We start from the raw sequence: 56,718 nt of genomic DNA on the forward strand, positions 1-56,718 counted from the left end.
CCGGCCGGGCCGAAAGGTGGCCTCAAGCGCCGGCCGGGCCGAAAGGTGGCCTCAAGCGCCGGCCGGGCCGAAAGGTGGCCTCAAGCGCCGGCCGGGCCGAAAGGTGGCCTCAAGCGCCGGCCGGGCTTGAATTCGGCTGGGGTGCTCGATAGCGGCAGGTCACGGGTTGAGGCCGTCCTTGACGCCGGCCGCTACCGGGGCGGCAGCTTCGGGCGTCGGCGGTCCGGGACCGCGCTGTAGTCCGGTGGGACCTTCGCCGGCTGCGCGGCGAGCAGGTCCAGGGCGACCCACACCGCGTCGTCGAGCTGGGCGTGGCGGCCCTCCGCCCAGTCGAGCGGGGTGCGCAGCGCCTCGAGGTCCGGTGCGACGCCGTGGTTCTCGACGGACCAGCCGTACGTGTCGAACCAGGCCGCGTTCATCGGCACCGTGATCACCGTGCCGTCGATCAGCTGGTGGCGGCCGGTCATGCCGACCACGCCGCCCCAGGTGCGCTGGCCCACGACGGGACCGAGCTTCAACAGGCGGAAGGCGGCCGTGATCATGTCGCCGTCGGAGGAGGTCGCCTCGTCGGCCAGTGCGACGACCGGGCCCCGGGGGGCGTTGGAGGCGTACGAGACGGGCTGGGCATTGCGGGTGAGGTCCCAGCCCAGGATCCTGCGGGTGAGGGTCTCGACCACCAGCTCGCTGATGTTTCCGCCGGCGTTGCCCCGTACGTCCACGATCAACGCGGGCCGGGACACCTCCAGGCGCAGGTCCCGGTTGAACTGGGCCCAGCCCGAACCGCCCATGTCGGGGATATGCAGATAGCCGCACCTGCCGCCGCTCAGCTCCCAGACGACGGCGCGGCGTTTGGTCACCCAGTCCTGGTAGCGCAGCGGCCGTTCGTCGACCAGCGGGACCACCGCCACCCGGCGGGGGCGGCCGCCGCCCTCGGCGGGGCGGAAGGTGAGTTCGACGGTGGTGCCGCCGGCCGCGGAGAGCAGCGGGTACGGACCGGTGAGCGGGTCCACCGGGCGGCCGTCCACGTGGGTGAGCACGGCGCCCTCGCGGATACCCGTACCGGCCAGCGGCGAGCGGGCCTTGGAGTCCGACGAGTCGCCGGGGAGGATCCGCTTGACCACCCATGCGCCGTCCCGGCAGACCAGGTTCGCGCCGAGCAGCCCCATCGCGCGCTGGTAGTGCGGGGGGCCTTCGTTGCGGCGGGCCGGGCTGACGTACGCGTGCGAGGTTCCCAGTTCGCCCAGGACCTCGCGGAGCAGATCGGCGAACTCGTCGGGCGATGCCACCCGTTCGACCAGCGGGCGGTACTGGGCGAGGATCTCCGGCCAGTCGATGCCGCACATCTCCGGTTCCCAGAAGTAGGAGTGGATGATGCGGCCGGCCTCCTCGTATGCCTGGCGCCATTCGGACGGCGGGTCGACCTCGTGCAGAATGCGGCGCAGGTCGAGGAAGACGGTGGTGTCGTTGTCGCCCAGGTCCGTGGCGGGGACGGCGCGCAGTTCGCCCTCGTCGACCACCACCAGGCGGCTGCCGTCGCCGCTGACCGCGAACCAGTCCAGGTGGCCGACCAGTTCGGTCCTGCGCCCCTTGGCGATGTTGAAGTGTTCGAGCGTGGGGCGGCCCGACATGTCGGCCGGGTTGGCGAACGTCTCGCCGAGCGCGCCGGAGATCGGCCAGCGCAGCCAGACCAGGCCACCGTCGCTGACCGGGCAGAGCGCGGAGTACTTGGACGCCGGCACCGGGAACGGCGTGACCCGGCTCTCCAGCCCCTCCGTCTCGACCAGGACCTTTCCGCTGTCGCTCATGTCGCCGACCGGATCGAGGCCGCCCGCCGCGGGGCGGCCGTCGGGGGACAGCGCGAACGGCGAGGGCGTGGCGGAGGAGAGCGGCACCAGATACGGGCGGCAGCCGAGCGGGAAGGAGAGGTCACCGGTGTGTACGTCGTACACCGGGTCGAAGCCCCGCCAGGACAGGAAGGCCAGGTAGCGGCCGTCGCTGGTGAAGACCGGGTTCTCGTCCTCGAAGCGGCCGTTGGTGACGTCGACGATGGTGGGGGCCATGGCTCCGGCGATCTTGGCGATCTTGATCTGTCGCAGCGAGCGGCCGATACCGGGGTGGGACCAGGTGAGCCAGGTGCCGTCCGGCGAGAACGCCAGGTCGCGGACGGGTCCGTTGATCGAGCGAATGAGTTCGGTGACCTCGCCACCGCGATCGCCGTCGGTGACGGTGTCGGTGTCGATGACGGTGTCCTCGTCGTCGGGCACGGTGATGAGCAGCAGCCGTCCGTCGTGCGAGGCGACCGCCAGCCGCTCGCCCTCCGGGTCCGAGATGAGCTCGTGCACGCGTCCCAGCTCGCCTGCTGCCAGTCGTCGCGGCAGGCGGTCGCCGCTGGCCCGTGGCATGTACGCGATCTCGATCGCGTCCTCGCCCCCGGCGTCGGTGACGTACGCGACCTGTTCCGAGCTGCCGAGCATCTCGGGGAGGCGGACCCGTACCCCCGGGGTGGTGGTGATGGCGCGCGCCGGACCGTCGCGGTGGGTGAGCCAGTACAGACTGCCGCGTACGACGACCGCGCTGGCCCGCCCGGTCTCGTCGACGGAGAGGCTGTCGACGTGGCGGGCGGCCGGCACCTGGTAGCTGCGCCGGCCCGCCCGCGGGCCACCGATCCGTACCTCCAGCTTGCGCGGCTCGGCGCCGCGCGAGAGGTCGTCGGCGAGCCAGAGGTCGCCCGCGCACTGGTAGATCACCCGGTGGCCGTCGCTGGAGGCGTTCCGGGCGTAGGAGGTGTCGTGGTCGGTGTGGCGGCGCAGGTCGGTGCCGTCCGGCAGGCAGGAGTAGAGGTTGCCGATGCCTTCGTGATCGGAGAGGAAGGCGACCCGGCCGTTCACCAGCATCGGGGACTCCAGATGTCCGTCGATGTCGGCGAGCAGCCGCTCGCCGTGCAGCCACAGCCGTCCCGTCGCCCCGCCGCGGTAACGCTTCCAGGCGGCGGGTTCGTGCGGCGGCTTCCCGGTGAGCAGCAGGGTGCGGCGCTGCCCCGCGACGTCGCCGACTGCGATGTCGCTGACCGGGCCCCAGGGCAGTTTGGCGCCGGGGGAGCCGTCGGTGGCGACCGTGTAGGCCCAGCTGAAGTGGGCGAAGGGCTGACTGTGTGAAGCCACCGCCAGGATGTCGCCCTCCGGCGACCAGCCGCAGACCCGGGTGTCGAGCGCCCCCCAGTGGGTCAGCCGCCGGGACGGCCCGCCGTCCACGGGGGCGAGATGGATCTCCGGGTCGAGGCTGCGCCAGCTCGTGTACGCGAGGTGGCGGCCGTCGGGCGAGAACCGTGGGTGGCCCACCCTGGTGCGGTCGACGGTGATCCGCCAGGCCCGGTCGGGTCGGCGGTCCGCGGCGACGAGGGGGGCGACCCAGAGGTCGTCCTCCGTCGCGAAACACAGCAGGTCGCCATGGAGGTGCGGGAAGCGGAGGTAGGCGTCATCGCCTGCGTCGACTTGGCTCACCCTCCAATGCTTTCCGTGCGGGCAGGGCCCGGCAACTCGTGGCCGGGGCCTGCCGGACCGCACATCAGTGCAGGGTTGTTTACCTCGGGCTCACAACGGTGACCGACCCCACATGCGAAACGTTGCCGTTTCGCTCTTCGGGGGCGTACCGTTTGGTGTACGAAACCGTTTCGGACGGGAGGTCGGGAATGGCCAGCAGACTCACGCCCGAGCGCGAGACCGAGTTGTACGCGGCCGTGCTCGACCTGCTGCGCGAAGTCGGCTATGACGCTCTGACCATGGACGCCGTCGCCGCCCGTACGAAGTCGAGCAAGGCCACCCTCTACCGCCAGTGGGGGAGCAAGCCCGAGCTGGTCGCCAGAGCGCTGCGGCACAACAAGCCCGGCGGTATCGACGAGATCGACACCGGTTCGTTGCGGGGTGACTTCCATGCCATGACGTCTCGCGAGGACGACTGCGAGATGGAGAAGAACTCCGCGCTGATGCGGGGTCTGATGCGCGCCGTCCATGACAACCCCGATCTCCACCAGGCGCTGCGCGAGCTGCTGATCGAGCCCGAGATGACGGGGCTCGACCGGATGCTGCGGCGCGCCGTCGAGCGCGGCGAGGTCAACGCCGACAACCCCGCGCTGAACTTCGTCCCGCACATGCTGGTCGGCGCCTTCGTCGCCCGGCAGCTGATCGATGACCGGCCGGCCGACCGAGCCTTCCTCGCCCGGTACCTGGACGCTGTGGTTCTCCCCGCACTCGGCGTCTAGTCCCCGTCCGCACCGAGCGTCAGCACCACACCTTCAACCGCACACCTCTCCACCTGACACGCCGCTCTCGTCGTCGGGCTGGTTCCTTACGCCCTTTTCGCCCCGACCTGACCGGGAGTCGCCCGCCGTGGCCACTTATCTCTACAAGCTCGGACGGTTCGCCTTCCGGCGCCGCCGTTACGTCGTCCTGGTGTGGGTGGCGCTGCTGGCGCTCGCCGGGTTCGGCGCCTCGTCCGCAGCCACCGCCACCTCCAGTTCCTTCTCCATACCGGGCACGGAGGCCCAGAAGGCCTTCGATCTGCTGAGCCAGCGGTTCCCCGGGGCCAGCGCCGACGGGGCGACCGCCCGGGTGGTTTTCAAGTCGCCGGCCGGCGAGAAGATGACCGACGCGGGCAACAAGGCCGAGGTCACGAACGTCACGAAGGAACTGCGCAGGAGTTCGCAGCAGATCGCCTCGGTGACCGACCCGTATGCCGCCCACGCCGTCTCCAAGGACGGCAGCACGGCCTACATCAAGGTCGATTACAAGGTGAGCTCCATGGAGCTCACCGACAAGACCAAGGACGCGCTCCAGGACGCCGGTGACCGGGCGCAGCACGACGGATACACCGTGGAGATCGGCGGTGACGCGCTCCAGGCCATGCCGGAGACCGGGTCCGGCGAGATCATCGGGGTGGTGATCGCCGCGATCGTGCTGGTGGTGACCTTCGGGTCGCTGATCGCCGCAGGGCTGCCGCTGCTGACCGCGCTCATCGGCGTAGGCATCGGTGTCTCGACGATCACCGCGCTGGCCAATGTGCTGGACCTCGGCTCCACCACCTCGACGCTGGCCATGATGATCGGCCTGGCGGTCGGCATCGATTACGCGCTCTTCATCGTCTCCCGCTTCCGGGCGGAGATCACCGAGGGCCGGGAACCCGAGGAAGCGGCCGGACGCGCCGTCGGTACGGCCGGTTCGGCGGTGGTCTTCGCCGGGCTGACCGTGGTGATCGCCCTGGTCGGGCTGGCCGTGGTCAACATCCCGATGCTGTCGAAGATGGGCTTCGCGGCCGCCGGTACGGTCGTGATCGCCGTCCTCATCGCACTCACCCTGATCCCTGCCCTGCTGGGCTTCGCGGGAAAGCGGGTCCTGAGGCGCAAGGCCCGGAAGCAGGAGGCGCCTTCAGGTGGTGACGGGCAGGTGGCGGGCGCCCCGGTGAAGCCCAACGGGGGGACCCGCTGGGCGAGCTTCGTGCTGCGCCGCCCGGTGATGGTGCTGCTGGTCGGGGTGATCGGCCTCGGGGCCATCGCCATACCGGCCGCCTCACTGGAGATGGGCCTGCCGGACGACGGTTCGCAGCCCACCAGCACGACCCAGCGCAAGGCCTACGACCTGCTGTCGGACGGCTTCGGACCGGGCTTCAACGGTCCGCTGACGGCGGTCACCGATGTCAAGGGTGTCGATGACGGCAAGGCAGCTGTCGACGAGGTGCGCAAGAAGATCGCCGCGCTCGACGGTGTGGTCTCGGTCAGCCCCGCCCAGTACAACAAGCAGCACGACACCGCGATGATCAGCGTCATCCCCAAGGACCGGCCCTCCTCGGTGAAGACCGAGGACCTGGTCCACTCCATCCGGGACACCGGCGCGGAGATCAAGGCCGAGACCGGGGCCACCGTCCTGGTCACCGGGGCCACCGCGATGAACATCGACTTCTCGCAGAAGATGAACGACGCGCTGCTGCCGTATCTGGCGCTGGTCGTCGGTCTGGCGTTCCTGCTGCTGATGGTGGTCTTCCGCTCGGTGCTGGTCCCGCTGAAGGCGGCGCTCGGCTTCCTGCTCTCGGTCGTCGCCGCGCTGGGCGCGGTCGTCGCGGTCTTCCAGTGGGGCTGGCTCGGTTCGCTCTTCGGGGTCCAGCAGACCGGCCCGATCATGTCCATGATGCCGATCTTCATGGTGGGCGTGGTGTTCGGCCTGGCGATGGACTACGAGGTCTTCCTGGTCACCCGGATGCGGGAGGCCTACGTGCACGGGGAGCGGCCGGGGCAGGCCGTCGTCACCGGCTTCAAGCACGGCGCCAGGGTGGTCTGCGCCGCCGCCGTCATCATGATCGCGGTCTTCTCCGGCTTCATCGGGGCCAGCGACTCGATGATCAAGATGATCGGCTTCGGCCTCGCCGTCGCGGTCTTCTTCGACGCCTTCGTGGTCCGGATGGCCATCGTGCCCGCCGTCCTGGCGCTGCTCGGCAAGCGGGCGTGGTGGCTGCCGCGCTGGCTGGACCGGATCCTGCCGAACGTGGACGTCGAGGGCGAAGGCCTGAACAAGCACATCGAGCAGCAGGAGCGGCGGGAACTGGTCGACGCCTGATCCCTCGCGGCGCCCGCCCGGCCCGCTCGCTCAGCGCGGAGGTCCGCCATGCCCGACGGCGTGGGGGGCCTCTTCGCGCGTGCGCGCCTTGAGTGGATGGCCCTCGTCCGTACGGGCTTCCTTCGCCCGGACTTCCTGCGCGCGGGCTTCCTTCGCCCGGGCTTCCAGCGCGCGGGCTTCCAGCGCGCGGGTTTCCTGCGCGCGGGCCTCGTGGGTCCGGCCCAGGAAGCGCAGCAGCGGCGCCTTGTCGAACTGCACCACGGCCACCCCGTGCGCGGAGTGGAACTCCAGCACCGCCTGCGCCCGCCCGCACGGCCAGACTCCCACATCACCGCTGCGCTGCGGGGTCAGCAGACCGGCTTCGAGGAGGTCCCTGGAGAAGACCCATTCGGTGCCGCCGGGAAAGACGAGGTGCACGGCCCGGGGGTCGGCTTCGGGGTCGTACCGGAGAGCCACCCGCACCACGAACCAGTTGCCCGGTGAGTCCGTGACCACATGTCCTCGTACGGATATCTCGACGGGGCGGGACATCTCCATCGTTGTCTCCTCGCCTTGCACTCGCCTGCCTGCTCCCCTGACCTGTTCCTCCTCGCAGGCGCTTTACACCCAATATCGCACCTTTCGTCTGTTTTGTTCTGCCGTAGGTTCGCTCACTTGACCCCCAGGCGCTCTTGCAAGTCATTCGCAACAAGGCCCTATCATTGAACGGTTCATCACCGCCGGAGCGCCCACAGCCAGGAGAGAGTCGCCCATGCATGTCCCCGACGGCTTCATCAACGCCCCCGTCTCGGCGGCGACCGGGGTGCTCGCCGCCGGCGCGATCGCCGTCAGCCTGCGGGGCGCACGACGGGAACTGGATGAGCGCACCGCGCCGCTCGCCGGGCTCGTCGCCGCGTTCATCTTCTCCGTGCAGATGCTGAACTTCCCCGTCGCCGCCGGCACCAGCGGCCATCTCCTGGGCGGGGCGCTGGCCGCGATCCTGGTCGGCCCGTGTACCGGGGTGCTCTGTGTCTCCGTGGTCCTCCTGATGCAGGGCATCCTCTTCGCCGACGGCGGCCTCACCGCGCTCGGCGTGAACATCACCGACATGGCGCTGGTGACGGTCGTCGTCGCGTACGCCGTCTTCCGGGGACTGGTGAAGGTGCTGCCGCGCCGCCGCCGCTCGGTCACCATCGCCTCGTTCGTCGCCGCGCTGCTCTCGGTGCCCTGCGCGGCGCTCGCCTTCACCGCGATGTACGCGCTCGGCGGGACCACGAACGTGCCGATCGGCAAGGTGCTCACCGCGATGGTCGGTGTCCATGTGCTGATCGGCATCGGCGAGGCCGTGATCACCTGCCTCACGGTGGGAGCCGTCATCGCCGTACGGCCCGACCTGGTGTACGGCGCCCGCGGCCTGACCACTCCGCTCAAACTCCGGATCGGCGGCGAACTCGTCGACGCGCCCACGCCGGTCGCCGCCCCCGCGGCGGCCCGCTCGACCCGCAAGGTCTGGGGCTTCGGCCTGATCACCGCGCTGCTGCTGGCCGGTGTGGTCTCCTTCTACGCCTCCGCCAGCCCCGACGGTCTGATGAAAGTCGCTCACGACCAGGGCATCGACGCCAAGGAGAGGCCGCACCACAGCGACGGCTCCCCGCTCGCCGGATACGGCGTCAAGGACATCTCCGACGCCCGGATCTCCGGCGGCCTTGCCGGGGTGATCGGCGTCGGCACCACGGTCGTGGTGGGCAGCGGAATCTTCTGGGTCGTCCGCCGCCGCCGTACGAACACCACCACCACCTCCGCCCGCGCGGAAGCCGTCTGATGGGCGCCGGCCACGCACACAAGCTGTACCGGCACGGCCACTCACCGGTCCACGCCCTGCCCCCGCACTGCAAACTCGCGGCCGCTCTCGCCTTCGTGATCGTGGTGGTGTCCACCCCGCGCGCGGCGATGTGGGCGTTCGCGCTCTATGCCGTGTTGCTCGCGGCAGTGGCCGCGGCCGCCCGGATCCCCGCCGCCTTCCTGCTGAAGCGCCTGCTGATCGAGATCCCGTTCGTGGCCTTCGCCGTCCTGATGCCGTTCGTGGTGCCGGGCGAGCGGGTGGTCCACGTCCTGGGCCTCTCGCTCAGCCAGAACGGGCTGTGGGACGCCTGGAACGTCCTCGCCAAGGGCACGCTCGGGGTAGCGGCCTCGGTCATCCTGGCCTCGACGACCGAGCTGCGCGCGCTGCTGCTCGGCCTCCAGCGGCTGAGACTGCCCCCGCTGCTCGTCCAGATCGCCTCCTTCATGATCCGCTACGGCGATGTCATCACCGACGAGATGCGGCGCATGTCCATCGCCCGCCGCTCCCGCGGCTTCGAGGCGCGCGGCGTCCGGCAGTGGGGCGTACTCGGCAAATCCGCCGGGGCACTGTTCATCCGCTCCTACGAACGCGGCGAACGGGTCCATCTGGCGATGGTCAGCCGCGGCTACACCGGCACCATGCCGGTCATCGACGAAGTGACGGCGTCCCGGGCGCAGTGGCGGAACGCCGCCGCACTCCCCCTCGCCGCGCTCTGCATCTGTCTGCTGGGATGGACCCTATGACCACCGCTCCTGCCGCCGCCTCCCTCGAAGTGTCCGGCCTCGCGTACGCCTACCCCGACGGACACCAGGCCCTGTTCGGCGTCGACCTGACCGTCCGCCGCGGCGAACGCGTCGCGCTCCTCGGCCCGAACGGCGCCGGCAAGACCACCCTGGTCCTGCACCTCAACGGCATCCTCACCGGCGGCGCGGGCTCCGTGTCGGTGGCCGGTCTGCCGGTCGCCAAGGCGAACCTCTCGGAGATCCGGCGCCGGGTCGGCATCGTCTTCCAGGACCCGGACGACCAGCTCTTCATGCCGACGGTCCGCGAGGACGTGGCCTTCGGGCCCGCCACGTCCGGACTGCGCGGCGCGGAACTGGAGGCGCGGGTCGTCGCCGCCCTCACCCAGGTCGGCATGGAGGATTTCGCCGACCGTCCGCCGCACCACCTCTCCTACGGGCAGCGGCGCCGGGTCGCGGTCGCCACGGTGCTCGCGATGGAGCCGGAGATCCTGGTCCTCGACGAGCCCTCCTCCAACCTGGACCCGGCGTCACGGCGGGAACTCGCCGACATCCTGCGGTCGTTGGACGTCACCGTCCTGATGGTGACGCACGACCTTCCGTACGCCCTGGAACTGTGCCCCCGCTCGGTCATCCTCAGCGACGGGGTGATCGTGGGGGACGGCGAGACCGTGGACGTCCTCTCCGACGACGACCTGATGCGATCGCATCGCCTCGAGCTCCCCTTCGGCTTCAACCCCCGCGCGGCGGTCTGACCGGATCAGGCCCGTCCGGCGTGCGGGGGCATCGGTAACCGCAACCCCACGCGGCGCCCGGGAACACCGCACCCCCCGGCGAACCCCGCCGGAGGCGCCCCGCACCATGGGAGGTGTACGTCGACGGGGCGTGCGGGTAGATGCGGGAGCACGACGTGGTGGACGTCCAGGGCACGGTCCAGGGCACAGTGGCGGACGGATTCGAGGCGGTCCGGGACGCCTTTCTCGGCAACTTCGACCGGCGCGGTGAGCGCGGCGCCGCCGTCGCCGTCTACCGCGACGGGCACAAGGTCGTCGACCTGTGGGCCGGCACCAGGGACGTGGACGGCCCGGAGCCCTGGGCGGTGGACACCGCGCAGATCGTCCGGTCCGCGACCAAGGGTGTCGCCGCCGCCGTACCCCTCCTGTTGCACCAGCGCGGACAGCTCGACCTCGACGCGCCCGTCGCCACCTACTGGCCGGAGTTCAAGGCGGCCGGCAAGGACTGCGCCCTGGTACGGTACCTGCTCGCCCACCGGGCCGGCGTACCGCTCCTCGACCGGCCGCTGACCCCCGCCGAGGCGATGGACGGCGAGTCGGGCCCCCGGGCGATCGCCGCGCAGCGGGCCGTGTGGGAGCCGGGGACCGAGCACGGCTACCACGCGCAGACCTACAGCTGGCTGCTGAGCGAGCTGGTCAGGCGGGTGACCGGACGGCGGATCGGCCGGTGGATCGCCGAGGAGATAGCCCGCCCGCTCGACCTGGACTTCTGGGTGGGGCTGCCGCCCGAGGAGGCACACCGGGTCGGCCGCATCGGCCCCGTCGAATCGGCCCCGGTCGGCGGCGGGCTGAAGATCCGGCCCAAGCGGTCGGTGGCCGAGGCCTACCAGGACCCGCACTCGCTGACCAGCCGCGCCTTCGGCGCCATCGACCCCGCCCCGGACGAGAACGACCCCGCCTACCGCGCCGCCGAACTCCCCGCATCGGCAGGCATTTCCACCGCCCGCGCGCTCGCCCGGGTGTACGCGGCGATGATCGGCACGGTGGACAACGGCAACCGGCTCTTCGCCCCGGCGACCCTCGCACTCGCGCGCACCGAGGAATCATCGGGCCCCGACCGGGTCCTCGTCGTCCACACCCGCTTCGGCCTCGGCTTCATGCTGCACGGCCCCGCCGCCCCGCTCCTCGGCCCCGGCTCGTTCGGCCACCCCGGCCGCGGCGGCTCCCTCGGATTCGCGGACCCGGAGTCGGGCATCGCCTTCGGCTACGTCACGAACGGCCTGCAGAAGGGCGTCACCGCAGACCCCCGCGCCCAGGCACTGGTCAGAGCGGTGCGCGCGGCGGCATGATCGCCGTATGGAGCGAACGCAGCGGTTCGAGGGATACGGCGTACTGATCACCGGCGCGGGCCGGGGCATCGGCGAAGCCACCGCCCGAAGATTCGCCGCCGAGGGCGCCCGTGTCCTGGTCACCGACCTGGACGGGCCGCGCGCCGCGAAGACGGCCGGCAGCATCCCCGGCGCGGCCGCGTTCCCCTGCGACGTCACCGACCGGGAAGCGGTCGGCGCGGCCGTCGCCTACGCGGTCGAGCAGTTCGGCTCCCTCGACGTCCTGGTCAACAACGCCTACGCCTGCTCGCTCGACGCCCCGCTCTTCGAGGACCAGGACGACGCGTCCTGGCACCGCGACCTGGACGCCACCCTGACCGGCGCCTTCCACACCTGTCGCGCCGCTCTGCCGCACCTCGCGGCGGCCGGCGGCCGGGGCGCCATCGTCAACGTCGGCTCGGTCAACGGCGCGCAGGACTTCGGCAATCACGCCTACAGTGCGGCCAAGGCAGGCCTGGCCAGCCTGACCCGTACCCTGGCCGGCGACGCCGCGCCCCGGGGCGTACGCGTCAACCTGGTCGAACCCGGCACGATCCGCTCCGACGCCTGGACCGGCCGGGAACGCGCCCTTGAGCGACTCGCGGCCGTCTACCCGCTCGGCCGGGTCGGCGAGCCGGAGGACATCGCGGCGGCCATCACCTTCCTCGCCTCGCCCGACGCGGCCTGGATCACCGGGACGACCCTGCGGGTCGACGGCGGCCTGCTGGCCGTCAACACCTCCTTCGGCCAGGCGCTGCCCCTGGGACGGGACGACAACTGACGGCTCGCGGCGGCGTTTCCGCCGTGGCTATGAGCTGAGTCGGCCGTCCTGCACGGCTGCGATGAACGATGACCACCCGTCTGCCGGGAAGATCAGCGCCGGGCCGTGCGGGTTCTTGGAGTCGCGGACGGGGACGTCGGCGTATCCGTCCGCGACTTCGAGGCAGTCGCCGTTGCCGCCACCGCTGTAGCTGGACTTGCGCCATACCTGTACCGAGCTGGCGTCTCGAATGACGTGCTCATTGCTAACTCGATGTTGTTCACGGGCTGCTCATACGAGCAGCCCGATGACATTTCGCGGCCAGTTGCTCACGTTTTTCGGAGGGGTATGCCATGGGGCAGCAATTCGGGGACATGGTCAGTCCCCACAGCGAACGCAATGTGCTCACCGCGGTGCAGGAACTGATGCGCTCGGAGGGGGCGGCGGTGACTCTCAGCGCGGTCGCCCGCCGCAGCGGGACCTCGCGGAACTTCCTGTACAGCGCGTGGAAATCTCTGGGAGCGCTGCAGGAACGGGCCGTCACGGCAGAGGTGATGAGCACCTTCAACGCGGCCGAGGACGCCTGTCCTGTCGACGGAACCGTCTCCGGAACGCTCGCTCATCTCGTGTACGTCGCGCGGAGTATCCGACACCACCCGACAACGGCGGCCATCGCCCGGACCGCCCCGGCGGCGATGGCCCACGCGCTCACCGCGATGGACGGTCTCCTCTCGGACGCCGTACGTCACCGGGTCAAGCAACTCCTCTATCCACTACGGCTCACAGACAGGGAGCACGAACTGGCCGCGGTCGACGCCCTGGCCTGGAAGATTCTCTGGATCGCCCGGCCCACCGCTCTGTGCCCTCAAGCTGTCGGCGATCCGGACCGCGAGCGGACACTCGACCTGGGCCTGAGCCTCCTGCTGGCCGACCTGCTGGCAGCTCCCTCCCGGACAGCGCCGGACAGCCCGGAGACGCTGGAGCGATGACCGAGCCCGGCGATGTCTGCACCCGGCGATGACTCAACCCGGCCGGAGCACCGCTACCCGGCATGCAGCATCAGGCCGATGCCCACGACCATCAGTCCGGCCGCCGCGATCCTCGGTCGGCCGAAGCGTTCCTTGAAGGCGATCGCGCCGATCGCCGCGCCCACGATGATCGAGGACTCGCGCAGCGCCGCGATCGGAGCGAGCGGGGCGCGGGTCTGGGCCCAGAGGACCAGGCCGTAGGCGACGACGGACATCGCCGCACCGGCCAGTCCCCGCGCCGCGTACGGCCGGAGCTGGGTGAGGAGCCGGGCACGCCGGCGGTAGGCGGCGTAAACGGGGATGGAGATGCCCTCCAGGATCATCAGCCAGGCGATGTAGCCCAGCGAGGAACCGGAGTCGCGTACGCCGACCCCGTCGACCGTGGTGTACGAGGCGATGGCCAGGCCGGTCGCCAGGGCGGCAACGATGGCCGGCCAGTGCGGGCGGGAGCCCTTGAGCCCCCACAGGGCGACACCGACCAGGCCGGTGCAGGAGACGGCGACCCCCGCCAGCACCCAGCCGTCCGGGGTCTCGTGAACGAAGAGCGCGGCCAGCACGGTCACCACCAGCGGCGCGGTGCCGCGCGCGATCGGGTACATCTGGCCGAAGTCGCCGAGGGAGAACGACCGCATCAGCAGCAGCATGTAGGTGACATGGAGCGCGGCCGAACCGATCAGGAACGGCCAGGCGGCGGGCGCCGGGAAAGGCACGAAGGGCGCGGCCAGCGCGCCGATCAGCAGCCCGCCGCCGGATATCAGCGTGAAGGAGAGCAGCTGGTCCTTGATGTGGTGGGCTATCGCGTTCCAACTGGCGTGCGTTATCGCGGCGATGACGACCGCGACGATGACCGTCAGCGTCACGCGGCGTGCTCCCGTACATCGGCCAGGGTGGCGCCCGCGTACTCGACCACCGACTTGGGTTCGAGGGCGAAGACGGTGTGCGGGTTGCCGGCGGCCGCCCACACCACCGGGTGGTCCAGCAGTCCCCGGTCGGCGACGACCCGGGTGCGGGTGCGGTGACCGAAGGGCGGGACACCGCCGATGGCGTACCCGGTGGTCTCACGAACCAGAGCGGCGTCGGCGCGCTTGACCTTCTCCGCGCCGAGCACGGTCCGTACGAGGTCGACGTCGACCCGTGAGGAACCATCCATCAGGACCAGCACGGGCGCACCGTCGGCCTCGAAGATCAGCGACTTGACGATGGCGCTCAGCTCACAGCCGATGGCGGCGGCGGCTTCGACGGCGGTGCCAGTCGCCTCGGGGAAGGTGCGTACCTCGACCTCCAGGCCGAGCTCACGCAGGGCCTCGGAGAACCGGGGGTGGACAGCAGGTACGGAAGAACTCATGGCCCGCACGCTAACGTCCGGCGTGCGGGCCATGCCAGCAGGATCCATACAGCAGGATTCAGACGGCAGGATTCAGACGGCAGCACTCGGACGGCAGGGCTGAGACGGCAGCGGTCAGCCCGCGCGGAGCACCGCGGCCACCACCGGGCCCGCGGCGTCGCCGCCGTGCCCGCCGGACTGCACGACCGCCGCGGCGGCCAGATCGTCGCTGAAGCCGGTGAACCAGCTGTTGGACTTGCCCTGCTGGTCCACCTCGGCGGAACCGGTCTTGGCGCCCTTGTATCCGCCGACGCTCGACATCGCCACGGTGCCCGTGCCGTAGGAGGCGGTCGCGGTGGTGTGCATCATGTCGCGGAGCTGCTGGGCGGTGTTGTACGGCAGCGACTGCGCGGTGGCGCGGTCGCCGTCCAGCAGCGACTTCGGCACGATGATCGGCTGGTGGAAGGTGCCGTTGCGGGCGGTGGCGGTGACCGACGCCATATTGAGCGGGTTCATCTGCACCAAACCCTGACCGATCATCGCCGCTGCGGTGTTGGGGCCTGTGGTCTGCGGGACCTTGCCGTCGAAGGACGGGATGCCGACGTTCCAGGTCTTGCCGATGCCGAAGTACTTCTGGGCGGTCGAGGGCAGAGCGGTGTCGGGATTGATATCGCGGTCCGTGAATCTGCCGAGCGGCTTGATGAAGGCGGTGTTGCAGGAGCGGGCGAAGCTTGTCGCGAGCGTGCCGCTGGGTATCGAGAAGTTGTTCAGGTTGTGGAATGTCTGGCTGTGCCACATGACCGATACCGGGCACAGGATGGGGCTGTTCTCGCTGGCCAGCCCGTTGTTGATGAGCATCGCGGCCGTCATGATCTTCATCGTCGAGCCGGGAGCGAGCGTGCCCTGCGCCGCCGCATTGAAGCCGTCCGCGCGGTGGTTGGCGATCGCCCGGATCTCACCCGTACTGGCCGAGACCGCCGCCACCGACGACTCGCTGAACTGCTTCACCGCCGTCTCGGCCGCCGCCTGCACCCCTGCGTCCAGCGTGGTGTGCAGCAGCGCGGGCGTGCCCTTGGACAGCACCACCAGCGTCCGCGCGGGCGTGCTGTCCGCCGAAGCGTCCGCCGACGCTCCTTCGATATCGGTCTCGATGCCGGGCTTGCCGCCCGCCTTGTTCCCGTACCGCTCCCGCAGCGTGTCGAGCACCGGCCCGAGCGAGGGGTACTTCTCCTTCGTCAACTCCGTGCCGTTACGGTCGACGGCCTTGATCTGTGCGCTCGCCGCCTCGCCGGTACGGATCGTCTCGCCCTTCTTCAGATCCGGGTGGATGACCGACGGCTTCCAGTCCACCAGCGCCTTGCCGGTCGTCAGCCCCCGGACGACGGTGAGCGAGGACGCGTACGACCAGGGCTTGGTCTTCCCGTCGTACGCGATGGTGGCCTTGACCGTGTACGGCACCGTGGCCCCGTTCGCGGCCCCCGGCGTCAGGGTCACCTTGCTGACGTGCGCGTCCGTGCGGTACCCGGCAAGCAGCGGCTGCGAGTCCACCGCGTTGTTGGTGAGCTGCGAGGCCTTGTCGGCGTCACCGGCGGCCCAGGCCGCCAGGAAGTCCTTCGCCGTATCGCTGATCTCGTCGTCGCTGGGCGGCCCGGTGCGTGCGGGGGCGGCCTGCGTCGTGCTGCCGCCATCCCCGCTGCCGCTGGTGCTGTTGAGCCCGGTCCACACGTTGTAGGCGCCGTACCCCACCCCACCGACCACGACCGCGAACACGCCGCCGACCAGACCGATCTTCGCCCCACCTCGCATTACTGCGTCCCCTCCCCAGGAGTCTCCTTGAACATGTTCAAGAGAGTTACGGCAGCAGCGTACGGGACAGTGGTGGCAAGGGGGAAAGCCGTTACATGACCGGGACCATGTCCCGCATCACACCCACGTGTCCAGCCACATCCGGTTGTTCCACTGACTGAGCGGAATCGCGTCCCCGGTGAACAGCGGCCAGAAATAGATGAAGTTCCAGATGATCAGCAGCACCAGCACGCCCGCGCCGATCGCGCCCAGCGCCCGGCGACGTTCGGTCGAGCCGGGTGGGCCCAGGATCGCGCCGACCATCATGGCGACGGCGAGACAGAGGAAGGGTACGAAGACGACCGCGTAGAAGAAGAAGATGGTCCGCTGCTGATACATGAACCAGGGCAGGTAACCGGCTGCGATGCCGCACGCGATGGCCCCGGCCCGCCAGTCGCGGCGGAAGATCCAGCGCCACAGGATGTACAGCACGGCGAAGCACGCCGCCCACCAGAGCAGCGGGGTTCCCATGGCGAGGACCTCGCGGGCGCAGCTCTCGGTGCCGGTGGGGCAGCCGTCGGCGCCGGGCTTGGGGGACTCGTAGAAGTACGAGACCGGGCGGCCGATGACCAGCCAGCTCCACGGGTTCGACTGGTACTGGTGTCCCTCGGTCAGGTTCACATGGAAGCTGTAGACCTCGGCCTCGTAGTGCCAGAAACTGCGCAGCGAGGCGGGGACCCAGTCCATGCCGAACTGCGGCAGATGAACGGTGCCGAGCAGCGGGAGCTTCACGTGGTCCGGGGAGAGCCCGCCGCGGTGGTCCGCCCAGTCGCGGAAGTAGCCGCCGCTGGTCGCGAACCAGCCGGTCCAGGAGACGAGGTAGGTGGCCACCGCGACCGGCACCGTCGCCCCGAAAGCGGGCAGCACGTCGCGGCGCAGCACCGCGCGGTACGGCTGGACGGCGCCGGCGGTGCGGCGGGCGCCGACGTCCCACAGGACGGTCATCACGGCGAAGAAGACCAGGACGTAGAGACCGTTCCACTTGGTCGCAGCCGACAGGCCCAGCATCACACCGGCCGCGATCCGCCAGGGCCGCCACCCCAGGCGCAGGGCCGACGCGATGGCGTCGTCGGGGCGCAGCCCGCCCTCCTCACCCACCGGCAGGGCGCCGGCGAGCCGGGCCCGGGTTCTGTCCCGGTCGATCAGCAGGCAGCCGAAGGCCGCGACCACGAAGAACATCACGATGAGGTCGAGCAGCGAGGTGCGGCTCATCACGAAGTGCAGCCCGTCGACGGTGAGCAGTACACCCGCCAGGCAGCCCAGGAAGGTCGAGCGCAGCAGCCGTCGGCCGATCCGGCAGATCATCAGCACCGAGAGGGTGCCGAGGAGGGCCGTCATGAAGCGCCATCCGAAGGGCGTGAACCCGAAGAAGTGCTCACCGAGGCCGATGATCCACTTGCCGACCGGCGGATGCACCACATAGCCGGGGTCGGACGGCACGGTGACGCGCGAGGGGTTGGCGAGGATCGCGTTGTTGATGTCGTCCGGCCAGTGGCCCTCGTACCCCTGGTGGATCAGCGCCCAGGCGTCCTTGGCGTAATACGTCTCATCGAATATCACCGCGTGCGGGCTGCCCAGGTTCCAGAAGCGCAGCACGCCGGCGACCAGTGTGACCAGCAGCGGGCCGCCCCAGGCCGACCAGCGCAGCAGGCGTTCGGCGAAGGCCGGGGAGAACCCGAGCACCCTCCACACCTGCGGACCGGGCGCGGTGAACGGTGGCACCAGCCGCTCGCGCAGGCCGCCGTCCCGCCGGGCCGCATGGCCGAACCGGCGCAGTCGGCGTTCCCATGGCGGCGGCTGGTCTCCGGCGTCGTGGCCCTTCAGGGCTTGGGGCGCTGTACTCGTCACCGCGCCATCGTAAGGACCCGGGCTGTGTGAGTGGTGTGCGCGGGGCTGGGAGAATGAAGACGTGACTGGAACGCTGGTACTCGCAGGGACCCCCATCGGTGACGTGTCGGACGCGCCGCCCCGGCTCGCCAGGGAGCTGGAGACGGCCGATGTCGTGGCCGCCGAGGACACCCGGCGGCTCCGCCGGCTGACCCAGGCGCTCGGCGTGCACACGACGGGACGGGTCGTCTCCTACTTCGAGGGCAACGAAACCGCCCGTACACCGGAACTCGTCGAGGCGCTGGAAGGCGGTGCGCGGGTGCTGCTGGTGACCGACGCGGGGATGCCGTCGGTCTCCGACCCCGGCTACCGGCTGGTCGCGGCGGCCGTGCAGAAGGACATCAAGGTCACCGCGGTACCGGGACCGTCCGCGGTGCTCACCGCACTGGCGCTCTCCGGCCTGCCGGTGGACCGTTTCTGCTTCGAGGGCTTCCTGCCGCGCAAGGCGGGCGAGCGGCTCGGGAAGCTCCGCGAGGTCGAGGCGGAGCGCCGGACGCTGGTGTACTTCGAGGCCCCGCACCGCCTCGACGACACCCTCGCCGCGATGGCCGCGGTCTTCGGTGACGGGCGCCGGGCCGCGGTCTGCCGCGAGCTGACCAAGACGTACGAGGAAGTGAAGCGCGGGCCGCTGAAGGAGCTCGCCGAGTGGGCGGCCGACGGCGTACGGGGCGAGATCACCGTGGTTGTCGAGGGCGCCCCCGACACCGGACCGCAGCAGTTGGACCCCGCTGAGCTGGTACGCAGGGTGCAGGTGCGGGAGGAGGCGGGGGAGCGGCGCAAGGAGGCGATCGCCGCGGTCGCCGCCGATGCGGGGCTGCCCAAACGGGAGGTCTTCGATGCGGTGGTCGCGGCAAAGAACGCCGCCCGTACCGGCCCACCGGAAGGTAAAGGAGCCGCGTGAATCGCAAAGGCCGAGCGTGATCGCGGGGCCCTGGGCCACGAGACGACCAAGAGCGCTCCAATAGTCGGCAGCCCCTCGTGCATTCCGCAGGCGATAGCAGTCCACTGGAAAGGGGACGGATTCGTCCCGCGGAAGCCTTGTCCGTCGGGCAAGAGGAGCTGGCATGAGTGAGAGCACTGACATCACCGCACATGAGGCGTATGCCTTCGCCTGCATGCGGTGCGGGCACGGCTGGGAACAGGCGTACGACATCGAGCACCACGTCGACGCGTCCGGCCGGACGTTTGTCGTCTACAAGGCTGATGGCCGACGGGTTCCCTCACCGTTGTCCACGCCTACGTGCACGAACTGCGGGGGGCATGTCGTCCGCATCATGCGGCCGGGACGGGTGTCCTCGGTCCGGCAGCTGCTCGCCGGGGGCATGGGCGTGACGGCAACCGGAGTCAGGCCGGTCGGTGAGCGGGCCGCGAAGCCCAAGCCCGCGTCGGTGCTCGCGGCCGCGTCCGGCACCGAACCGGTCACGGAGCGGATCGCCGGGCCCGCTCCGAAGTCCGGGTCCGGGGCGACACTCGCCGCCGGGGCCGAGCCGCACCACTGGCATCTCTCCGACCTGCTGCATCTGTTCCACCGGAAGTAACCCGCCGGGAGGCGCGCCGTAGGATCGGGCGCCATGAGCCCGCAAGCCGCCAAGGTCACCATCCCGCCGCTGCCCGAACCGCTCCGGGTGGCGGTCGCCGATTCACACACCCACCTGGACATGCAGGACACCACCGTCGACGACGCTCTGCGGAAGGCCTCGTCGGTGGGGGTGACCACGGTGGTCCAGGTGGGCTGCGACCTCAAGGGCTCGGTCTGGGCGGCCGAGACGGCGGCGGCGTACGAGAACGTGCACGCGGCCGTGGCCCTGCACCCCAACGAGGCGCCGCGCATCGTGCTCGGGGACGAGGAGAACCGGTCGCGGCAAGAGGCACGTCCGCCGGGTGGGGACGGAGCGCTCGACGAGGCGCTCGCCGAGATCGACCGGCTGGCCGCCCTGCCGCACGTCAGGGCCGTCGGTGAGACCGGCCTCGACCACTTCCGCACCGGACCCGAGGGTGCCGCCGCGCAGGAGCGGTCCTTCCGGGCCCACATCGAGATCGCCAAACGGCACGGAAAAGCGCTCGTCATCCATGACCGGGACGCCCATGCCGACGTGCTGCGCATCCTCGAGGAGGAAGGCGCTCCGGAGCGCACCGTCTTCCACTGCTACTCCGGCGACGCGGCGATGGCGGAGATCTGCGCGGCCAAGGGCTACTTCATGTCCTTCGCCGGGAACGTGACGTTCAAGAACGCCCAGCCGCTGCGCGACGCGCTCGCCGTGGCGCCACTGGAGCTCATCCTGGTCGAGACGGACGCACCGTTCCTCACCCCGGCTCCCTACCGCGGACGGCCCAACGCGCCGTATCTCGTTCCGGTGACCGTGCGGGCGATGGCCGAGGTGAAAAGCGTCGGAGAAGACGCCCTGGCCTCGGCGATCATGGCCAACACGGCTCGCGCGTTCGAACTTTCTAGTTACTAAGAGTGACCGTATGACTTTGTTGAGTGACTGATGCTCCGCTAGTGTCCCGGCCCGACCGGATCGCCGACGGGATCGCCGACCGGCTACGACCGGACCGGACCGCTGGAGCGTCGTGAGCAATGCGCAGGGCAGTCACCGTGCCGCACGCGGCGGCCGTCACGCGACGGACCGCCCGTCGACCTACCCGCCGCCATACACACCCACCGTGCCGAGTTACATCGCCGCGTACGCCGACACCATCGACGCAGGCGCGACACCGGCAGGCGCGACACCGACAAGCGCCGCACCGGCAGGCGCCGCACCCGCCCACGCGGCCCCGCACCAGGGCCCCGCGGCCGTTACGCCCCACGACGGGCGGCCCACCGGCCGCCGCCGGGCCCAGCGGCGGCCACCGGACGGCCTGCGCCGACTCCTCCCGCAGGCGCTGGTCGTGGCCTTCCTGGCCGGCGGCACCTCCGCCTTCGTGGCCAACGACAAGGCCGTGCAGCTCAGTGTCGACGGGGTGCCCCGCACCCTGCACACCTTCGCCGGCACGGTCGACGAACTGCTGGCCGAGGAGCAGGTGCCGCTCGGCGTCCACGACGCGGTCGCTCCCGGACACCGCAGCGCGCTCGCCGACGGAGAGGAGATCGACATCCGCTACGGACGACCGCTCGCCCTCACCCTCGACGGACGGCGCCACCGGGTCTGGACGACGGCACGCACCGTGGACGGCGCGCTGCGCCAACTCGGCGTACGCACGGCGGGCGCGTACATCTCCACCTCGCGCTCCGCGACGATCTCCCGGCACGGCCTGACGGTGAACGTACGGACCGAACGCACCGTGACCTTCATGGCCGACGGCCGCGAACGCACCATCCGCACCAACGTGGCGACCGTGCGCGAAGCCCTCGACCAGGCGGGCATCGGCCTGCGCGGACACGACACCACATCCGTACCCGCCGACACCTTCCCGCGCGACGGCCAGACCATCACCGTGCTGCGCATCACCGGCAGCAGGGAGACGCGCGAGGAGCCCATCGCCTTCGTGACCAACCGAGTCCTCGACGCCTCACTGTTCGCCGGTACGGAATCGGTGACCCGGCCCGGCGTGCCCGGCCTGCGCCGGGTCACCTACCAGCTGCGCACCGTCAACGGCGTCCGGCAGAAGCCGCGGCAGCTCTCCACGGAGCTGGTACGCCGGCCCGAGGCCCGGGTCGTACGGATCGGCACCCGGCAGCGTCCCGCATCGCCCGCCGGAGCCGGCCGGCTGGACTGGAGCGGTCTCGCGCACTGCGAGTCCGGCGGGCGGCCGGACGCGGTCGACGCCTCGGGCAGTTACGGCGGGCTCTACCAGCTGGACGGACAGACCTGGCACGCGCTCGGCGGCAGCGGACTGCCCCAGGACGCGCCCGCCGACGAGCAGACGGACCGGGCGAAGCGGCTCTACGTACAGCGGGGAGCGAGTCCGTGGCCGCACTGCGGCCGTAGGCTTTACGGGTGAGCAGCACTGAACCCGAGGCCCCCGCGGTCTCCGACGCCCTGCTGGGCCCCGCCGACATCCGTGAACTGGCCGCAGCGCTGGGCGTACGCCCGACCAAGCAGCGCGGCCAGAACTTCGTCATCGACGCCAACACGGTGCGCCGGATCGTGCGGACGGCCGAGGTGACCCGGGATGACGCGGTCGTCGAGGTCGGCCCCGGTCTGGGCTCCCTGACCCTGGCACTGCTCGAGGCGGCGGACCGCCTGGTCGCCATCGAGATCGACGATGTGCTCGCGGGCGCGCTGCCCGCGACGATCGAGGCCCGGCTGCCGTCCCGCGCCGACCGCTTCGCGCTGGTGCACGCCGACGCGATGCAGGTCAGGGAGCTCCCCGGCCCGCCGCCCACCGCGCTGGTGGCGAACCTTCCGTACAACGTCGCCGTCCCGGTCCTGCTCACCATGCTGGAGCGCTTCCCGACCATCAAGCGCACCCTGGTGATGGTCCAGGCGGAGGTCGCCGACCGGCTGGCGGCCGAGCCCGGCAACAAGGTGTACGGCGTGCCCTCGGTGAAGGCCAACTGGTACGCGGAGGTCAAGCGGGCCGGTTCCATCGGCCGCAACGTCTTCTGGCCGGCCCCGAACGTCGACTCCGGGCTGGTCTCGCTGGTCCGCCGCGAGCAGCCGATCGCGACCACGGCCTCCCGGGAGGAGGTCTTCGCGGTGGTCGACGCGGCCTTCGCCCAGCGCCGCAAGACGCTGCGGGCCGCGCTGGCCGGCTGGGCCGGTTCGGCCCCCGCCGCGGAGGCTGCGCTGGTCGCCGCCGGGGTGTCCCCGCAGGCGCGCGGCGAGTCGCTGACGGTGCACGAGTTCGCGCGGATCGCGGAGGCCAAGGCGTGAGCATGCACGACACAGGCACCGACACCGACGCTGTCACGGTCCGCGTTCCGGCCAAGGTCAACGTCCAGCTCGCGGTGGGCGGGGCCCGCCCCGACGGCTTCCACAACCTGGCCAACGTCTTCCTCGCGGTGTCCCTGCACGACGAGATCACGGCGACTCCGGCCGAAACCCTGCGGATCACCTGCGCGGGGCCCGGCGCCGACCAGGTGCCGCTGGACCGCACGAACCTGGCAGCAAGGGCGGCCGAACTGCTCGCCGCCCGGCACGGCATCGCCCCCGGCGTCCACCTCCACATCGACAAGGACATCCCGGTCGCCGGCGGCATGGCCGGCGGCAGCGCGGACGGCGCGGGCGCCCTGCTGGCCTGCGACGCGCTCTGGTCGACCGGGGCATCGCGCGATGAACTCCTGGAGATCTGCGCGGAGTTGGGCAGCGACGTACCGTTCAGCCTGGTCGGCGGGGCGGCCCTGGGCACCGGCCGCGGTGAGCGGCTGGCACCGCTCGAACTCGGCGCACCCTTCCACTGGGTGTTCGCTCTCGCCGACGGCGGTCTCTCCACCCCGACCGTCTTCCGCGAGTTCGACCGGCTCACCCCGGACGCGGCCGAGCCGGAGGCTTCCCCGGACCTGATCGAGGCGCTGCGTACAGGCGACGCGGTCGCCCTGGCCGCCGCCCTGGCCAACGATCTCCAGCCGGCCGCGCTGTCGCTGCGGCCGTCGCTGGCCGACACCCTGGCGGCTGGGACAGCTGCAGGGGCGCTGGCCGGGATCGTCTCCGGTTCGGGGCCCACGACGGCGTTTCTTGCCAAGGACGCGGAGGAGGCGGAGCGGATCGCGTCTTCCCTCCGCCGGTCCGGCACCTGCCGGGTGGCGCGGACCGCGCACTCCGGAGTCGCCGGAGCGGCCGTCGTCAGAGTCCGAGCCGGCGGTCGCGCGATCGGCTGAGGCCTGCTCAGCGGCCGTAGCGGTAGCGGCAGGCGCCGACACGGGCCTCTTCGTCCACCACCTTGTAGATCAGCCGGTGTTCATCGGTGATGCGACGGAACCAGTACCCCTGGAATCCGTGTTTGAGGGGCTCCGGTTTGCCGATGCCCTCATTGCCATTGCGAGCGATGTCCCGCAGCAGTGTGTTGATGCGCTTGAGGATCTTCCGGTCCTGTGTCTGCCACCAGACGTAGTCCTCCCAGGCCGACTCGTCCCAGACGAACTTCACTCGGCCAACTCCTGTGCGGTGCCGTCGCCACGCTCCAGACGTTCGATCGACGCCAGCAGCCGGCGGGCGTTCGCCGGGCTCCGGAGGAGATAGGCAGTCTCCTTCAGTGACTCGTACTCGTCGAGCGCCACAATGACGACCGGGTCGTGTCCTGCCCGGGTCACTATGACCTCCTCACGGTCGTCCACGACCGCATTGAGGGTTTCGGCGTACTTCGCTCGTGATTCCGTATAGGTAATCGTGCGCATGCCGCCTCCTGGTGTCTGCATAAAGCGTACGTACAGAAAACTGTACGTACGGAAAACTGTACGTTGGTCGAGTGGGCGATGTAAGCCGCACGGCCGCCGCGCCGTACTCTGGGAGATCGATTCACCCTTCCCAGGAGCGTCAATGGCCGTCAACCTCGTCAATGTCGAGGCCGTCAGCAAGGTCTACGGGACCCGTGCCCTGCTCGACGGTGTCTCCCTCGGCGTATCCGAGGGCGACCGCATCGGCGTCGTCGGCCGTAACGGGGACGGCAAGACCACCCTCATCCGGATGCTCGCCAGGCTGGAGGAGCCGGACACCGGCCGGGTCACCCACAGCGGCGGGCTGCGCAGCGGTGTGCTCACCCAGCACGACTCGCTGGACCCGCAGGCCACCGTGCGGCACGAGGTCATCGGTGACCTCGCCGACCACGAGTGGGCGGGCAGCGCCAAGATCAGGGACGTGCTGACGGGGCTGTTCGGCGGGCTCGACCTGCCGGGGTTCCCGCAGGGCCTCGACACCGTCATCGCCCCGCTCTCCGGCGGCGAGCGCCGCCGTATCGCGCTGGCCAAGCTGCTCATCGCCGAGCAGGACCTGATCGTGCTCGACGAGCCGACCAACCACCTCGACGTCGAAGGCATCTCCTGGCTGGCCGGACACCTGCGGGCGCGCCGGTCCGCGCTCGTCGTGGTCACCCACGACCGCTGGTTCCTGGACCAGGTGTGCACCCGCATGTGGGACGTCCAGCGCGGCACCGTGCACGAGTACGAGGGCGGCTACAGCGACTACGTCTTCGCCCGCGCCGAGCGGGAGCGCATCGCCGCCACAGAGGAGTCCAAGCGGCAGAACCTGATGCGCAAGGAGCTGGCCTGGCTGCGGCGCGGCGCCCCGGCCCGCACGTCCAAGCCCCGCTACCGCATCGAGGCCGCCAACGAGCTGATCGCCGACGTGCCGCCGCCGCGCGACACCTCCGAGCTGATGAAGTTCGCCAACGCCCGGCTCGGCAAGACCGTCTTCGAGTTGGAGGACGTCACCGTCCAGGCCGGCCCGAAGGTGCTGCTGACCCACGTGACGTGGCAGCTCGGACCGGGTGACCGGATCGGCCTGGTCGGGGTCAACGGCGCCGGCAAGACCTCACTGCTGCGGGCGCTCGCCGAGGCGGCCCGTACCCAGGGCGAGGAGCAGCCGGCCGGCGGGAAGGTCGTCGTCGGCAAGACCGTGAAGCTCGCCTACCTCTCGCAGGAGGTCGCCGAACTCAAGCCGACGCTACGGGTCCTCGAAGCGGTGCAGCAGGTGCGGGACCGGGTCGACCTGGGCAAGGGCCGCGAGATGACCGCGGGCCAGCTCTGCGAGCAGTTCGGCTTCTCCAAGGAGAAGCAGTGGACCCCGGTCGGCGATCTGTCCGGTGGTGAGCGGCGCAGGCTGCAGATCCTGCGGCTGCTGATGGACGAGCCCAACGTGCTCTTCCTCGACGAGCCGACCAACGACCTGGACATCGAGACCCTGACCCAGCTGGAGGACCTCCTCGACGGCTGGCCCGGCTCGATGATCGTGATCTCGCACGACCGGTTCTTCATCGAGCGCACCACGGACCGGGTGTTCGCGCTGCTCGGCGACACGAGCCTGCGCATGCTGCCGCGCGGCATCGACGAGTACCTGGAACGCCGCCGACAGGTCGTCGCATCCCAGACCCCGGCGCCCGCACCGCCGGCGGCCAAGGAGGGTACGTCCGGCGCCGCGTCCGCCAAGGACGGCCGCGCGGCGAAGAAGGAACTCCAGAAGATCGAGCGGCAGTTGGACAAGCTCTCCGACCGGGAGAGCAAGCTGCACACTCAGATCACCGAAAACGCCACGAACTTCGAGAAAGTGGCCGAACTGGACGGTCGGTTGCGCGAACTGTCGGGGGAGCGCGAAGAGTTGGAGCTGCGCTGGCTGGAGCTCGCCGAAGACGCCTGAGCCGCCCGGCCGGTTCGCGTAACGGCTCCATCACGGCCCGGTCCTCCCTTGGGAACAGCGGTGGACCGGCGCCTCGCACAGCGCTGTCCGAGTGATAGAAAGAACTCCCGCTCGACTGACGTTGATGTGTGGGATCCACACCCGATTCGCTCCTTTCCGGTGCCTCGTGCCGCCGGAATTGCGGGGGAGGCCGGTCGGGCAGCGGATCCCGCGTAAAGAGGTATGTGCTGATGACTCAGCCGCCCGACCAGCAGCCGCCGCAGGGCGGTTTCGGCGCTCCGCAGGACCCTCCGCCGGGAGGCTTCGGCAGTCCGCCGCCGCCGGCCCAGCCGCCGCAGATGCCGCCGCCTCCGCAGGGACCGCCGCCCGTGCAAGGCCCGCCGCAGGGACCGCCGCCTCCGCAAGGCCCGCCGCAGGGCCCGCCCTCCGCGCCCGGACAGCCCCCGGCGCCGCAGCCCGGTTACGGCTACCCCCAGCAGGCGCCGCCGCCGCAGGCCGGCCCGTACGGCTACCCCCAGCAGGCCCCCGGCCCCTACGGGCAGCCGCCGCAACAGGGACCGTACGGTCAGCAGCCGGGCCCCTACGGTTATCCGCAGCAGCAGTACGCCGGTGGCCCGGTCCCGTCGCAGGGCGGTGGCAAGGGCCCGTTCAAGGGCAAGCCTGCCGTGATCGTCGGCGCGGCGGTGGTGGCCCTGCTGCTCGTCGGTGGCGGGGTGTACGCCGCGGTCGGCGGTGGTGGCGACGACGGCAAGAAGCCGGTCGCGAGCGACAGCAAGAACCCGGTCGAGTCGTCCACTTCGGCCAGTGTCGACCAGGGCGACGGCAGCGGCGACGGACGCAAGGGCGACGACGACCTCAACGCCGGCCGTAAGACGGGTGAGGACAAGGTCCTCTGGCTGAAGACGAACGACGTAGCGCTGCCCGCGGACGGCGCCGAGAACCACGGCATGTGGTTCACCGGTGATGTTGTCGTGAAGGCCATGTACAAGAAGGTCACCGCCTACGGAGTGACCGACGGCAAGGAGAAGTGGAGTGTGCCGATCCCGCACGCGATCTGCGCCGCTCCACGGCAGACCACGTCCGACGGCAAGATCGTCATCGCGTACGAGAGCAATGACACCGAGAAGGCCGACTGCAACCAGATGCAGATGATCGACCTGAAGACCGGCAAGGGAGGGTGGAAGAAGCAGATCCCCGAGGAGGGCAGCTTCGACATCATGACCTCCGTCGAGCTTTCCATCTCGGGCAACACGGTCGCAGCCAGCCGGTTCGGCCTCTCCAGCGCCTTCTCGGTCAAGGACGGCCACAAGGTCTTCGGCGCGTCCACCGGGGCCTGCAGGCCCAACGCGTTCGCCGGCGGCCCGAAGCTGATCGCGGTCGAGTCCTGCACCAAGGACGGCGAGTCGGACGCCAACCAGCAGGTGCAGGAACTCAACCCGGACAACGGCAAGTCCAAGTGGACGTTCGCGCTGCCGGCCGGCTGGGACGTCAAGAAGGTCTACTCGGTCGACCCGCTGGTCATCTACTCGACCAACGAGAAGAAGAAGAGCTGGAACATCTCGATCCTCAAGGCGGACGGGACCAGGCGTTCGCAGCTGACCACCAAGGACAGCTTCGCGCCGGAGTGCGGACTCTCGATCCTGTCGAGCGATCTGCAGGGCTGCCTCGGCACCGCCGCCGACGCCAACACGCTCTACCTGCCGACCGAGGTGAAGAGCGGCGCCAACGAGATCGTCGCCTTCGACCTCAACAGCGGTAAGGAGAAATGGCGTTCGCCTGCGGCCACCGACCGCACCATGCTTCCGCTGCAGGTGGACGGCGGTAACCTCGTCGCGTACCAGGAGCCCTCGTACGACGGCGGTGGCGCCGTCGTCAGCATCCCGGTGACCGGCGGCAAGCCGCAGACTCTGCTGCAGAACCCGGAGTCGACGGCCGACATCGAGAATTCCTTCTACTCGAAGTCGGTCTCCTATGTGAACGGCCGGCTCTTCATCATGACCGGCCAGGTCAGGGGCAAGAAGGGCGACACCACCGAGAAGACCATGATGGCCTTCGGCAAGTGAGCGGTCCGCACGTCCCGTCCTCCCCCTCGACAAAGGCAGAAACACGATGACGCAGCCGCCGCCCCAGCCACCCGAAGGACCACCGCAGGGGGGCTTCTCCAAGCAGCCCCCGGCCGGTGGTTACGGCGGTCCGCCGCCGCCCAACCAGCCGCCGCCGAACCAGCCGCCGGCCCCACCGCAGATGCCTCCGCAGGCCCCGCCCGTCCCGCCGGCCGCCCCGCAGCAGCCGCCTTCGCCACCGGGCGGCCAGGGTTACGGGCAGCCGCAGCCGCAACAGCCGCAGCCGCAGCCGCAGCCGCCCACCGTGCAGGACCCGGCGTACGGCTATCCGCAGACGCCGCCCGCCCAGCCGGGCTACGGCTACCCGCAGAACCAGCCGCAGCAGCCCTACGGTTATCCGACCCAGCCGATGCAACCCCAGCAGGCCGGCGACGGCGGCGGCCGGAACGGCGGTTTCACGTTCGGCATCGACGCCAAGATCATCACCGCGGCGGCCGTCGCCATCGTGCTGATCATCGGCGCGGGCTTCGCGTACTCGTCCAGCAAGGGCGACGACAAGACCGACGTGTCGAGCGCGGGTCCCACCGGCGGCCCCACCACGGGCGACACGGGCGGAGCCAAGGGCGGCGGCGGCAAGGAGAAGGCGCCCGCCAACGTCAACTCCCGGGTGCTCTTCCAGCTGCCTTACCCCAAGGTCGGTGACGTGACCGGGGTCAACGGCTCCTGGGTCACCGACACGCTGTACGTGAAGTCCGGGGTCAACAAGGTCGTCGGCTACGACGCGGTCAAGGGCAGCCAGTCCTGGACGACACCGCTTCCCGGCCCGCTGTGCGCCGCGACCGACCACATCAGCAAGGACAACAAGACGGTCATCGCCTTCCAGCCGAAGGTACCGACAAAGGCCAAGCAGTACTGGGGCTGCAGCGAGGTCGCCGCGCTCGACCTCAACACCGGCAAGCTGCTCTGGACGAAGTCGGCCAAGGACGGCGACGAGAAGGTCAGCTTCGACGAGGTCACACTCGGCGGCGGCACGGTCGCGGCCGGCGGCACCGGCGGCGGCGCCGCCTGGGACCTCGAAACGGGTACCCAGCGCTGGGCACCGAAGGCCAGCGCCGACCAGTGCGAGGACCGCGGCTATGCCGGCGGGGACAATCTGGTCGCCGTGCGCAGCTGCGGCGACTACGACAGCCCGCAGGTCAGCGTGCAGGTCCTGAACCCCACGTCCGGTGCGCCGACCGCCACGTTCCAGATGCCGTCCGGTGTCCAGTACGCGCACGTCGTGTCCACCAAGCCGCTGGTCGTCGCCGCGGACGTCGGTGACACCGCCGGGGACGGCAGCGGCATCTCGGACTACTTCTCCATCGACGAGAAGACCGGCAAGCAGCGGGCCCGCATCTCCGCCGACGCCGACACCTATGCCGGCAAGTGCGGCAGCACCGATGTGGAGGACTGCCACAACCTGGTGGTGGGCAACGACCGGCTCTACGTCCCCACCGAGAAGCACGACGGGGCCGGCGGCGACGTCGGCCAGACCAACGAGATCGTCGCCTTCGACCTGGCCACCGGCAAACTGGTGAACGGCAAGGCCTCGGCGGGCAAGGGCTACACGGCGTACCCGGTGCGGATGGACGGCAGCAACGTCATCGCGTACAAGACGGGCCCGTACGACAAGGGCGGCCAGGTCACCGGCATCGACGGCTCGACTTTTCAGCAGACGCTGCTGATGAACAACCCGGCCGACGAGGCGGTCCGCAGGGCGGAATCCGGCTTCCTGCCGGAGTCCTCGGAGATCCGCTACGTGGGCGGGCGGCTCTACCTCGCCGACGACCTGATCAGCGAGCCGTACGGAGACTCGGACGACAAGAAGTACCTGGCCATCGGCTTCGGCACCAGCTGATCCGCCGGCCTGTGAAGGGGGTGCGGCCCGACCGGGCCGCACCCCCTTCGGCGTGGCCCGTGCGAAGTAGCCCTGGTTCGAGGGCAATCCGGTGATCTGGGGGGCTTCTGTCCGTAACGGCCGCACCAGGTCGACCCAGCGTGTAGCTTGCCGGGGCAGGAATGGCCGGTTCGGGGGGCGGGCTCCGGGGTGCAGGGGAAGTGGGGGATTGCTCCATGGGCGTGCGGCTCATGGTGGTCGACGACCACCGATTGCTCGCCGAGGCGCTCGCCTCGGCGCTGAAGCTCCGCGGGCACCGGGTGCTCGCCGCTGCCGCACCCACCGGGGGCGCGGCGGAGCTAGTGGTGAGCCGGGCGCCCGAGGTGTGTCTGTTCGGTACGGCACTCCCCGCCGAGCCGGGGGCCTTCGACCCGATCGTCCGGATCAGGGCGGAACGCCCGCAGGTAGCGGTGGTGGTGCTGGGGCCGGTGCCCAGCCCGCGCGGGATCGCCGCGGCCTTCGCGGCCGGCGCCTCGGGTTACGTACGCCATGACGAGCGTATCGAGGGCGTCGAGCGGGCCATCGTGAAGGCCAGAGCGGGGGAGGCGGCGGTGGCCCCGGCGCTGTTGCAGGGCGCCTTCGCCGAACTGCTCAACCCGGCGGCCCAGCCCGACGACGAGGGACAGCGGCTGCTGCGGATGCTCACCGCGCGCGAGGTCGAGGTACTGGTGCGGGTGGCCGAGGGGGACGACACCCGGCTGATCGCCGCTGCGATGGGGATCGCGTCGAGCACCGCGCGGACCCATGTGCAGCGGCTGCTGATGAAGCTGGGTGTCGGGTCCCGCCTGGAGGCGGCGGCGCTCGCGGCCCGCACCGGACTGCTGGACCGGGCGGCTGCGGACATGCCGAAGGGGCCGGACCTCGCAGAGTGACATGCGGAGGTCCGGCCCCTTCGGCGGGCGGTCTACGCGTCCTTCGCGTCCTTCGCCAGCAGGTCGTCCGGGGTGGGCGGCGCCGTCGGGCGGAGCTTCAGCCAGCCCAGGAAGAACAGGCCGAGGGCGAGCATCGCGAGCCCCGTCCAGAGGTTGATGTTGATCCCCTGGGCCTTCTTCAGATCGGCGTCGGACGCCGTGGCGCCGGCGATCGTCACGATGACCCCGTAGACCACGAACAGGCCGCCGATGATCCGCCGGATGTCGAAGAGGCGGGCCGCGGTCGCGGACTTGCGCTCCAGGTCGGAGACTTCGTTCTGCAGTTCAGACATGGTGGGTGCCTCCGATCAGAGCGAGTAGGGCAGGTAGCAGAGGGCGGCAAGGACGATCGCGCCCCAGCCCAGCAGGGCCGGCTTGCGGTACCACGCGCTGTCGCCCTCCTCCGGGACCTCCGGCGCGTCCGGCGACTCCGTCCCGTACACCAGACCGGCCAGTTCGGCCTCCGGCTTCGGTGCGGTGACGAGCGTGACCACGACCATGACCACGGCGCCCGCGACGAAGCCGACGATCGCCGAGACGAAGTTGGCGCCCTGGTCGCTCGGGAAACCGATGATGCCCTGCTTGTAGAACACGAAGTAGTTGACCATCGCGGCGCAGGTACCGGCGACCAGCCCCCACACGCCGGACTTCATCGAGGCCCGCTTCCAGAACATCCCGATGATGAAGACCACGAACATCGGGACGTTGAAGAAGGAGAAGAGCGTCTGGAGGTAGCTCATGATGTTGGAGAAGCTGGCGGCGATGAAGGCCGTGCCGATGGAGGCCAGCACGCCGACCGCCGTGATCAGCCGCCCGAACCGCAGGTAGTAGGCGTCGGGCTTGTCCTTCTTCACGTACCGCGCCCAGATGTCCGTCGTGAAGACGGTGTTGAACGAGGAGACGTTGGCGGCCATACCGGCCATGAACGCGGCCAGCAGACCGGTCACCGCGATACCGAGCACGCCGTTCGGGAGCAGGTTCTGCATCAGCAGCGGGATGGCGTCGTTGTACGTGAGGTCCGAGCCCGCGGTGCCGATCCGCGGCGCGACCACGGCGGCGACCATGCCGGGGATCATCACCAGGAAGACGATGAAGATCTTCGGGAACGCGGCGATCAGCGGGGTGCGCTGTGCGGCGGACAGGTTCTTCGCGGACAGGGCGCGCTGCACCTCGGCGAAGTTCGTCGTCCAGTAACCGAACGACAGCACGAAACCGAGCCCGAGGATGATCGTCAGCCAGTTGGCGCCCAGCGGGTTCGCCTGGCCGATGGCCGTGCCACCCCAGGCGGACATGAAGTTGTGACCGTGGCTCTTCTCCAGGGTGTCCGAGAGCCCGCCCCAGCCGCCGACCTTCTTCAGGCCCAGGATGGTGAGCGGGATGAGCGCGGCCAGGATGACGAAGAACTGCAGCACCTCGTTGTAGATCGCCGAGGAGAGGCCGCCGATGGTGATGTAGACGAGCACGAAGAGGCCGGCGACGACGATCGCGACCCACTGCGGCCAGCCGAGGAGCGCCTCCACGACGATCGACAGGGCGTAGAGGTTCACACCCGCGATCAGGATCGCCGCGAAGGCGAAGAGTATGGAGCTCAGCAGATGCGCGGATTTGTCGAAGCGCTGCAGCAGGAACTCGGGTACGGAGCGCACCTTCGACTTGTAGTAGAAGGGCATCATCACCAGGCCGAGGAAGACCATCGCGGGGATGGCGCCGATCCAGTACCAGTGGACGACGGCGACGCCGTACTGCGCGCCGGTCGCCGCCATGCCCAGGATCTCCGTCGCGCCGAGGTTGGCGGCGACGAAGGCCAGGCCGGTGACCCAGGCGGGCAGTGAGCGGCCCGAAAGGAAGAAGTCGAGGCTGGTCTTCACGCTCGACCTGGCTGCGAAGCCGATGCCGAGGACCACGACGAAGTAGATCGCCAGGATGGTGTAGTCGAGCCCGTTGGTGGGGAGCCGGAGCCCGTCAGCCAGGTATTGCATGCGTACTCGCTTCGTTGCCAGAACTGATCCTTGCGGAATCTACGCTTCCGTGTTCAAAAAATGAACAGTTCTCTGGTGTTCTTTGTTTGATTGTGATCGGATCGCGGAAGATGTCCGTTCTGGGCGGACGTACGCCATGCGTGGTGCCGGTCACACCGGACGTGGCCGACCCATTGACTGAGCTGTTTACTTGTGGTTTGTTGTGTGCGGTTCTGTTTGTTGGGAGTGGGCTAGGAGCGCCAGCGTGAAGAAGACATCGACCCGGCTTGCCGACGGTCGTGAGCTGCTCTACTACGACTCCCGGGACGACATGGTCCGTGACGCCGTGGACCGGCGGCCCCTCGACCCGGTGGCCACCGCCTCCGAGATCCGCACGGACCCGCTGCTCGGAGACTCCGTCGCCATCGCGTCGCACCGCCAGGGGCGCATCTACCACCCGCCGGCCGACGAGTGTCCGCTCTGCCCCTCGCGGGACGGCCGGCACAGCGAGATCCCGGACTCGGACTACGACGTCGCCGTCTTCGAGAACCGCTTCCCCTCGCTCGCCGGGGACTCCGGCCGCTGCGAGGTGGTCTGCTTCACCTCCGACCACGACGCGTCCTTCGCCGACCTGACCGAGGAGCAGGCCGGCCTGGTCCTCGAGGCCTGGACCGACCGGACCACCGAGCTGGCCGCACTCGACCAGGTCAAGCAGGTGTTCTGTTTCGAGAACCGCGGCAAGGACATAGGCGTCACCCTCGGCCACCCGCACGGCCAGATCTACGGCTATCCCTTCATCACCCCGCGCACCGCGCTGATGCTCCGCTCCGCGGCGGACTTCCTGGAGAGCAGCGGCGGCCGGAACCTCTTCGACGAGACGGTGGCCCGCGAGCTGGCCGACGGCGTGCGCGTGGTCCTGGAGGGCGAACACTGGGTGGCCTTCGTGCCGTACGCCGCGCACTGGCCGTACGAAGTGCACCTCTACCCCAAGAAGCGCGTACCTGACCTCCGCCGCCTGGACGACGCGGCGCGCACAGAGTTTCCACAGCTGTATCTGGAACTCTTGAGGCGCTTCGACCGGATCTTCGGCGAGGGCGAGCCGCCCACGCCCTACATCGCCGCCTGGCACCAGGCGCCCTTCGGCGAACTGGAGGACTTTCAGCTCGACCGGGACGAATTCGCCCTGCACCTCGAGCTTTTCACCATCCGCCGCACTTCGGGCAAGCTGAAGTTCCTCGCGGGTTCCGAGTCGGGCATGAACGTCTTCGTCAATGACGTGCCGCCGGAGACCGCGGCCGAACGACTGCGAGAGGTAGCGAGCAAGTGAGCAAGAAGTACCTGGTCACAGGCGGCGCGGGATATGTGGGCAGCGTCGTCGCCGCCCACCTGCTGGAGGCCGGCCACGAGGTGACCGTGCTCGACGACCTCTCCACCGGCTTCCGGGAGGGCGTCCCGGCCGGTGCCACCTTCATCGAGGGCCGCATCCAGGACGCCGCCCGCTGGCTGGACTCCACCTATGACGGGGTGCTGCACTTCGCCGCGTCCTCCCAGGTCGGCGAGTCGGTGGTCAACCCGGAGAAGTACTGGCTGAACAACGTGGGAGGCAGCACCGCGCTGCTCGCCGCGATGCGCTCGGCAGGCGTCCGCACCCTAGTCTTCTCCTCGACCGCCGCGACCTACGGCGAGCCGGCGACCGTACCGATCAGGGAGAGCGCCCCGACCTCGCCGACCAACCCGTACGGCGCCACCAAACTGGCCGTCGACCACATGATCAGCGGCGAGTGCGCGGCGCACGGCCTGGCCGCGGTCTCCCTCCGCTACTTCAACGTCGCGGGCGCGTACGGGGCGCACGGCGAACGCCACGACCCCGAGTCGCACCTCATTCCGCTCGTCCTCCAGGTCGCGCAGGGCCGCCGCGACGCCATCTCGGTGTACGGCGACGACTACCCGACCCCCGACGGCACCTGTATCCGCGACTACATCCACGTAGCCGACCTGGCCGACGCCCACCTGCTCGCCCTGCGCGCGGCCGAGTCGGGCAGCCACCTGATCTGCAACCTCGGCAACGGCAGCGGCTTCTCGGTCCGCGAGGTCATCGAGACCGTCCGCAAGGTCACCGGACACCCGATCCCGGAGATCATCGCCGAACGCCGCGGCGGTGACCCGGCCGCACTGGTCGCGTCCGCGGACACCGCACGCGAGCGGCTGGGCTGGAGCCCGTCGCGATCCGACCTGGCCGGCATCGTCACCGACGCCTGGACCTTCGCGCAAACTGTGTCATCTCAAAGCATGGGAGTTGCTGAGGCATGAGTTTCGAGGAGCTGTACGGATCCGCCCCCGAGGGCACCTGGGCCGCACCGGGCCGGGTCAATCTGATCGGTGAGTACACCGACTTCAACGAGGGCTTCGTGATGCCGCTCGCGCTGCCGCACACCGCGGTCGCCCAGGTGTCCCGCCGCGACGACGGGGTGCTGCGGCTGTACTCGTCGGACATCGAGGGCGGCATCGTCCAGCTCCGCATCGACGAACTCGAACCGCTCGCCAACACCAGCTGGGCCGCCTACCCGGCCGGCGTCGTCTGGGCGCTGCGGGAGGCGGGCCACCCGATAACCGGCGCGGACATCCACCTCAGCTCCACCGTCCCCACCGGCGCCGGACTCTCCTCGTCGGCGGCCCTCGAGGTGGTCACCGCGCACGCCCTCAGCGACCTCTACGAACTCGGCCTGACCTGCCAGGACCTGGCGGTCGTCGCGCAGCGCGCGGAGAACGCCTTCGTCGGCGTGCCGTGCGGAATCATGGACCAGACGGCCTCGGCCTGCTGCACCGAGGGCCACGCGCTGTACCTCGACTGCCGCGACCTCTCCACCCGCCAGGTGCCCTTCGACCTGGCGGCGCAGGGACTGCAACTCCTGGTCGTGGACAGCAGGGTCAAACACGCCCTGGGTGACGGCGCCTACGCGGAGCGGCGCGCGGGCTGCGAGGAGGGCGCCCGGATCCTCGGCGTTCCCGCCCTGCGCGACATCCCGTACGAGCAACTGCCACAGGCCCTGTCGCAGCTCACCGATCCGAAGGTGCGCGGATACGTCCGCCATGTCGTCTCCGACAACCACCGGGTCGAGCGCACCATCGCCCTGCTCGAGGCGGGCGACGCCCGCGCCGTGGGCCCCATCCTCACCGAGGGCCACGCCTCGCTCCGCGACGACCTGTTGATCTCCTGCGAGGAACTCGATCTGGTGGTGGCGTCCGCCAACGCGGGCGGAGCGCTGGGCGCGCGGATGACGGGCGGCGGATTCGGCGGCTCCGCCGTCGTCCTCGTCGACGCGTCGCACGCCGCGGCGGTCACGAAGTCGGTGACCGAGGCGTTCGCCGCGGCCGGCTACACCGAGCCGCGCGTCTTCGAGGCGACCCCTTCGGCGGGCACCCGACGCCTGTCGTAGCGGGAGCGCCACCCGCCCGACTCGCCCAGTTCTGCAATTCCCCCTCCGTCACCGCGCCCCCGCCGTACGCTGGAAGGCAGCACCGGTGGGGGCCGGTGTTGTTCAGGGGTCGAGACAGTGTCGGGTACGACGCTCCGGGAGCGGAAGGCAGCAGCGACTGCGCGGCGGCGGCCGTGCGACAGCAGCGATCCGCACCGGGCGCCGTACCCCACACCGAACCTGCCCCCTGAAGACGCAGCCTGGGGGTTCATGTGGTCCGTGTCCGGGTTCTCGTGGTCGACGACCACCGTATCTTCGCCGAGTCGCTCGCCGCGGCCCTCGCCGCCGAGCCCGACGTCGACGTCACAGCAACGGGCAGTGGCCCCGCCGCGCAACGCTGCCTGGAGAGGGCGGCCGCCGAAGGACGACGATTCGACGTGCTGCTGGTCGACGCCGATCTCGGCATCACGGCGCCCCGGGGCGCCACCGTCGTCGTCCCCCACCCCAGGGACCCCCACCCCGGGGACCCGGCATCCATGGAGCCCGCAGAGCCCCGGGAGCCCATGGAGTCTGCCGAGCGTACGGAGCGCACCGTGCTCACGGGAAGCGGCCCGGCAGACGGCATCTCCCTGGTGGCGGAGGTACGCGAGAGCTTCGCCGCCGCCCGTATCGTCGTGCTCGCCGAGAAGGACGACCCGCGCAGAGCCGCACTGGCACTGCAGGCCGGGGCGTCGGGATGGGTGGCCAAGGACTGCTCGCTGCAGCGGCTGCTCGCCGTGCTACGCGGGGTGCTGCGGGGAGAGACGCACCTGCCGCCCGCGCTGCTCACCGGCGTGCTGCGGGAGCTGACCGCGGTCCGTAAACACCGCTCCGAGAGCGAACTGCTCGTCGAGTCGCTGACCCCGCGCGAGCGGGAGGTGCTGCGGTGCATGGTGGCCGGTCTGGGGCGCAAGGCGGTCGCCGAGCGGCTCTTCCTCTCCCCGCACACCGTGCGCACGCACATGCAGAACGTGCTGGGGAAGCTGGGTGTGCACTCCACGCTGGCCGCGGTGGCGCTCGCCCGAAGGGCCGGGGTCGGACCCGCTGACCTGGCAGCGGCCGGGCCGCCGGCCACCGTACTAGCCGGGAACGTTGTCGAACGGGGCGGTCAACCGGCGTAGCAGACCGGCCAGTTCACCCCGCTGACCGCGCGACAGCTCGGCCAGCAGCGCCCGCTCCTGGGCGAGCAGCCCGGCCAGCGCCTGGTCCGCCCGATCCCGGCCCTCGGCGGTGAGCCGCACCAGCACACCGCGCCGGTCGCTCGGATCGGGCAGCCGCTCGACCAGGCTCTTGGTGGCCAGCCGGTCGATGCGGTTGGTCATGGTGCCCGAGGTCACCAGCGTCTGGGTGAGCAACTGCCCCGGCGAGAGCTGGTACGGGGAGCCGGCCCGGCGCAGCGAGGTCAGCACGTCGAACTCCCAGGGCTCCAGGCCGTGCTCGGCGAACGCGAGGCGACGGGCCCGGTCGAGATGGCGGGCCAGCCGGGACACGCGGCTGAGCACCTCGAGTGGTTCCACGTCGAGGTCAGGGCGCTCTCGGCGCCACGCAGCGACCAGGCGGTCGACCTCGTCCTCCATATCGATCAGTGTAAAGGGTGCCTCGACATGAAGTCTCTTGGTGTCGACTATCTCGATGACAACTATCTTGACATCGAGATAGATTCCGGGGAAAGCTGATCCCATGACCGCACCCACCTGGGACCCACAGCAGTACCTGCGCCACGCGGACCACCGCACGCGCCCCTTCCGCGACCTCCTCGCCCGTATCTCCGGCACCCCCGCCCGGATCGCCGACCTCGGCTGCGGCGCGGGAAACGTCACCGCACTGCTCGCCGAACGCTGGCCGCAGGCCCGGATCACCGGCTTCGACAACTCCCCGCAGATGCTCGAGCAGGCCCAGCAGTACGCGGGCCCGCTGCTCGACTTCGCCCCCGCCGACGCCACCACCTGGACCCCCGACGAGACCTACGACCTGATCGTCTCCAACGCCCTGCTCCAATGGGTCCCCCGCCACACCGACCGCTTCCCCGACTGGCTGGACGCCCTCACCCCCGGCGGCATCTTCGCCTTCCAGGTACCCGGCAACTTCACCGCACCCAGCCACACACTCCTCGCCGAACTGCGCGAGTCCCCCCGCTGGAAATCCCGGCTCACCGGCGTCGGAGACAGGACAGCCGCCGTCCTCGAGCCCGCCGCCTACCTCACCCACCTCGCCGGCCTCGGCTGCACGACCGACGTCTGGGAGACCACCTACCTCCAGCTCCTGACCGGCGACGACCCCGTGCTCGACTGGGTCAAGGGCACCGCCCTGCGCCCCGTCCTCACCGCGCTGGCGGACGACCCGGAAGCGACATCCTCCTTCCTCACCGAATACCGCGACCTGCTGCGCACCGCCTACCCGTGCGGCCCGCACGGCACGGTCTTCCCGTTCCGCCGCATCTTCGCCGTCGCCCGCAAGGCGAAGCGATGATCGCCGCCATCGACCATGTGCAGCTCGCCGCCCCGCCCGGCACCGAGGACCGGCTCCGCGCGTACTACTCCGGCGTGCTCGGCATGACGGAAATCCCCAAGCCGCCCGCCCTGGCCGCTCGCGGCGGCTGCTGGTTCCAGGCCGGCCCGGTCCAGCTGCACCTCGGCATCGAGGTGGACCACCGCCCCTCGGCGAAGGCCCACCCCGCGCTGCGCGTCACGGACATCGGGGCCTACGCGGAGCGCCTGGAGGTACGCGGCGCGCGCGTGGTGTGGGACGGCGACCTCCCCGGCCACCGCCGCTTCTACTCCTGGGACCCCGCCGGCAACCGCATCGAGTTCCTGCAGCCGGTGAGCTGACCTCACCCTTTCGGATGATCGGACCCCACCCCGGATCGTCCGGGCGCAGCCGCCCATAGAGCTGACCGGAGGCCGCTGCTACGACGCCGGCCTCAGCGTTCCGCACGACCGTACTCGCCGGGTGGCGTGCCGAACGCGCTGCGGAAGGCCCGGATGGGCACCGCCGCCGGTGTCACCCTGGGCCTCGCCGTCAGCATCGGCGGCCTGATCGCCCCGGCCCTCGGCGCGGCCGCCGAGGCGTACGGACCCCAGGGGGACTTCAGCATGCTGTGCGCGATCCCGGCCGCGGCACTGGCGCCGGGCGCGTTCCTCACCGCTCCCTGAGCGCGGCCGACGAGGAGGCAAAAAATCATGATGCAGACCCTTTTGACCCGACTCCTGAGTGCTACTCTGAATGCAGGCCTACGGGACGCATGAGGGAGTTCAACCGTCGTAGCCGACTCGGGCGGAGAGCGAGTTTCCGCCGTTGCCGACGTCGACGGTCGGGCTGAGAGGGCGGAAGGTCTGGAGACGAGACCGGAAGGCGACCCCAAGCACCTGATCCGGACAATGCCGGCGAAGGGAATCCGTCTCGTAGGTCGCTCGTTCGGATGACCCGTTCCTTCCCCGCATGACCGACGCCCCGCCCCACCGCTCGAAGCGGTGGGGCGGGGCGTCGTCGTGGACTACTCGCGGCTCCGGAAGGCGTCAGCTCTTGCGGTGGCCTATCAGCCGCGGCTTCGGCTCCAGGTTCTCCAGACCGTGCCACGCCAGATTCACCAGATGCGCCGCCACCTCCGCCTTCGGCGGCTTGCGGACGTTCAGCCACCACTGGCCGGTCAGCGCCACCATGCCCACCAGGGCCTGCGCATACAGCGGGGCCAGCTTCTGGTCGAAGCCGCGGGCCTTGAACTCGCTGCCCAGGATGTCCTCCACCTTCGTGGCGATATCACTGATCAGCGAAGCGAAGGTGCCCGTCGACTGGGCCACCGGAGAGTCCCGCACCAGGATGCGGAAACCATCCGTGTACTCCTCGATGTAGTCGAGCAGCGCGAAAGCCGCCTGCTCGCACAGCTCCCGCGGATGGCCCGCGGTCAGCGAACCGGTCACCATATCGAGGAGCCGGCGCATCTCGTGGTCGACCACCACCGCGTACAGCCCCTCCTTACCGCCGAAGTGCTCGTACACGACCGGCTTGGAAACCCCCGCCTTCGCGGCGATCTCCTCCACCGACGTGCCCTCGAAGCCCTTCTCGGCAAAGAGGACGCGGCCGATGTCCAGCAGCTGTTCGCGGCGTTCCTTCCCGGTCATACGGACCCGGCGGACCCGCCGGGACGCGGTCGGCCGGCGCTTGTCGCCGCTGGTACTGCTGCCTTCGATCGCCACGTCTGTCATCATGCCGTTTCTGTGAGCTCGCTCTTGCGCCGGGCATCGATACGCGAAGCGGACGGCCAGCGCACGTCGTACGCCCAGCCCAGCTGCTCGAACCAGCGGATCAGACGAGCGCTCGAATCGATCTGGCCGCGCAGCACACCGTGCCGGGCGGACGTCGGATCCGCGTGATGCAGGTTGTGCCAGGACTCCCCGCAGGACAGGACCGCCAGCCACCACACATTGCCCGACCGGTCACGGGACTTGAACGGACGCTTGCCGACCGCGTGACAGATCGAATTGATCGACCAGGTGACATGGTGCAACAACCCCACCCGCACCAGCGAACCCCAGAAGAACGCCGTGAACGCCCCCCACCAGGACATCGTCACCAGACCGCCGACCAGCGGCGGAATCGCCAGCGACAGAGCCGTCCAGTAGATGAAGTTCCGGGAAACCCAGCGGATCGCCGGATCCCGGATGAGATCCGGGGCGTATTTCTGCTGCGGCGTCTGCTCCTCGTCGAACATCCACGCCATGTGGGCCCACCACAGGCCCTTCAACAGCGCGGGAAGCGTCTCCCCGTAACGCCAGGGCGAATGCGGGTCGCCCTCCGCGTCCGAGAACTTGTGGTGCCTGCGATGATCCGCCACCCACCGCACGAGAGGACCCTCGACGGCGAGTGAACCCATGACGGCCAGGGCGATACGGAGCGGACGCTTCGCCTTGAACGAGCCATGGGTGAAATAACGGTGGAAACCGATCGTGATGCCATGGCAGCCGATGTAGTACATCGCCACCAGCAGACCAAGATCCAGCCAGCTCACGCCGCCGAAACTCCAGGCCAGCGGAATCGCGGCCACCAGGGCCACGAACGGCAACACGATGAAGAGCAGGAGGGTGACCTGCTCAATGGAACGTTTGTTGTCTCCGCCCATAGTCGCGGAGGGAAGCTCGGACGCGGCAGTCCGGGCGTCGTCGATCAGATCGGGGCCATTGCTCATAGGGACGTCCCCTGTGGGGTGAGGAATACGGCTGATGCCCGGCTACGGTTCCGTAACCTACGGCCTCGTAAGTATGTCAGCGACCGGCCCCACGGCAAGAGCGCCACAAAGGGGCGCGGCCGACCCGACCGGGCGGGCACCTATCCTGTACGCGTGTCGTCGGACAGCGCGGTCCGTTCTGTGACTTCTGGGCCATCACACCCAGACCCCCTTTGCCAGTCGTGCCAACACTGCAAGGAGCCGCACCTGTGAGCAGTGCCGACCTGACCCCCGCCCCCTCAGCCAGCCCCGAGCTGCGTGCCGATATCCGCCGCCTCGGCGACCTGCTGGGCGAAACCCTCGTACGCCAGGAGGGCCCCGAACTCCTGGAACTCGTCGAACGCGTCCGCGCCCTCACCCGCGAGGACGGCGAAGCAGCCGCCGCCCTGCTCGGAGACACCGGCCTGGAGACCGCCGCCAAGCTCGTACGCGCCTTCTCCACCTACTTCCACCTGGCCAACGTCACCGAGCAGGTCCACCGCGGACGCGAGATGCGCGCGGTACGCGCCGCCGAAGGCGGCCTGCTCGCCCGCACCGCGGACAAGCTCAAGGACGCCGACCCCGCCCACCTGCGCCAGGCCGTCCAGCACCTCAACGTGCGCCCGGTCTTCACCGCACACCCCACCGAAGCCGCCCGGCGCTCCGTACTCAACAAGCTGCGACGCATCGCCGAACTCCTCGAAACCCCCGTCATCGAGGCCGACCGGCGCCGGCACGACCTGCGCCTCGCCGAATCCATCGACCTCATCTGGCAGACCGACGAGCTGCGCGTGGTACGCCCCGAGCCCGCCGACGAAGCCCGCAACGCCATCTACTACCTCGACGAACTCCACGCCGGAGCCGTCGGCGACGTCCTCGAGGACCTCGCCGCCGAACTCGAACGTGTCGGCGTGGAGCTGCCCCCGGGCACCCGCCCGCTCTCGTTCGGCACCTGGATCGGCGGCGACCGCGACGGCAACCCGAACGTGACACCCGCCGTGACCTGGGAAGTGCTGATCCTCCAGCACGAGCACGGCATCACCGACGCCATCGAGCTCATCGACTACCTGCGCGGCCTGCTCTCCAACTCCATCCGCTACACCGGCGCCACCCAGGAACTCCTCGACTCCCTCCAGCTCGACCTGCAGCGGCTCCCCGAGATCAGCCCCCGCTACAAGCGGCTCAACGCCGAAGAGCCCTACCGGCTCAAGGCCACCTGCATCCGCCAGAAGCTCGTCAACACCCGCGAACGCCTCGCCAAGGGCACCCCGCACCAGGACGGCCGCGACTACCTCGGCACCGCCGAACTCGTCACCGACCTCACCCTCATCCAGACCTCACTGCGCGAACACCGCGGCGGACTCTTCGCCGACGGCCGGATGGACCGCACCATCCGCACCCTCGCCGCATTCGGCCTGCAACTCGCCACCATGGACGTACGCGAACACGCCGACGCCCACCACCACGCCCTCGGACAGCTCTTCGACCGGCTCGGCGAGGAATCCTGGCGCTACGCCGACATGCCCCGCGACTACCGCCAGAAGCTCCTCGCCAAGGAACTCAGGTCCCGTCGCCCCCTCGCCCCCACCCCCGCACCCCTCGACGCGGCAGGCGAAAAGACCCTCGGCGTCTTCCACACCGTCAAGCAGGCCTTCGAACGCTTCGGGCCCGAAGTCATCGAGTCCTACATCATCTCGATGTGCGCCGGCGCCGACGACGTCTTCGCCGCCGCCGTCCTCGCCCGCGAAGCCGGCCTCATCGATCTGCACGGCGGCTGGGCCAAGATCGGCATCGTGCCGCTCCTGGAAACCACCGACGAACTGCGCGCCGCCGACGTCATCCTCGACGAAATGCTCGCCGACCCCTCCTACCGGCGCCTCGTCTCGCTGCGCGGCGACGTCCAGGAAGTCATGCTCGGCTACTCCGACTCCTCCAAGTTCGGCGGCATCACCACCAGCCAGTGGGAAATCCACCGCGCCCAGCGCCGGCTGCGCGACGTCGCCCACCGCTACGGCGTACGACTGCGGCTCTTCCACGGCCGCGGCGGCACCGTCGGACGCGGCGGTGGCCCCTCCCACGACGCGATCCTCGCCCAGCCCTGGGGCACCCTCGAGGGCGAGATCAAGGTGACCGAACAGGGCGAGGTCATCTCCGACAAGTACCTCGTCCCCGCCCTCGCCAGGGAAAACCTCGAACTGACCGTCGCCGCCACCCTGCAGGCCTCCGCCCTGCACACCGCGCCCCGCCAGTCCGACGAGGCACTCGCCCGCTGGGACGCCGCCATGGAGGTCGTCTCCGAAGCCGCCCACACCGCCTACCGCAAGCTCGTCGAGGACCCCGACCTCCCCGCGTACTTCTTCGCATCGACCCCGGTCGACCAACTCGCCGAACTGCACCTCGGCTCCCGCCCCTCCCGCCGCCCCGACTCCGGCGCCGGCCTCGACGGGCTGCGCGCCATCCCCTGGGTCTTCGGCTGGACCCAGTCACGGCAGATCGTGCCCGGCTGGTTCGGCGTCGGCTCCGGACTCATGGCACTCCGCGAAACAGGACTCGACACCGTCCTGGACGAAATGCACGGACAGTGGCACTTCTTCCAGAACTTCATCTCCAACGTCGAGATGACCCTCGCCAAGACCGACCTGCGGATCGCCCGCCACTACGTCGACACCCTCGTGCCCGACGAACTCAAGCACGTATACGCCGACATCGAAGCCGAACACGAACTCACCGTCCGCGAAGTCCTGCGCGTCACCGGCGGCGAGAAGCTGCTCGACTCCCACCCGGTCCTCCAGCAGACCTTCGGCATCCGCGACGCCTACCTCGACCCGATCTCCTACCTCCAGGTCTCGCTGCTCGCCCGGCAGCGCGCAGCCGCCGAACGCGGCGAAGAAGCCGACCCGACCCTCGCCCGGGCCCTGCTGCTCACCGTCAACGGAGTCGCCGCCGGCCTGCGCAACACCGGCTGACCCCTCCCGCAGGACCCCGGCCCACGCACGCCCGACCACCGAGGGGCGGGCCCCGTCAGCCGATGGGGCCCGCCCCTCAGGCGTGCGCCGTCGCCTCCGCTCAGAGCGCCACGAAAGCCGCCACCAACAGCCCGGCCCCCGCCACCCCGGCCACCCACGCCGTACGCGTCATCCGCAACCCCCCGGCCACCACCAACGCCGCCAGCAGCAGCGCCCCGCCCAACGGAACCCAGGCATGCAGCGCCCCGGCCGCCCCCGTCCGTATCGCCTCGTCCGACCCCGGACGGACCACCACCGGCAGCCGCTCACTCTTCTTCGCCGCAGTCGACCTGTCGATCCACAGCCCCGCATGCGGCGCGGAACCCGCCGACGGCACATACCGCCCCGTACACACCTTCCCCGTGCAGGAACTCACCGTCAGCGTGCCGTGATCACGGCCCTTCGCCAGCAACACATGCTGAGCCGTCCCCCACGACGACCAGAACCCCGCAACAACGATCAGCGCCGCCACACAGCCCAGCACTGCCCGGCACGCATACGACAGGACGCCACGACTCCGCTTCATGCAGCGCGATCCTTGGCCATAGCGCCACGCCCGGTCAACTCCGGTCGCCGTCCGACCGACGCCGCTCAGGAGTTGTACGCCGACTGCGCCCGCTCGAGGCCCTCGACCACCAGTGCCTCCACCGCGTCCGCCGCCCGGTCCACCAGATAACCGAGCTCCTTCCGCTCTGCCGACGAAAAGTCCCGCAGCACGAAATCCGCCACCTGCATCCGCCCCGGCGGCCGCCCGATACCGAAACGCAGCCGGTGATAATCCGGACCCAACGACTTCGTCATCGACTTCAGACCGTTGTGGCCGTTGTCCCCACCACCGAGCTTCAACCGCAACGTGCCGTAGTCAATGTCCAGCTCGTCATGGATCGCGACGATGTTCGCCGTCCCCACCTTGTAGAAATCCCGCAACGCCGTCACCGGACCACCGGACAGATTCATGAACGACATCGGCTTCGCCAGCACCACCCGCCGATTTCCCGGCCCCGGCGGACCCACCCGGCCCTCCACGACCTGCGCCCGCGCCCGGTGCGACTTGAACCTGCCGCCCATCCGCTCGGCCAGCAGATCCGCAACCATGAAACCCACATTGTGACGGTTGGCCGCATACTCCGGGCCGGGGTTGCCGAGACCCACGATCAGCCAGGGCGCGGTCGGGTCGAGCGCGGTCGGATCGGACGTCATCTGCACATCTCCCTGGAAACAGCCGGCGAACCCCGAAACAGGCGGTGAACAGCCCACCGCCGCCCGCACCTTGCGATGCGGACGGCGGCAGAACAGAAAACGATCAGGACCCGACTCAGGCCTCGACGCCCTCGGCCTCAGCCTCCGGAGCAGCCTCCTCGGCCTGCGCGGCCACGATCTGAATGACCACCGCGTCCTCGTCCATGTCCAGCACGGTGCCGGCCGGCAGCGTGATGTCCTTCGCCAGGACCGAGTCGCCCGCGTCCAGACCCGCCACCGACACGGTGACCGACTCCGGAATGTGCGTGGCCTCCGCCTCGACGGTCAGCGTGTTCAGCACGTACTCGAGCAGGTTGGCGCCCGGCGCCAGGTCGCCCTCGGCGTGCACCGAAACCTCGACGGTGACCTTCTCGCCGCGCTTGACCGCGAGCAGGTCGACGTGGGTCAGGTTGCGCTTGATGGCGTCACGCTGCACGGCCTTCGGGATGACCAGCTCGGTGCGGCCCTCGATGTCGAGGCTCAGCAGAGCGTTGGCCGTCTTGAGCGCCATCATCAGCTCGTGGCCCGGCAGGGTGACGTGAACGGTGTCCGCACCGTGACCGTAAATGACCGCGGGAACCTTGTCCTCGCGACGGATCTGACGGGCAGCACCCTTGCCGAACGCGGTACGGATCTCGGCGGTGAGCTTGACCTCAGCCATGTTGCACTCCTCGAAGGTGACGAAAAACGAATGGGTCACCCGGCCACGTATCGCGGCCTGCTACGAAGAGCGCGTCGATAACGGAGCGCCCGTACCCAAAAGTACGGCCTCCCTCGCCGAGCAACTCCGTGAGTCTACCCGGCGAGGGAGGCCGTACTGAAATCGATCTACAACCTACGGCTGACAGGACTACGCCTGACGGAACTACGCCCGACGGGACTACGCCTGCTCCTCGAAGAGGCTCGTCACCGAACCGTCCTCGAAGACCTCACGCACCGCACGCGCGATGGTCGGCGCCATCGACAGCACCGTGATCTTGTCCAGATCGAGATTGCCCGGATCGGGCAGCGTGTTCGTGAAGACGAACTCGCTCACCTTCGAATTCTTCAACCGGTCCGCGGCCGGACCCGACAGCACACCGTGCGTCGCCGTCACGATGACATCCTCCGCGCCATTGGCGAACAGCGCATCGGCCGCCGCGCAGATCGTGCCACCCGTGTCGATCATGTCGTCGACCAGCACGCACACCCGGCCCTTCACCTCACCGACCACCTCATGCACGGTGACCTGATTGGCGACGTCCTTGTCACGGCGCTTGTGCACGATCGCCAGCGGCGCACCGAGACGGTCGCACCAGCGGTCCGCCACCCGCACCCGGCCCGCATCCGGCGAGACGATGGTGAGCTTCTGCCGGTCCACCTGGGCGCCCACGTAATCCGCCAGTATCGGCAGCGCGAACAGATGGTCCACCGGGCCGTTGAAGAAGCCCTGGATCTGATCGGTGTGCAGATCGACCGTGAGGATACGGTCGGCGCCCGCGGCCTCCATCAGGTCCGCGATCAGCCGGGCGGAGATCGGCTCACGGCCACGGTGCTTCTTGTCCTGGCGGGCATAGCCGTAGAACGGCACGATCACCGTGATGGACCGCGCCGAAGCCCGCTTCAGCGCGTCGATCATGATCAACTGCTCCATGATCCACTGATTGATCGGTGCGGTGTGGCTCTGCATCAGGAAGCAGTCCGCGCCACGGGCCGACTCCTGGAAACGGACGTAGATCTCACCGTTCGCGAAGTCGAAGGCCTTCGTCGGCACCAGATCGACACCCAGTGTGTGTGCGACCTCCTCGGCCAGCTCGGGGTGGGCGCGGCCGGAGAAGAGCATCAGCTTCTTCTCGCCGGTCGTCTTGATCCCGGTCACAGCACAGTCTCCTCAGACGGGTTGTATGAAAAGCAGGGTGGATGCGCCTATCACGTTACGCGCAGATGAACTGGGCTGTTTCCGGTCAGCTTCCGCCACCGGCCTCCCCGGCCGCGGACTGAGCCGCCTGCGCGGCCGCACTGCCCGGACGCTTACGGGCCACCCAACCGTCGATATTCCTTTGCTGGCCCCGGGCCACGGCCAGCGCACCGGCCGGCACGTCCTTCGTGATCACCGAACCGGCCGCGGTGTAGGCACCGTCCCCGACCGTGACAGGCGCCACAAACATGTTGTCCGAACCCGTCCGGCAGTGCGACCCGACCGTCGTGTGGTGCTTGTCCTGCCCGTCGTAGTTCACAAAGACACTCGCCGCACCGATGTTCGTGTACTCACCGATCGTCGCGTCGCCCACATACGACAGATGCGGCACCTTGGTGCCCTCACCGATCGTCGCGTTCTTCGTCTCCACGTATGTACCGATCTTGCCCTTGGCACCGAGCCTCGTACCGGGCCGCAGATACGCGAACGGACCCACGGTCGACTCCTCACCGACCTCCGCCCGGTCCCCCACCGTGTTGTCCACCCGCGCGAACCTGCCCACCGCCGTGTCCGTGAGCCGCGAGTTCGGACCGACCTCCGCACCCTCCGCCAGATGCGTGCTCCCCAGCAGCTGCGTACCGGGATGAATCACCGCGTCCTGCTCGAAGGTCACCGTCACATCGATGAACACCGACGCCGGATCGATCACACTCACCCCCGCCAGCATCGCCCGCTCCAGCAGCCGGGCATTCAGCAGCGCACGCGCCTGAGCCAGCTGCACCCGGTTGTTGATGCCGACGATCTCCCGGTGATCCCCGGCGACCGACGCACCCACCCGGTGGCCGGCCTCACGGAGAATCCCCAGCACATCGGTGAGGTACTCCTCGCCCTGGCTGTTGTCCGTACGCACCTTGCCCAGCGCATCGGCCAGCAGCCGACCGTCGAAGGCGAACACCCCCGAGTTGATCTCCCGGACCGCCAGCTGCCCCTCGGAAGCGTCCTTGTGCTCGACGATTGCCGTCACCGCGCCACTCGCGTGATCCCGGACGATTCGCCCGTACCCGGTGGCATCCGGCACCTCGGCCGTCAGCACGGTCACCGCATTGCCGTCCGCCGCATGCGTCGCGGCGAGAGCGGTCAGTGTCGCGCCGGTGAGCAGCGGGGTGTCCCCGCAGACCACCACCACGATCCCGTCCGGCGCCTCGCCGAGCTCCTCGAGTGCCATCCGGACGGCGTGCCCCGTGCCGTTCTGCTCCTCCTGCACGGCGGTCCGTACGCCCGGGTCGATCTCGGCCAGGTGCGCCCGCACCTGCTCCCGCGCGTGCCCGACGACCACGACCAGCTGCTCGGGGTCCAGCTCGCGGGCGGCGGTGACCACGTGCCCGACGAGCGAGCGTCCGCTGATCTCGTGCAGGACCTTCGGGGTGGCCGACTTCATGCGGGTGCCCTCACCCGCTGCGAGGACGACGACCGCCGCGACTGGGGTCTCCCCCGCTCGAGCGGAGCCGAGAACGGGGGGGATGTTGGCGCTCACGGTGAACCCTTCGGCTTCGTGTGGTGGACGAACGCAGGATACCGGGGCGTTTCCGGGCGGAAATGCGGGCGGGTCCTGACTGGTGACAGTCAGGACCCGAACTGTGGCTCCGCCGCTAGGACTCGAACCTAGACCGAACACCTCCAAAGGGTGCCGTGCTACCGATTACACTACGGCGGATCACAGCGTCAGACCCTACCTGAGACGGGGCTGCGCGGCATCCACGATGCCACGCCACCATCCCTCGATTCGCCGGTACAGGTCGGCTCCTTGAGAGACCCGGACGCCCAGACACCCCCGATAGTTCTCGCCCGTGTTCTTCCGGACCGTTTTCGGATTGTGCTTCTTCAGGGTCGTCTTTTGGAAAACAGCGGCGTCGACTTGTGCCACATCGGCCCAGTAGAGCTTGGCGGCCTCGACATCAGCGGTCTCATGGATCATGAGCCGGTAACACAGGCGTTCCGGCGCTACGCCGACAAGCTTCAGCCATGCCAAGAAGACCTGAATCACGTCCGGGTCACTGTTGATAAACGACACGGTCTCGCGGCGGGCATACGGTTTGTCCTTGACACCCTCCGCCCAGTACAGGGCGACCCCTGCCATGAACAGTTCCCGCTCCGTCATGGTTCCGACTTTGCGCGTGGCGGCGTCTTTGGTCTTCTGGCGTTCAAGGTCGCGGACCGCCAGTTCGTGGTCCCAGCGCATACGGCCGGCCAGTTTTGCCTGCTCGACCGCCGTGCGACTGCGTTCCGGCTTCGGCAGATCCCGCACCCACAGCGAGATGGAACTCTTCGAGCACCCCAGCTCCAGCTGTATCTGGTCGTAGGTCATGCCCTGCAGCCGAAGCTCCCGGGCCTTCGACCGCAGGTCGTCCTTGGCGCGCGGCCGCTTCGTCCATTCCGGTGCCGGCTCGCCCTCCAGCAGTCGGTTGAGGATGTCGTTGTTGTCGACGAACAGCCGATCCCGGATCTGGCGGCGGCTCAACCCCTCCCGCCGCAAGGCGATCGCCTGCTTCCGCAGTCCCTCGAAGTCGCTGTACCTGCTGGTGATTTCCGTCATGTGAAAAGCGTCGTCCGGAATGCGAACCTCCGAGTCGAAAACCTGGGCGATTCACCAGTTCGAGTGGATGGCGGATATCGCACGTAACCTCCCGCAATGAAACTCGTGGGCGGGAGCGGCCCCCGCCCGTACGCTGGTGGGCATGACCGCAACGGGGGCGTACGACGCCACGGCCACGGGGCTGACCACCCGTGGCTGGTGGTGGTGGGAGCGGCGGCGCAGCGCCGTGCTGGATGTGGGGCTGGCCGTCGTGTCGTCCCTCGAGTGTGCGTTGGAGGGCGTCGACTTCTCGGGTCAGTCCGGTCTGCCCGTGCCGGTCGGGGTGGTGTTCGGGCTGCTGGCCGGGGCGGTGCTGGTTTTGCGGCGCCGGTGGCCGATCGCGGTGGTGCTGGTGTCGGTCGCGACCACGCCGGCCGAGATGGGCTTCCTGATGGGCATCGTCGGGCTGTACACGCTCGCCGCGTCGGATATGCCGCGCCGGCTGACCGGGTCGCTGACCGCGATGGCGATGGTCGGGACGCTGATCGTCACGTTCGTGCGGTTGCGGCACGGGATCGGTACGGATGCGGACGATCCCGGGATGCTGTTCGTGGTGCTCGGCTCGGTGTTCATGTCGCTGGGTCTGACCGCACCGCCGGTGTTGCTGGGGTTGTACATAGGGGCGCGCAGGCGGCTGATGGAGAGCCTGCGGGAGCGTGCGGACAGTCTGGAGCGTGAGCTCTCGCTGCTGGCCGACCGGGCCGAGGAGCGTGCCGAGTGGGCGCGGACGGAGGAGCGGACGCGGATCGCGCGGGAGATGCATGACGTGGTCGCGCATCGGGTGAGTCTGATGGTGGTGCATTCGGCTGCGTTGCAGGCGGTGGCGTTGAAGGATCCGGCGAAGGCGGTGAAGAACGCGGCGCTGGTGGGGGAGATGGGTCGGCAGGCGCTGACGGAGTTGCGGGAGATGCTCGGGGTATTGCGTTCGGGGGAGCCGGTGCGGGCGCCGGCTGCGGTGCCGTTGGCTGCGGTGGGGGTGGCCGCGGCGGCGGCTGCTGCGGCTGCGGGGGAGGACGGGCCGTGTCTGGACGAGCTGGATGTGCTGGTGGGGCAGTCCCGGGCGGCGGGGATGGTGGTGGAGTTCCTGGTGGAGGGTGAGGCGGGGGCGTACGGCGGGTTGGTGGAGCAGACCGCGTACCGGGTGGTGCAGGAGGCGCTGACCAATGTGCACAAGCATGCGGCGGGTGCCAAGACGTGGGTGCGGTTGGCGCATCGGGGTGCCGAGGTGGCCATGCAGGTGGAGAACGGGCCGTCGGATGCGGGGGTGGCCGATGCGGGGCTGCCGAGCGGTGGGAATGGTCTGGTGGGGATGCGGGAGCGGGTGACTGCGTTGGGCGGGGTGTTCGTTTCGGGGCCCACGGAGGCGGGCGGTTTCCGGGTGTCGGCGGTGTTGCCGGTCTGAGGGCCGGGCGGCGCTCCGTGGCGGTGCTGCCCGTCCGAGGGTCCGGCGCTCCGTGGCGGTGCTGCCCGGGCGGTGCTGCCGGTCAGCTGCACTGCCCGGGGGTTGGTGCCGGTCAGCTGCTGCCGAGGCGGATGGGCTGGAGGCCGGTGATGAGGGTGGTGAGGCCGTGGTCGATGTTTTCGCCGAGGTACCAGTCGCCGGTGTGGTCGATGCTGTAGATCCGGCCGTGGAAGTCGATGGCGAGCAGGGCTTGGCTGTTGCCTTCTTCACCGAGGGGCGCGATGTCGGTTTCCAGGGCGCGGCCGAGGTCGGCGAGGGTGCGGGCGAGGTGCAGTCCGGCGAGTGGGTCGATGTGGACGGGTGTGGGGGCGTTCTGCCGGCCGGGTGGGGGTCCGGTGATGCGGAGTCCGCCGAATTCCGCCCAGGCTTCGACGGCGGCGGGGAAGACGGCGTGGCGGTGGCCTGCCGGGGAGGTGTGCGCACGGAGGGCGTCGGCCCACTGTTCGGCGCCGCGGATGTCCCAGCGGCCGGGTTGCCAGCCGGCTTCGCGCAGGGCGGTGTCGACGGTGTCGGGGAAGCGGGTGCCGGGTGGGTCGGCGGGGCTCGGTCCCGTGGGCGGTGCCGTCAGCGGCTCCATCTGCGGCTCCATCTGCGGTGGTTCAGTCCTTCTCGGCGGTGGGGTCGACGGCGCGTACACCGAAGTGGGCGAGCATGGCCGTGCAGGAGCGGCAGGGCGGGGCGTAGCTGCCGTGCAGGGGGTCGCCGTCCTCGCGGATGTGGCGTGCGGTGATCTTGGCGTGTTTCAGGGTACGGCGGGCTTCGCCGTTGGTGAGGGGTTTGCGGGCGGCGCGTTTGGAGCGGGTGGCCTCGGTGGCGGTGAGGTGGCGGGAGAGCAGGATCGCTTCGGGGCAGCGTCCGGTGAAGCGTTCGCGTTGGCCGCTGGTGAGGGTGGCGAGGAAGTCCTGGACGAGTGGGTGCAGGGCGGGGGGCTGGTCGGCTTTGCCGGCGGTGGAGGTGAGGGTGTCGGCGCCGCGTACGGAGAGTGCGGCGGCGACGGTGGGCAGGATGCCGTCGCGGCGGTGGCGGAGTTGTGGTGGGCGGGTTTCGCTGGTGGACCAGCGCAGGCGCGGGTCGCCGGTTGGTCCGGTTTGTGGTGACTCTGTGGTGTGCATGGTGTGTTACCCCTCCCACCCCGCAGCGGGCTGCCGCTGGTGTTACGCCCCCGAGTTGCGGGGTCAGCCTGCCAAATGTGGCGGGTGGTGCGGAAGCTGGGGCGGTGGTTCGGTGTGTTGTGTGGGCGCGGGGTCACTCGAACGTGACAGTCCGTTACGGCGGTGGAGGTGCGGGGCCGGGTCTTGCCGCACCGCATAGGCTGTTCGCTAATAAGACCGCCCGGGGAATGGGGAGCGGAAGAAGGAGCGGGGTCTGGTGCGTGCAGCTGCAAGGCGGAGGATTGAGGCATGGCGGAGCCATGGTGATTGACGACAACGCCGCAGATGTGCGTGCCAGACCCCGCGACGCCGCTCCTCATTTCCCGGGCGGTCTAAAGCCATTCGCAGCAAGGGGCAACCGCCATGACGACAGGTCGGCTGGGGCAGCAGACCGCGCCACCGAATGCGGCCTACGCCGGGCAGCTGGTGAACTTTCCGGATCCGGTCCGGGCCTCGCGTCACCCCCGGGGTGTGCGGGTGGACGAGCACGGGTTTCCGGTGTTTTCGCCGTATGCGCGTGCCGCCGCGGAGATCGCCGATCCTCCTGAGGGGTTCGGGGTCGATGAGTTGCGGCTGACGGATTACGTGTCGGCGAATGCGGCGCTGGCCGCGTCGGGGCATGAGTTGTGGGACACGATTCCGGCGGTTGCCACTCCGCATGGCTGGACTTGGCACCACGTGCCGGGTGCGCGGCGGCTGGAGTTGGTTCCTGTCGAGGTCAAGGCGTTGCTGCGGCATCACGGTGGTCTGGCGACGGCGGCGGTGGATCAGTCGAAGCGGGGGACGCGCCCGCTGCAGGACACCCGGCCGGCGCATTTCGGTCTGCCGAGGGGGTCGGTGGCCGTAAGTGAGCAGCAGGTTCTCGGTGCGGAGGAGGATCTGGGGTACCGGTTGCCGGGTGCGTACCGTTCGTTCCTGAAGGCGGCGGGTGGTTGTGCGCCGGTGGGTACGGCGTTGGACGCGGAGTTGGGGCTGTTGGTGGACCAGCCGTTCTTCACGGTGCGGGACGAGGCCGCGGTGAACGATCTGGTGTACGCCAACAAGTGCTTGCGTGATCATCTGACGAAGGACTATCTGGGTGTCGGTTTCGTCCAGGGTGGTCTGCTCGCGGTGAAGGTCAAGGGCGGCGGGACCGGTTCGGTCTGGTTCTGTGCGTACGACGATGCGCGGGACCGGGACGAGTGGCCGCCGCCGGAGCGGGTGGAGCGGTTGCTGCTGCCGTGCGGTGATGATTTCGACGAGTTCCTGAGCCGTCTTGCGGGTAATCCGCCGGAGTTGGAGACGGTGGCGAACCTGATGGTGGACGGCGGCTTCGCGCAGGCTGTTCCGGTCGGGGCCGAGGGGTGATGAGCCGATGGTGACGTTTGCGCAGGCGCAGGAGCGCGCCGAAGAGTGGGTCAATGGGGACGTTCCGGCGTATCAGCACCGTGAGGTGCGGGTGCGGGAGTTCGACCTCGGGTTCGTGGTGTGGGCGGAGGACCGCGCGGAGGGTCCTTCGGGTGGTGGTGGCCGGCAGCGTCTGGTGATCGCTCGGGACAGTGGTGAGGCGACGCTGTGGCCGGGGCTGCCGGTGGGTGAGGTGGTCCGCCGGTACGAGGAGGAGTACGGGACCCCGGATGATGCGCCGGTGGCGCCGGGGCCTGCGCAGCGGATTGATCTGAACCAGACGTCGTTCCTGCTGACTCCGCCGGAGTGGTTGCAGGACGCGGCGGACAAGTTGGGCATCCCCGACCGGCGTTCGGGTTCCGACCCGGGTGCGCCCGCGGAGACCGGTACTTCGGCGGGTGGGGCCGGTACGTCCGGTGATGCCGAGCGCGCGCCGACGGCTGATGAGGGTGTTACGGCGGGTGGGACGCCGTGGGCCGGTTTCGACACCAGTGCCGCTTCCGACGGTGACGACGCGTCGGTGCCGTTGCCGGCGACGGTGTTCGCGCCGCCGCTGTCCGATTCCGGCGAGTCGGCTCCGCCGCCGCCCGCTGTGGCGCCGGAGGCCAGGACCGCGTTGCTGTCGGGTGGCAGTCAACTGCCGCCCACCGCGGTCGCTCCGGCGGTGAACGCGCCGGGCCCGCAGGGGCCGCCGTCCCAGCAGCCGCCGTCCCAGCCGCAGCCGTTGCCGCAGCAGCCCGCGCCGTCTGCTGCCGACAGCAGTGGTTCCGGTGATATTTACGATGCCGCGACCAGCAAGGCTGTCGCGCCTCCGCGTTCGGCGCGGACTCCGCGCGGCGGTGGGGCGAGCATGCCGCCTCCGCCCGGTGCCCCGGGAACCCCGGGTGCGCGTCCTGGCGCGGGCGCCGTGCCGTCCTCCGGGGCTTCGGCCGGTGGTGGCGGGTATGTGCCCACGCAGCTGGTCTCGCAGCAGGGCCCCGACGGCCCGCAGCCGCCCGGCCCGACCGGTCCGCCGCAGCCGCCGTCCAGCGGTGGTGGTGGTCTGCACCAGGCCGCGACGATGTTCGCCGACTCCAGCCAGGGCGGTCAGCCGGGCGGTCAACCGGCCGGTCCCGGCGTGCCGAGGCCGCCGGGCCCGCCCGGGGTTCCCGGTGTACCGCAGCCGCCGGCTCCGCCCGGCCCGCCCGGTCTGCCGACGCCGCCGCCGTCCAGCGGGGGCGGTGGCGGCGTGCACCACGCGGCGACGATGCTCGCGCATCCGAGCCAGGGCGGCGCCGCCGGGCCGGGCGCCCCGCAGCCGCCCGGCCCGCCCGCTCCCCCCGGTCCGCCGCGTGGCAACGCGGGCGGCGGGGTGCACCATGCGGAGACCATGCTGGCCGGTCCGGGGCCCGTGGTCGGCCCGCCACCGGTGGCCGGAGTTCCGCCGGTGGCCGGGACTCCGCAGTACGGCTGTCCGCCGCAGCAGCCCTCCGGTGTGCCGACGGTGGGCCCCGGGTACCAGGCGGTGCTGCGCTTCCGTGCGCCGGACGGGTCCGAGCAGCAGCTGATCCGCCGATCGGCGCCCGGTACTCCGCATCCGGAGTGGCAGATGCTGCACGAGTTGCGGGCCATGAATGTGCCTCCGCAGCAGGTCATCGAGCTGCATACGGAGCTGGAGTCGTGTGAGCTGCCGGGTGGGTACTGCGCGCGGATGATCCGGGAGACCTGGCCGCAGGTGCGGATCACCAGCGTGGCTCCGTACGGCAGGGATCACGCCAGTCGTCAGCAGGGCATGCAGCATTTGCTCACCCACCAGGGTGAGTTGCACCAGGTGGCGGACGGTCCGGCGCGGCCCGCGCCGGTGCGGGCTCCGTTGCCGGCTGTTCAGCCGGTGCCACCGATTCCCCCGGAAGGGGTCGCGCACGAGCTGGCACAGAGTTTCGGGCCGGGCGTCTTCCGTTTCGACCAGCGGGCTGTTTCGCGTCAGGGTGTGCCGGACCTTGTGGCGCAGACGCTGGTGTGGGCGGGGTTGCCGGTCGATTTCGGTCCGTTCTTCTGGGCGCAGGCGGTGCCGGGGCAGCCGGTGCCGACGTTGGCGGAGCTT

The 56,718-nt window shown here is 69.9% G+C and carries 51 protein-coding genes and 1 tRNA gene (1 of these 52 running past the window's edge); 29 read left to right on the forward strand and 23 right to left on the reverse strand.

Features of this window, described 5'->3' with window-relative positions:
• Positions 1 to 191 precede the first annotated feature (191 nt).
• Positions 192 to 3,500 carry a S41 family peptidase gene (locus AB0M87_RS23830; RefSeq protein WP_365856113.1) on the reverse strand — a complete coding sequence of 1,103 codons (3,309 nt, stop codon included), beginning with the start codon at positions 3,498 to 3,500 and terminating at the stop codon, positions 192 to 194.
• A 188-nt stretch (positions 3,501 to 3,688) separates the two neighbouring features.
• On the opposite strand from AB0M87_RS23830, the gene AB0M87_RS23835 reads away from it, so the two are divergent.
• Entirely contained in the window at positions 3,689 to 4,258 is a 570-nt protein-coding gene (locus tag AB0M87_RS23835) for a TetR/AcrR family transcriptional regulator (RefSeq protein WP_365856115.1), read from the forward strand.
• A gap of 127 nt (positions 4,259 to 4,385) precedes the next feature.
• The gene (locus tag AB0M87_RS23840) at positions 4,386 to 6,602 is read left to right on the forward strand and encodes an MMPL family transporter (protein WP_365856117.1); all 2,217 of its coding nucleotides are present in this window, start codon (positions 4,386 to 4,388) and stop codon (positions 6,600 to 6,602) included.
• Positions 6,603 to 6,632: 30 nt separating this feature from the next.
• Here the strand turns inward: AB0M87_RS23840 and AB0M87_RS23845 are convergent, their stop codons facing one another.
• Positions 6,633 to 7,139, reverse strand: a complete 507-nt coding sequence (locus AB0M87_RS23845; RefSeq protein WP_365856119.1) for an SsgA family sporulation/cell division regulator — start codon at positions 7,137 to 7,139, stop codon at positions 6,633 to 6,635.
• A gap of 214 nt (positions 7,140 to 7,353) precedes the next feature.
• On the opposite strand from AB0M87_RS23845, the gene AB0M87_RS23850 reads away from it, so the two are divergent.
• The 5 genes from AB0M87_RS23850 to AB0M87_RS23870 all read left to right on the forward strand — a co-directional run bounded on the left by AB0M87_RS23850 (position 7,354) and on the right by AB0M87_RS23870 (position 12,046).
• Positions 7,354 to 8,403 carry an energy-coupling factor ABC transporter permease gene (locus AB0M87_RS23850; protein WP_365856121.1) on the forward strand — a complete coding sequence of 350 codons (1,050 nt, stop codon included), beginning with the start codon at positions 7,354 to 7,356 and terminating at the stop codon, positions 8,401 to 8,403.
• Positions 8,403 to 9,167: a cobalt ECF transporter T component CbiQ gene (cbiQ, locus tag AB0M87_RS23855; protein WP_365856123.1), complete on the forward strand. Its 765-nt coding sequence runs from the start codon at positions 8,403 to 8,405 to the stop codon at positions 9,165 to 9,167. The genes AB0M87_RS23850 and cbiQ overlap by 1 nt, the downstream gene beginning before the upstream one ends.
• Positions 9,155 to 9,919, forward strand: a complete 765-nt coding sequence (locus AB0M87_RS23860) for an ABC transporter ATP-binding protein (protein ID WP_365856125.1) — start codon at positions 9,155 to 9,157, stop codon at positions 9,917 to 9,919. The genes cbiQ and AB0M87_RS23860 overlap by 13 nt, the downstream gene beginning before the upstream one ends.
• A gap of 140 nt (positions 9,920 to 10,059) precedes the next feature.
• The gene (locus tag AB0M87_RS23865; RefSeq protein WP_365856127.1) at positions 10,060 to 11,247 is read left to right on the forward strand and encodes a serine hydrolase domain-containing protein; all 1,188 of its coding nucleotides are present in this window, start codon (positions 10,060 to 10,062) and stop codon (positions 11,245 to 11,247) included.
• A gap of 7 nt (positions 11,248 to 11,254) precedes the next feature.
• On the forward strand, positions 11,255 to 12,046 hold the full coding sequence (locus tag AB0M87_RS23870) for an SDR family NAD(P)-dependent oxidoreductase (RefSeq protein WP_365856129.1): 792 nt from the start codon (positions 11,255 to 11,257) through the stop codon (positions 12,044 to 12,046).
• A 27-nt stretch (positions 12,047 to 12,073) separates the two neighbouring features.
• Here the strand turns inward: AB0M87_RS23870 and AB0M87_RS23875 are convergent, their stop codons facing one another.
• Positions 12,074 to 12,277, reverse strand: coding sequence for a DUF397 domain-containing protein (locus tag AB0M87_RS23875; RefSeq protein WP_365856444.1), 204 nt, complete (start codon positions 12,275 to 12,277; stop codon positions 12,074 to 12,076).
• A 101-nt stretch (positions 12,278 to 12,378) separates the two neighbouring features.
• On the opposite strand from AB0M87_RS23875, the gene AB0M87_RS23880 reads away from it, so the two are divergent.
• Positions 12,379 to 13,014 carry a hypothetical protein gene (locus tag AB0M87_RS23880; RefSeq protein ID WP_365856131.1) on the forward strand — a complete coding sequence of 212 codons (636 nt, stop codon included), beginning with the start codon at positions 12,379 to 12,381 and terminating at the stop codon, positions 13,012 to 13,014.
• Positions 13,015 to 13,067: 53 nt separating this feature from the next.
• Here the strand turns inward: AB0M87_RS23880 and AB0M87_RS23885 are convergent, their stop codons facing one another.
• The 4 genes from AB0M87_RS23885 to AB0M87_RS23900 form a co-directional block, all read right to left on the reverse strand.
• The gene (locus tag AB0M87_RS23885; protein ID WP_365856133.1) at positions 13,068 to 13,913 is read right to left on the reverse strand and encodes an EamA family transporter; all 846 of its coding nucleotides are present in this window, start codon (positions 13,911 to 13,913) and stop codon (positions 13,068 to 13,070) included.
• The gene (locus tag AB0M87_RS23890) at positions 13,910 to 14,398 is read right to left on the reverse strand and encodes a YbaK/EbsC family protein (protein ID WP_365856135.1); all 489 of its coding nucleotides are present in this window, start codon (positions 14,396 to 14,398) and stop codon (positions 13,910 to 13,912) included. Before AB0M87_RS23890 ends, AB0M87_RS23885 begins: the two co-directional genes overlap by 4 nt.
• 114 nt (positions 14,399 to 14,512) lie before the next feature.
• Positions 14,513 to 16,183 (reverse strand): penicillin-binding transpeptidase domain-containing protein, encoded by a 1,671-nt coding sequence (locus AB0M87_RS23895; protein ID WP_365856137.1) that lies wholly within the window; start codon positions 16,181 to 16,183, stop codon positions 14,513 to 14,515.
• Between the two features lie 117 nt (positions 16,184 to 16,300).
• Positions 16,301 to 18,070, reverse strand: a complete 1,770-nt coding sequence (locus AB0M87_RS23900; RefSeq protein ID WP_365856139.1) for a phospholipid carrier-dependent glycosyltransferase — start codon at positions 18,068 to 18,070, stop codon at positions 16,301 to 16,303.
• Between the two features lie 61 nt (positions 18,071 to 18,131).
• Between AB0M87_RS23900 and rsmI the strand changes: the two genes are divergently transcribed.
• The 6 genes from rsmI (at position 18,132) to AB0M87_RS23930 (ending at position 23,870) form a co-directional block, all read left to right on the forward strand.
• Positions 18,132 to 19,010, forward strand: coding sequence for a 16S rRNA (cytidine(1402)-2'-O)-methyltransferase (rsmI, locus tag AB0M87_RS23905; RefSeq protein WP_365856142.1), 879 nt, complete (start codon positions 18,132 to 18,134; stop codon positions 19,008 to 19,010).
• Between the two features lie 163 nt (positions 19,011 to 19,173).
• Positions 19,174 to 19,647, forward strand: a complete 474-nt coding sequence (locus tag AB0M87_RS23910; protein WP_365856144.1) for a hypothetical protein — start codon at positions 19,174 to 19,176, stop codon at positions 19,645 to 19,647.
• A 33-nt stretch (positions 19,648 to 19,680) separates the two neighbouring features.
• Positions 19,681 to 20,568 (forward strand): TatD family hydrolase, encoded by an 888-nt coding sequence (locus AB0M87_RS23915; protein ID WP_365856146.1) that lies wholly within the window; start codon positions 19,681 to 19,683, stop codon positions 20,566 to 20,568.
• Between the two features lie 205 nt (positions 20,569 to 20,773).
• Entirely contained in the window at positions 20,774 to 22,051 is a 1,278-nt protein-coding gene (locus AB0M87_RS23920) for a ubiquitin-like domain-containing protein (RefSeq protein ID WP_365856148.1), read from the forward strand.
• Positions 22,048 to 22,926, forward strand: coding sequence for a 16S rRNA (adenine(1518)-N(6)/adenine(1519)-N(6))-dimethyltransferase RsmA (rsmA, locus tag AB0M87_RS23925; RefSeq protein ID WP_365856150.1), 879 nt, complete (start codon positions 22,048 to 22,050; stop codon positions 22,924 to 22,926). The genes AB0M87_RS23920 and rsmA overlap by 4 nt, the downstream gene beginning before the upstream one ends.
• Positions 22,927 to 22,928: 2 nt before the next feature.
• Positions 22,929 to 23,870 carry a 4-(cytidine 5'-diphospho)-2-C-methyl-D-erythritol kinase gene (locus AB0M87_RS23930; protein ID WP_365856152.1) on the forward strand — a complete coding sequence of 314 codons (942 nt, stop codon included), beginning with the start codon at positions 22,929 to 22,931 and terminating at the stop codon, positions 23,868 to 23,870.
• Between the two features lie 7 nt (positions 23,871 to 23,877).
• Here AB0M87_RS23930 and AB0M87_RS23935 read toward each other — a convergent pair whose 3' ends face one another.
• Both AB0M87_RS23935 and AB0M87_RS23940 read right to left on the reverse strand, forming a co-directional pair.
• Positions 23,878 to 24,138: a Txe/YoeB family addiction module toxin gene (locus AB0M87_RS23935; protein WP_365856154.1), complete on the reverse strand. Its 261-nt coding sequence runs from the start codon at positions 24,136 to 24,138 to the stop codon at positions 23,878 to 23,880.
• Positions 24,135 to 24,386: a type II toxin-antitoxin system prevent-host-death family antitoxin gene (locus AB0M87_RS23940; protein WP_365856156.1), complete on the reverse strand. Its 252-nt coding sequence runs from the start codon at positions 24,384 to 24,386 to the stop codon at positions 24,135 to 24,137. The genes AB0M87_RS23935 and AB0M87_RS23940 overlap by 4 nt, the downstream gene beginning before the upstream one ends.
• Before the next feature lie 142 nt (positions 24,387 to 24,528).
• On the opposite strand from AB0M87_RS23940, the gene AB0M87_RS23945 reads away from it, so the two are divergent.
• The 4 genes from AB0M87_RS23945 to AB0M87_RS23960 all read left to right on the forward strand — a co-directional run bounded on the left by AB0M87_RS23945 (position 24,529) and on the right by AB0M87_RS23960 (position 31,211).
• Positions 24,529 to 26,340: an ABC-F family ATP-binding cassette domain-containing protein gene (locus tag AB0M87_RS23945; RefSeq protein WP_365856158.1), complete on the forward strand. Its 1,812-nt coding sequence runs from the start codon at positions 24,529 to 24,531 to the stop codon at positions 26,338 to 26,340.
• Positions 26,341 to 26,570: 230 nt separating this feature from the next.
• On the forward strand, positions 26,571 to 28,403 hold the full coding sequence (locus AB0M87_RS23950) for a PQQ-binding-like beta-propeller repeat protein (protein WP_365856160.1): 1,833 nt from the start codon (positions 26,571 to 26,573) through the stop codon (positions 28,401 to 28,403).
• Positions 28,404 to 28,449: 46 nt separating this feature from the next.
• Positions 28,450 to 30,300, forward strand: coding sequence for a PQQ-binding-like beta-propeller repeat protein (locus tag AB0M87_RS23955; protein WP_365856162.1), 1,851 nt, complete (start codon positions 28,450 to 28,452; stop codon positions 30,298 to 30,300).
• Between the two features lie 215 nt (positions 30,301 to 30,515).
• Complete coding sequence (locus AB0M87_RS23960; protein ID WP_365856164.1) at positions 30,516 to 31,211, forward strand: LuxR C-terminal-related transcriptional regulator; 696 nt, start codon at positions 30,516 to 30,518, stop codon at positions 31,209 to 31,211.
• A gap of 32 nt (positions 31,212 to 31,243) precedes the next feature.
• Here the strand turns inward: AB0M87_RS23960 and AB0M87_RS23965 are convergent, their stop codons facing one another.
• Together AB0M87_RS23965 and AB0M87_RS23970 are read right to left on the reverse strand one after the other, a co-directional pair.
• Positions 31,244 to 31,543, reverse strand: a complete 300-nt coding sequence (locus AB0M87_RS23965) for a hypothetical protein (protein ID WP_365856166.1) — start codon at positions 31,541 to 31,543, stop codon at positions 31,244 to 31,246.
• A 15-nt stretch (positions 31,544 to 31,558) separates the two neighbouring features.
• Positions 31,559 to 33,229 (reverse strand): sodium:solute symporter family protein, encoded by a 1,671-nt coding sequence (locus tag AB0M87_RS23970; protein ID WP_365856168.1) that lies wholly within the window; start codon positions 33,227 to 33,229, stop codon positions 31,559 to 31,561.
• 244 nt (positions 33,230 to 33,473) lie between these two features.
• On the opposite strand from AB0M87_RS23970, the gene galT reads away from it, so the two are divergent.
• The 4 genes from galT (at position 33,474) to AB0M87_RS23990 (ending at position 37,784) form a co-directional block, all read left to right on the forward strand.
• Positions 33,474 to 34,535 carry a galactose-1-phosphate uridylyltransferase gene (galT, locus tag AB0M87_RS23975; RefSeq protein ID WP_365856170.1) on the forward strand — a complete coding sequence of 354 codons (1,062 nt, stop codon included), beginning with the start codon at positions 33,474 to 33,476 and terminating at the stop codon, positions 34,533 to 34,535.
• Complete coding sequence (gene galE / locus AB0M87_RS23980) at positions 34,532 to 35,518, forward strand: UDP-glucose 4-epimerase GalE (protein WP_365856172.1); 987 nt, start codon at positions 34,532 to 34,534, stop codon at positions 35,516 to 35,518. Before galT ends, galE begins: the two co-directional genes overlap by 4 nt.
• A complete protein-coding gene (gene galK / locus AB0M87_RS23985) occupies positions 35,515 to 36,645 on the forward strand; it encodes a galactokinase (protein ID WP_365856174.1) in 1,131 nt (376 codons plus the stop codon). The genes galE and galK overlap by 4 nt, the downstream gene beginning before the upstream one ends.
• Before the next feature lie 251 nt (positions 36,646 to 36,896).
• Positions 36,897 to 37,784: a response regulator transcription factor gene (locus tag AB0M87_RS23990; protein ID WP_365856176.1), complete on the forward strand. Its 888-nt coding sequence runs from the start codon at positions 36,897 to 36,899 to the stop codon at positions 37,782 to 37,784.
• Here AB0M87_RS23990 and AB0M87_RS23995 read toward each other — a convergent pair.
• On the reverse strand, positions 37,743 to 38,240 hold the full coding sequence (locus AB0M87_RS23995) for a MarR family transcriptional regulator (RefSeq protein WP_365856446.1): 498 nt from the start codon (positions 38,238 to 38,240) through the stop codon (positions 37,743 to 37,745). The two genes, AB0M87_RS23990 and AB0M87_RS23995, sit on opposite strands and share 42 nt — an antisense overlap.
• Before the next feature lie 103 nt (positions 38,241 to 38,343).
• Here AB0M87_RS23995 and AB0M87_RS24000 point away from each other — a divergent pair, with 103 nt between their 5' ends.
• The 3 genes from AB0M87_RS24000 (at position 38,344) to AB0M87_RS24010 (ending at position 39,815) form a co-directional block, all read left to right on the forward strand.
• The gene (locus AB0M87_RS24000) at positions 38,344 to 39,132 is read left to right on the forward strand and encodes a trans-aconitate 2-methyltransferase (protein ID WP_365856178.1); all 789 of its coding nucleotides are present in this window, start codon (positions 38,344 to 38,346) and stop codon (positions 39,130 to 39,132) included.
• Positions 39,129 to 39,491 (forward strand): VOC family protein, encoded by a 363-nt coding sequence (locus tag AB0M87_RS24005; RefSeq protein ID WP_365856180.1) that lies wholly within the window; start codon positions 39,129 to 39,131, stop codon positions 39,489 to 39,491. The genes AB0M87_RS24000 and AB0M87_RS24005 overlap by 4 nt, the downstream gene beginning before the upstream one ends.
• Positions 39,492 to 39,617: 126 nt before the next feature.
• Complete coding sequence (locus AB0M87_RS24010; RefSeq protein WP_365856182.1) at positions 39,618 to 39,815, forward strand: hypothetical protein; 198 nt, start codon at positions 39,618 to 39,620, stop codon at positions 39,813 to 39,815.
• A gap of 363 nt (positions 39,816 to 40,178) precedes the next feature.
• Here AB0M87_RS24010 and AB0M87_RS24015 read toward each other — a convergent pair whose 3' ends face one another.
• Positions 40,179 to 40,868: a TetR/AcrR family transcriptional regulator gene (locus tag AB0M87_RS24015; protein WP_365856184.1), complete on the reverse strand. Its 690-nt coding sequence runs from the start codon at positions 40,866 to 40,868 to the stop codon at positions 40,179 to 40,181.
• Entirely contained in the window at positions 40,865 to 41,845 is a 981-nt protein-coding gene (locus AB0M87_RS24020) for a fatty acid desaturase (protein ID WP_365856186.1), read from the reverse strand. The genes AB0M87_RS24015 and AB0M87_RS24020 overlap by 4 nt, the downstream gene beginning before the upstream one ends.
• Positions 41,846 to 42,093: 248 nt before the next feature.
• Between AB0M87_RS24020 and ppc the strand changes: the two genes are divergently transcribed.
• The gene (gene ppc, locus AB0M87_RS24025; RefSeq protein WP_365856188.1) at positions 42,094 to 44,829 is read left to right on the forward strand and encodes a phosphoenolpyruvate carboxylase; all 2,736 of its coding nucleotides are present in this window, start codon (positions 42,094 to 42,096) and stop codon (positions 44,827 to 44,829) included.
• A gap of 100 nt (positions 44,830 to 44,929) precedes the next feature.
• On the opposite strand, the gene AB0M87_RS24030 is transcribed toward ppc, so the two are convergent.
• From AB0M87_RS24030 to AB0M87_RS24060, 7 genes are all read right to left on the reverse strand, one after another.
• Positions 44,930 to 45,394 carry a hypothetical protein gene (locus tag AB0M87_RS24030; protein ID WP_365856190.1) on the reverse strand — a complete coding sequence of 155 codons (465 nt, stop codon included), beginning with the start codon at positions 45,392 to 45,394 and terminating at the stop codon, positions 44,930 to 44,932.
• A gap of 65 nt (positions 45,395 to 45,459) precedes the next feature.
• Positions 45,460 to 46,068 (reverse strand): aminoacyl-tRNA hydrolase, encoded by a 609-nt coding sequence (pth, locus tag AB0M87_RS24035; RefSeq protein ID WP_365856192.1) that lies wholly within the window; start codon positions 46,066 to 46,068, stop codon positions 45,460 to 45,462.
• Between the two features lie 115 nt (positions 46,069 to 46,183).
• A complete protein-coding gene (locus tag AB0M87_RS24040) occupies positions 46,184 to 46,768 on the reverse strand; it encodes a 50S ribosomal protein L25/general stress protein Ctc (protein ID WP_365856194.1) in 585 nt (194 codons plus the stop codon).
• Between the two features lie 219 nt (positions 46,769 to 46,987).
• Positions 46,988 to 47,965, reverse strand: a complete 978-nt coding sequence (locus AB0M87_RS24045) for a ribose-phosphate diphosphokinase (RefSeq protein WP_365856196.1) — start codon at positions 47,963 to 47,965, stop codon at positions 46,988 to 46,990.
• 85 nt (positions 47,966 to 48,050) lie between these two features.
• Complete coding sequence (glmU, locus tag AB0M87_RS24050; RefSeq protein ID WP_365856198.1) at positions 48,051 to 49,538, reverse strand: bifunctional UDP-N-acetylglucosamine diphosphorylase/glucosamine-1-phosphate N-acetyltransferase GlmU; 1,488 nt, start codon at positions 49,536 to 49,538, stop codon at positions 48,051 to 48,053.
• 104 nt (positions 49,539 to 49,642) lie between these two features.
• Positions 49,643 to 49,718: transfer RNA gene (locus AB0M87_RS24055), tRNA-Gln, on the reverse strand.
• 15 nt (positions 49,719 to 49,733) lie between these two features.
• The gene (locus AB0M87_RS24060; protein ID WP_365856200.1) at positions 49,734 to 50,597 is read right to left on the reverse strand and encodes a hypothetical protein; all 864 of its coding nucleotides are present in this window, start codon (positions 50,595 to 50,597) and stop codon (positions 49,734 to 49,736) included.
• 142 nt (positions 50,598 to 50,739) lie between these two features.
• On the opposite strand from AB0M87_RS24060, the gene AB0M87_RS24065 reads away from it, so the two are divergent.
• Complete coding sequence (locus AB0M87_RS24065; RefSeq protein WP_365856202.1) at positions 50,740 to 52,038, forward strand: histidine kinase; 1,299 nt, start codon at positions 50,740 to 50,742, stop codon at positions 52,036 to 52,038.
• A gap of 112 nt (positions 52,039 to 52,150) precedes the next feature.
• Here AB0M87_RS24065 and AB0M87_RS24070 read toward each other — a convergent pair whose 3' ends face one another.
• Together AB0M87_RS24070 and AB0M87_RS24075 are read right to left on the reverse strand one after the other, a co-directional pair.
• A complete protein-coding gene (locus AB0M87_RS24070) occupies positions 52,151 to 52,675 on the reverse strand; it encodes an SUKH-3 domain-containing protein (protein WP_365856204.1) in 525 nt (174 codons plus the stop codon).
• 22 nt (positions 52,676 to 52,697) lie between these two features.
• On the reverse strand, positions 52,698 to 53,210 hold the full coding sequence (locus tag AB0M87_RS24075; protein WP_365856206.1) for a YwqJ-related putative deaminase: 513 nt from the start codon (positions 53,208 to 53,210) through the stop codon (positions 52,698 to 52,700).
• 402 nt (positions 53,211 to 53,612) lie between these two features.
• Between AB0M87_RS24075 and AB0M87_RS24080 the strand changes: the two genes are divergently transcribed.
• Both AB0M87_RS24080 and AB0M87_RS24085 read left to right on the forward strand, forming a co-directional pair.
• Entirely contained in the window at positions 53,613 to 54,596 is a 984-nt protein-coding gene (locus tag AB0M87_RS24080; protein WP_365856208.1) for an SMI1/KNR4 family protein, read from the forward strand.
• Positions 54,597 to 54,603: 7 nt separating this feature from the next.
• A protein-coding gene (locus AB0M87_RS24085) for an SUKH-4 family immunity protein (RefSeq protein WP_365856210.1) crosses the window boundary here: on the forward strand, positions 54,604 to 56,718 show its 5' portion. The gene runs 366 nt beyond the window's last position; the window shows 2,115 of its 2,481 coding nt (coding positions 1–2,115); its start codon is at positions 54,604 to 54,606; the stop codon falls past the right edge of the window.

It is taken from the genome of Streptomyces sp. NPDC051320 (assembly GCF_040682175.1).
Classification (GTDB): Bacteria; Actinomycetota; Actinomycetes; order Streptomycetales; family Streptomycetaceae; genus Streptomyces.

Bases quoted from the DNA above. Each gene is read 5' to 3' on its own strand.
- AB0M87_RS23835 (WP_365856115.1), top strand. From the start codon at position 3,689: ATGGCCAGCAGACTCACGCCCGAGCGCGAGACCGAGTTGTACGCGGCC.
- AB0M87_RS23845 (WP_365856119.1), bottom strand. From the start codon at position 7,139: ATGGAGATGTCCCGCCCCGTCGAGATATCCGTACGAGGACATGTGGTC.
- AB0M87_RS23850 (WP_365856121.1), top strand. From the start codon at position 7,354: ATGCATGTCCCCGACGGCTTCATCAACGCCCCCGTCTCGGCGGCGACC.
- cbiQ (WP_365856123.1), top strand. From the start codon at position 8,403: ATGGGCGCCGGCCACGCACACAAGCTGTACCGGCACGGCCACTCACCG.
- AB0M87_RS23860 (WP_365856125.1), top strand. From the start codon at position 9,155: ATGGACCCTATGACCACCGCTCCTGCCGCCGCCTCCCTCGAAGTGTCC.
- AB0M87_RS23865 (WP_365856127.1), top strand. From the start codon at position 10,060: ATGCGGGAGCACGACGTGGTGGACGTCCAGGGCACGGTCCAGGGCACA.
- AB0M87_RS23870 (WP_365856129.1), top strand. From the start codon at position 11,255: ATGGAGCGAACGCAGCGGTTCGAGGGATACGGCGTACTGATCACCGGC.
- AB0M87_RS23880 (WP_365856131.1), top strand. From the start codon at position 12,379: ATGGGGCAGCAATTCGGGGACATGGTCAGTCCCCACAGCGAACGCAAT.
- AB0M87_RS23890 (WP_365856135.1), bottom strand. From the start codon at position 14,398: ATGAGTTCTTCCGTACCTGCTGTCCACCCCCGGTTCTCCGAGGCCCTG.
- AB0M87_RS23895 (WP_365856137.1), bottom strand. From the start codon at position 16,183: ATGCGAGGTGGGGCGAAGATCGGTCTGGTCGGCGGCGTGTTCGCGGTC.
- AB0M87_RS23910 (WP_365856144.1), top strand. From the start codon at position 19,174: ATGAGTGAGAGCACTGACATCACCGCACATGAGGCGTATGCCTTCGCC.
- AB0M87_RS23915 (WP_365856146.1), top strand. From the start codon at position 19,681: ATGAGCCCGCAAGCCGCCAAGGTCACCATCCCGCCGCTGCCCGAACCG.
- AB0M87_RS23930 (WP_365856152.1), top strand. From the start codon at position 22,929: ATGCACGACACAGGCACCGACACCGACGCTGTCACGGTCCGCGTTCCG.
- AB0M87_RS23940 (WP_365856156.1), bottom strand. From the start codon at position 24,386: ATGCGCACGATTACCTATACGGAATCACGAGCGAAGTACGCCGAAACC.
- AB0M87_RS23945 (WP_365856158.1), top strand. From the start codon at position 24,529: ATGGCCGTCAACCTCGTCAATGTCGAGGCCGTCAGCAAGGTCTACGGG.
- AB0M87_RS23950 (WP_365856160.1), top strand. From the start codon at position 26,571: ATGACTCAGCCGCCCGACCAGCAGCCGCCGCAGGGCGGTTTCGGCGCT.
- AB0M87_RS23955 (WP_365856162.1), top strand. From the start codon at position 28,450: ATGACGCAGCCGCCGCCCCAGCCACCCGAAGGACCACCGCAGGGGGGC.
- AB0M87_RS23960 (WP_365856164.1), top strand. From the start codon at position 30,516: ATGGGCGTGCGGCTCATGGTGGTCGACGACCACCGATTGCTCGCCGAG.
- AB0M87_RS23965 (WP_365856166.1), bottom strand. From the start codon at position 31,543: ATGTCTGAACTGCAGAACGAAGTCTCCGACCTGGAGCGCAAGTCCGCG.
- AB0M87_RS23970 (WP_365856168.1), bottom strand. From the start codon at position 33,229: ATGCAATACCTGGCTGACGGGCTCCGGCTCCCCACCAACGGGCTCGAC.
- galK (WP_365856174.1), top strand. From the start codon at position 35,515: ATGAGTTTCGAGGAGCTGTACGGATCCGCCCCCGAGGGCACCTGGGCC.
- AB0M87_RS23995 (WP_365856446.1), bottom strand. From the start codon at position 38,240: ATGGAGGACGAGGTCGACCGCCTGGTCGCTGCGTGGCGCCGAGAGCGC.
- AB0M87_RS24000 (WP_365856178.1), top strand. From the start codon at position 38,344: ATGACCGCACCCACCTGGGACCCACAGCAGTACCTGCGCCACGCGGAC.
- AB0M87_RS24005 (WP_365856180.1), top strand. From the start codon at position 39,129: ATGATCGCCGCCATCGACCATGTGCAGCTCGCCGCCCCGCCCGGCACC.
- AB0M87_RS24015 (WP_365856184.1), bottom strand. From the start codon at position 40,868: ATGATGACAGACGTGGCGATCGAAGGCAGCAGTACCAGCGGCGACAAG.
- AB0M87_RS24020 (WP_365856186.1), bottom strand. From the start codon at position 41,845: ATGAGCAATGGCCCCGATCTGATCGACGACGCCCGGACTGCCGCGTCC.
- AB0M87_RS24030 (WP_365856190.1), bottom strand. From the start codon at position 45,394: ATGAAGCGGAGTCGTGGCGTCCTGTCGTATGCGTGCCGGGCAGTGCTG.
- pth (WP_365856192.1), bottom strand. From the start codon at position 46,068: ATGACGTCCGATCCGACCGCGCTCGACCCGACCGCGCCCTGGCTGATC.
- AB0M87_RS24040 (WP_365856194.1), bottom strand. From the start codon at position 46,768: ATGGCTGAGGTCAAGCTCACCGCCGAGATCCGTACCGCGTTCGGCAAG.
- AB0M87_RS24060 (WP_365856200.1), bottom strand. From the start codon at position 50,597: ATGACGGAAATCACCAGCAGGTACAGCGACTTCGAGGGACTGCGGAAG.
- AB0M87_RS24065 (WP_365856202.1), top strand. From the start codon at position 50,740: ATGACCGCAACGGGGGCGTACGACGCCACGGCCACGGGGCTGACCACC.
- AB0M87_RS24070 (WP_365856204.1), bottom strand. From the start codon at position 52,675: ATGGAGCCGCTGACGGCACCGCCCACGGGACCGAGCCCCGCCGACCCA.
- AB0M87_RS24075 (WP_365856206.1), bottom strand. From the start codon at position 53,210: ATGCACACCACAGAGTCACCACAAACCGGACCAACCGGCGACCCGCGC.
- AB0M87_RS24080 (WP_365856208.1), top strand. From the start codon at position 53,613: ATGACGACAGGTCGGCTGGGGCAGCAGACCGCGCCACCGAATGCGGCC.